Origin of the sequence: Streptomyces sp. NPDC102441, assembly GCF_044765585.1 — a bacterium.
Taxonomy (GTDB): domain Bacteria; phylum Actinomycetota; class Actinomycetes; order Streptomycetales; family Streptomycetaceae; genus Streptomyces.
This window is the reverse complement of sequence record NZ_JBIWKH010000030.1, coordinates 1-55801: the sequence shown is the minus strand read 5'-3', so window position 1 is coordinate 55801 and position 55801 is coordinate 1. Positions and strand designations below refer to the sequence as shown.

40 protein-coding genes and 1 pseudogene are annotated in these 55801 nt (G+C 66.4%); 27 read left to right on the top strand and 14 right to left on the bottom strand.

What is annotated here, in order from left to right; translation table 11 throughout:
* Positions 1-527 precede the first annotated feature (527 nt).
* From ACIREO_RS39465 to ACIREO_RS39435, 7 genes are all read left to right on the top strand, one after another.
* A complete protein-coding gene (locus ACIREO_RS39465) occupies positions 528-1688 on the top strand; it encodes a nucleoid-associated protein (RefSeq protein ID WP_404119874.1) in 1161 nt (386 codons plus the stop codon).
* A gap of 40 nt (positions 1689-1728) precedes the next feature.
* Complete coding sequence (locus ACIREO_RS39460; RefSeq protein ID WP_404119872.1) at positions 1729-2718, top strand: hypothetical protein; 990 nt, start codon at positions 1729-1731, stop codon at positions 2716-2718.
* Complete coding sequence (locus ACIREO_RS39455; protein ID WP_404119869.1) at positions 2715-3344, top strand: hypothetical protein; 630 nt, start codon at positions 2715-2717, stop codon at positions 3342-3344. Before ACIREO_RS39460 ends, ACIREO_RS39455 begins: the two co-directional genes overlap by 4 nt.
* Before the next feature lie 204 nt (positions 3345-3548).
* A complete protein-coding gene (locus ACIREO_RS39450) occupies positions 3549-4052 on the top strand; it encodes a hypothetical protein (RefSeq protein ID WP_404119867.1) in 504 nt (167 codons plus the stop codon).
* A gap of 662 nt (positions 4053-4714) precedes the next feature.
* On the top strand, positions 4715-5653 hold the full coding sequence (locus tag ACIREO_RS39445; protein WP_404119864.1) for a hypothetical protein: 939 nt from the start codon (positions 4715-4717) through the stop codon (positions 5651-5653).
* A 197-nt stretch (positions 5654-5850) separates the two neighbouring features.
* Positions 5851-6870, top strand: a complete 1020-nt coding sequence (locus tag ACIREO_RS39440) for a YaaC family protein (protein WP_404119861.1) — start codon at positions 5851-5853, stop codon at positions 6868-6870.
* Positions 6871-6933: 63 nt separating this feature from the next.
* A complete protein-coding gene (locus tag ACIREO_RS39435; RefSeq protein WP_404119858.1) occupies positions 6934-8898 on the top strand; it encodes a hypothetical protein in 1965 nt (654 codons plus the stop codon).
* Positions 8899-9119: 221 nt separating this feature from the next.
* Here ACIREO_RS39435 and ACIREO_RS39430 read toward each other — a convergent pair whose 3' ends face one another.
* Positions 9120-9365 carry a DUF2283 domain-containing protein gene (locus ACIREO_RS39430; protein WP_404119855.1) on the bottom strand — a complete coding sequence of 82 codons (246 nt, stop codon included), beginning with the start codon at positions 9363-9365 and terminating at the stop codon, positions 9120-9122.
* 419 nt (positions 9366-9784) lie between these two features.
* Here ACIREO_RS39430 and ACIREO_RS39425 point away from each other — a divergent pair, with 419 nt between their 5' ends.
* A complete protein-coding gene (locus tag ACIREO_RS39425; RefSeq protein ID WP_404119852.1) occupies positions 9785-10021 on the top strand; it encodes a hypothetical protein in 237 nt (78 codons plus the stop codon).
* Positions 10022-10859: 838 nt separating this feature from the next.
* Here ACIREO_RS39425 and ACIREO_RS39420 read toward each other — a convergent pair.
* From ACIREO_RS39420 to ACIREO_RS39410, 3 genes are all read right to left on the bottom strand, one after another.
* Positions 10860-11426, bottom strand: coding sequence for a hypothetical protein (locus ACIREO_RS39420; RefSeq protein WP_404119849.1), 567 nt, complete (start codon positions 11424-11426; stop codon positions 10860-10862).
* A 17-nt stretch (positions 11427-11443) separates the two neighbouring features.
* Positions 11444-12370, bottom strand: coding sequence for a hypothetical protein (locus ACIREO_RS39415; RefSeq protein WP_404119847.1), 927 nt, complete (start codon positions 12368-12370; stop codon positions 11444-11446).
* Between the two features lie 131 nt (positions 12371-12501).
* Positions 12502-13245, bottom strand: a complete 744-nt coding sequence (locus ACIREO_RS39410) for a hypothetical protein (RefSeq protein WP_404119844.1) — start codon at positions 13243-13245, stop codon at positions 12502-12504.
* Positions 13246-13622: 377 nt separating this feature from the next.
* On the opposite strand from ACIREO_RS39410, the gene ACIREO_RS39405 reads away from it, so the two are divergent.
* The 9 genes from ACIREO_RS39405 (at position 13623) to tpg (ending at position 24060) form a co-directional block, all read left to right on the top strand.
* Positions 13623-14114 (top strand): hypothetical protein, encoded by a 492-nt coding sequence (locus ACIREO_RS39405; protein ID WP_404119842.1) that lies wholly within the window; start codon positions 13623-13625, stop codon positions 14112-14114.
* A gap of 336 nt (positions 14115-14450) precedes the next feature.
* Positions 14451-15452, top strand: a complete 1002-nt coding sequence (locus tag ACIREO_RS39400; RefSeq protein ID WP_404119839.1) for a hypothetical protein — start codon at positions 14451-14453, stop codon at positions 15450-15452.
* A 596-nt stretch (positions 15453-16048) separates the two neighbouring features.
* A complete protein-coding gene (locus tag ACIREO_RS39395) occupies positions 16049-17701 on the top strand; it encodes a transposase (RefSeq protein WP_404119837.1) in 1653 nt (550 codons plus the stop codon).
* Positions 17698-18483, top strand: a complete 786-nt coding sequence (locus ACIREO_RS39390) for an AAA family ATPase (protein WP_404119835.1) — start codon at positions 17698-17700, stop codon at positions 18481-18483. The genes ACIREO_RS39395 and ACIREO_RS39390 overlap by 4 nt, the downstream gene beginning before the upstream one ends.
* The gene (locus tag ACIREO_RS39385; RefSeq protein WP_404119832.1) at positions 18477-19304 is read left to right on the top strand and encodes an AAA family ATPase; all 828 of its coding nucleotides are present in this window, start codon (positions 18477-18479) and stop codon (positions 19302-19304) included. The genes ACIREO_RS39390 and ACIREO_RS39385 overlap by 7 nt, the downstream gene beginning before the upstream one ends.
* Positions 19305-19596: 292 nt before the next feature.
* A complete protein-coding gene (locus tag ACIREO_RS39380) occupies positions 19597-20709 on the top strand; it encodes a hypothetical protein (protein ID WP_404119830.1) in 1113 nt (370 codons plus the stop codon).
* Positions 20706-21473: a helix-turn-helix domain-containing protein gene (locus tag ACIREO_RS39375; RefSeq protein WP_404119827.1), complete on the top strand. Its 768-nt coding sequence runs from the start codon at positions 20706-20708 to the stop codon at positions 21471-21473. The genes ACIREO_RS39380 and ACIREO_RS39375 overlap by 4 nt, the downstream gene beginning before the upstream one ends.
* Before the next feature lie 4 nt (positions 21474-21477).
* Entirely contained in the window at positions 21478-23490 is a 2013-nt protein-coding gene (tap, locus tag ACIREO_RS39370; RefSeq protein WP_404119824.1) for a telomere-associated protein Tap, read from the top strand.
* Positions 23491-23502: 12 nt separating this feature from the next.
* Complete coding sequence (gene tpg, locus ACIREO_RS39365) at positions 23503-24060, top strand: telomere-protecting terminal protein Tpg (RefSeq protein ID WP_404119821.1); 558 nt, start codon at positions 23503-23505, stop codon at positions 24058-24060.
* A 762-nt stretch (positions 24061-24822) separates the two neighbouring features.
* Here the strand turns inward: tpg and ACIREO_RS39360 are convergent.
* From ACIREO_RS39360 to ACIREO_RS39340, 5 genes are all read right to left on the bottom strand, one after another.
* The gene (locus tag ACIREO_RS39360) at positions 24823-25506 is read right to left on the bottom strand and encodes a hypothetical protein (RefSeq protein ID WP_404119819.1); all 684 of its coding nucleotides are present in this window, start codon (positions 25504-25506) and stop codon (positions 24823-24825) included.
* A 74-nt stretch (positions 25507-25580) separates the two neighbouring features.
* Entirely contained in the window at positions 25581-27635 is a 2055-nt protein-coding gene (locus tag ACIREO_RS39355) for a hypothetical protein (RefSeq protein ID WP_404119816.1), read from the bottom strand.
* A 2-nt stretch (positions 27636-27637) separates the two neighbouring features.
* Entirely contained in the window at positions 27638-28453 is an 816-nt protein-coding gene (locus ACIREO_RS39350) for a hypothetical protein (protein WP_404119814.1), read from the bottom strand.
* A gap of 106 nt (positions 28454-28559) precedes the next feature.
* Positions 28560-29126 carry a Crp/Fnr family transcriptional regulator gene (locus tag ACIREO_RS39345; RefSeq protein WP_404119878.1) on the bottom strand — a complete coding sequence of 189 codons (567 nt, stop codon included), beginning with the start codon at positions 29124-29126 and terminating at the stop codon, positions 28560-28562.
* 131 nt (positions 29127-29257) lie between these two features.
* Complete coding sequence (locus ACIREO_RS39340) at positions 29258-29776, bottom strand: hypothetical protein (protein ID WP_404119811.1); 519 nt, start codon at positions 29774-29776, stop codon at positions 29258-29260.
* A 470-nt stretch (positions 29777-30246) separates the two neighbouring features.
* Between ACIREO_RS39340 and ACIREO_RS39335 the strand changes: the two genes are divergently transcribed.
* Together ACIREO_RS39335 and ACIREO_RS39330 are read left to right on the top strand one after the other, a co-directional pair.
* Positions 30247-32769, top strand: a complete 2523-nt coding sequence (locus tag ACIREO_RS39335; protein ID WP_404119809.1) for a type II toxin-antitoxin system prevent-host-death family antitoxin — start codon at positions 30247-30249, stop codon at positions 32767-32769.
* Positions 32769-33326, top strand: coding sequence for a hypothetical protein (locus ACIREO_RS39330; protein WP_404119806.1), 558 nt, complete (start codon positions 32769-32771; stop codon positions 33324-33326). The genes ACIREO_RS39335 and ACIREO_RS39330 overlap by 1 nt, the downstream gene beginning before the upstream one ends.
* A gap of 165 nt (positions 33327-33491) precedes the next feature.
* Here ACIREO_RS39330 and ACIREO_RS39325 read toward each other — a convergent pair whose 3' ends face one another.
* Complete coding sequence (locus tag ACIREO_RS39325) at positions 33492-34094, bottom strand: hypothetical protein (protein WP_404119804.1); 603 nt, start codon at positions 34092-34094, stop codon at positions 33492-33494.
* Positions 34095-35526: 1432 nt separating this feature from the next.
* Here ACIREO_RS39325 and ACIREO_RS39320 point away from each other — a divergent pair.
* The 8 genes and pseudogenes from ACIREO_RS39320 to ACIREO_RS39285 all read left to right on the top strand — a co-directional run bounded on the left by ACIREO_RS39320 (position 35527) and on the right by ACIREO_RS39285 (position 52225).
* On the top strand, positions 35527-35790 hold the full coding sequence (locus ACIREO_RS39320) for a helix-turn-helix transcriptional regulator (protein WP_404119801.1): 264 nt from the start codon (positions 35527-35529) through the stop codon (positions 35788-35790).
* Positions 35791-35946: 156 nt separating this feature from the next.
* A pseudogene (locus ACIREO_RS39315) lies at positions 35947-36339 on the top strand (DUF6083 domain-containing protein); the annotation flags it as partial.
* Positions 36340-36621: 282 nt separating this feature from the next.
* On the top strand, positions 36622-36816 hold the full coding sequence (locus tag ACIREO_RS39310) for a hypothetical protein (RefSeq protein ID WP_404119881.1): 195 nt from the start codon (positions 36622-36624) through the stop codon (positions 36814-36816).
* A 115-nt stretch (positions 36817-36931) separates the two neighbouring features.
* Complete coding sequence (locus tag ACIREO_RS39305; protein WP_404119875.1) at positions 36932-38398, top strand: UvrD-helicase domain-containing protein; 1467 nt, start codon at positions 36932-36934, stop codon at positions 38396-38398.
* Between the two features lie 1024 nt (positions 38399-39422).
* Positions 39423-42962 (top strand): LamG-like jellyroll fold domain-containing protein, encoded by a 3540-nt coding sequence (locus tag ACIREO_RS39300; protein WP_404119799.1) that lies wholly within the window; start codon positions 39423-39425, stop codon positions 42960-42962.
* Between the two features lie 67 nt (positions 42963-43029).
* On the top strand, positions 43030-49683 hold the full coding sequence (locus ACIREO_RS39295) for an RHS repeat-associated core domain-containing protein (RefSeq protein ID WP_404119796.1): 6654 nt from the start codon (positions 43030-43032) through the stop codon (positions 49681-49683).
* A 730-nt stretch (positions 49684-50413) separates the two neighbouring features.
* On the top strand, positions 50414-50689 hold the full coding sequence (locus ACIREO_RS39290; RefSeq protein WP_404119794.1) for a hypothetical protein: 276 nt from the start codon (positions 50414-50416) through the stop codon (positions 50687-50689).
* 207 nt (positions 50690-50896) lie between these two features.
* A complete protein-coding gene (locus ACIREO_RS39285; RefSeq protein ID WP_404119790.1) occupies positions 50897-52225 on the top strand; it encodes an MFS transporter in 1329 nt (442 codons plus the stop codon).
* Here ACIREO_RS39285 and ACIREO_RS39280 read toward each other — a convergent pair.
* The 4 genes from ACIREO_RS39280 to ACIREO_RS39265 all read right to left on the bottom strand — a co-directional run bounded on the left by ACIREO_RS39280 (position 52110) and on the right by ACIREO_RS39265 (position 55393).
* Positions 52110-53540, bottom strand: coding sequence for a TfuA-like protein (locus ACIREO_RS39280; RefSeq protein ID WP_404119788.1), 1431 nt, complete (start codon positions 53538-53540; stop codon positions 52110-52112). The two genes, ACIREO_RS39285 and ACIREO_RS39280, sit on opposite strands and share 116 nt — an antisense overlap.
* Positions 53537-54709 (bottom strand): YcaO-like family protein, encoded by a 1173-nt coding sequence (locus ACIREO_RS39275; protein WP_404119786.1) that lies wholly within the window; start codon positions 54707-54709, stop codon positions 53537-53539. Before ACIREO_RS39275 ends, ACIREO_RS39280 begins: the two co-directional genes overlap by 4 nt.
* Before the next feature lie 101 nt (positions 54710-54810).
* Positions 54811-54975: a hypothetical protein gene (locus tag ACIREO_RS39270; RefSeq protein WP_404119783.1), complete on the bottom strand. Its 165-nt coding sequence runs from the start codon at positions 54973-54975 to the stop codon at positions 54811-54813.
* A 31-nt stretch (positions 54976-55006) separates the two neighbouring features.
* Positions 55007-55393, bottom strand: a complete 387-nt coding sequence (locus ACIREO_RS39265) for a hypothetical protein (RefSeq protein ID WP_404119781.1) — start codon at positions 55391-55393, stop codon at positions 55007-55009.
* Positions 55394-55801 lie beyond the last annotated feature (408 nt).

Sequence of the window (55801 nt, the reverse complement as noted above, 5' to 3'; positions counted from 1 at the left end):
AGGCCCGGCCCTTCAAGTGGACCAAGACCGCCGACCAGATCCTCGACCGGATCTGCCGCTACTGCTCACGCATCTCCGAACCAGGTCACTAGGCACGGGGCAGCAGCCGCCACGACCATGCATGCCTTCCCGACGTAGTGATGAGCCCCGTGTGGCCTTGAGTCCGCCCATGCCGCTTCGTCAGCTACTCGGCTTCGCAGGCGCGTAGAGGACCTCCCTGTGCGGTCCCAGCGCAGGCCAGTTCGCACAGACCCTGGCGCACCATTGAAGTTCAGCCACCACTCCCGGTATCCCTGTATGGCCTTCGCACGCTCCGTTACGATGAGCGGCACGATTGTTGGCACGTGACACGGACAGGCCCAGAACAGGCCCGCCCTGCCCCGGGCCAGGTGATGCCGCACAGACGTACGCCGCGGGACGGGGCTAGCTCCGCTCCGGACTGCGTCTGGCGACAATGCGTCCGACCTACGGGGGTGCGGGCGGGATGCGTGGGGTGGGCAGTGCGGACCGACTTCGGGGACCTTGTCGTGGACCAGGCCATCGTCCACATCGTGCCCAGGCGCGCCCAGAACGAGGAACTCTTTCCGCTCCAGCTCAGCCAGACGTTCTGCCGCCTGGACGAAGACGTGCGCTACGAACTCCAGGGCAAACTGCGTGACGTCTTCGCCCGCCTGGGGCGCGAGGTCATCGAGGACCCGGAACTCAAGTCCCCCCTGCCCGACGCGGTCCGCGCCTTCCTTGGCGCTGAACAGGACCTCGTCCAAGTCTCCGGGGAACTGGCACACGCACTGCGCGACAGCCAAGGAGGAAACAGCCCGGCCGGGCTTCTCTTGGTCGCCTCCGCCCGCCTGGACGGCCAGCAGGCGCTGCTGATGGTCAAACTCGAGCACGAGACCGGCATGCAGACCAACGAGATCGTCACCGACGGCCTGCGCACCTTCGCCATGCAGTACCTTGATGACCTCCTGCTCACCCAGAAATCCAAGGTGTACAAAGTCGCCCTCTTCTCCGAAGAGGGGCTGACTGAACCAGGACTTCAGGGATGGGCTGCAGACCCCCAGACATCGGGCAAGGACGTGGCCCGCTTCTTCCTCGAGAAGTTCCTGGGCTGCCGGCATCAAAACGACCCCAGGGAACTGACCCGCCGCTTCCACGACACCGCGATGAACTGGGTCAACAGCCGCTGCACGGACTCAGACACCCGTATGAACTACGTCCTGGCCACTATGGTGGAACTCCAGAGCCCCACCCCGACACTGGACCCCACAGAGTTCATCCGCACCCACTTGCGCGACGCGCACCAGGCCGACCTTGCCGCGTTCCTCGCCGAAAACGACGTCCCTATCGGCACCTTCGAGAAGAACACCGAGCTCATCAGTAACAGGCTCCAGAAGATGCGGGTGGACCTGTCCAACGGTGCCTTCCTCGTCGCCCCGGTAGAAGCCATGCAGGACGGAACCATCCAAGTAGAGGACCTCGGCGACGGCCGGACGACGGTGACAGTCACCTCGACCGTCACCAAGACCAGCAGCGGAGCAACAGCGGGCCGCCCTCCCAAACCACCCACTCAGCGCCCTGAGCTGCCCATCCAGGCCGAGACACTTCCTGGATTCGAGACAATCCGCGCCCTCCCCAAACAAGCCACGCCTGCCCACAACGGACACGTGCTCCCACCGGCCCAGACGTGACGTTCCGCGGCACCCTCCCCAACGCTTGGCTGGGTCAGCCGTGCCCCTGAGCGCCGATGAGGCATTCCAGCGCTATCAACACGAACGACCCCGCATCGAAAAGGCAGCCGAGGCGACCAAGACACACCTGGAGCATCACACCGCCCTTCGCGGGATCGCCTGCGAGGTGACCGCCCGCGCCAAGGAGGTCAGCAGCTTCAACACGAAGATGTACCGCAAGGGCTACACCGACCCCTGGAAGGAAATCACCGACAAAGCTGGCGTACGCGTCATCGTGCCCCACAGAGGTCTGCTTGACCCCGCCCTGAAAATGATCAAAGAGTGCCTCGACGTCCGGTGGGTAGAGGACGACCGGGACACCCCCGGTGACGAGGACCACCTGCGCTATCCCCGCCTGCACATCCAAGCCGTCATGGTCGGCAGAGAAGAAGACCCCGACGGCAACCCGTACGACTGTGAGATCCAACTACGCACCGAGGCCGTCGACTTGTGGTCACGCATGTCCCACAAGCTCCTCTACAAGCCCGGCGTCACCCCACCCCTCGATGTCAGACGCTCGCTGTACCGTCTGATTGCCCTGGTCGAACTATTCGACCTCGAGGTCGAACGGGGGGTAGAAGCCATGGCACAGCACCCCGACCTTGCACGCAGCAACCACCTCCTCAACACGGCCGCACAGATCTACCGCACCTTCACTGACCACCCCTACAGCACCGACCTGTCCCACGAAGTCATCGACACCCTCTCCCAGACCATCGACGACCCCACCGCCTACAGCGAGCAACTCACCCAGTTCACCGAACGCTTCCGCGAGCGTCTCGAACGTGCCTACACCGAGTACGGACCCACCAGCGTCCTTTTCCTCAAGCACGGCCGCTACCTGCTGGCCAGCCAGCCAGAAAGCCTGATTATCTTTGAACGGCTATCCCAGATCCGTTCCCGCTTCGACCTGCACATCGCCTGGAAGAACAGCGAGCTACCGGACAACATGATCACCGACATGGCCCAGATCTGGGGAGTCGCCCTATGACGGGCCCAACACAGCCCGAGCCCCCAGCCCTCGCGGCCGCCACGGCGATGTTCATCGAGGTCCTCGTGGTCGGCATCGGCGCGCTCACCGCAGCTGTGCTCCTCCTCGTTGCTCTGATCGGCCCAGCTATCACGGCCAAACTCGCCCCCCTAGCGGGCTCCTCCGCGGTGGCCGGAGTAGCGCTCGCCGCCGCCTACGCCCTGGGCATTCTCATCGACCGGGCGGCCGATACCGCCCTCACGCCACACCGCCGTCGGCTGCGCACCCGCTTCTTCCCCTCCAACACCGCCTACGCCCAAGCGCGCTTGCGCCTGGCCGACTTCCCGGTCTTGGCAGCCCGGGCGGACTACGCACGCTCCCGCATGCGGATCTGCCGCGGATGGACCCTCAACACCCTGGCCCTGACTCTCACCGCGGTCCTGGCTATGCTGCGCTACTCCTTCGAGCACCGCCTGCTCATCCTCTGCGCCACCACCGTCTTCGGCCTGGCGACCGCCTTCGGCTTCTACCGTGTCTGGCGTGCTCTCACCACGACGGGCTATCGCAAACTCGCCGAACAGACCGCCACGCCCGCGGCCAGCCAACCAGTGCCCGCCCAGCCTCAGCCCGATCCTGTATCACCCTGAGGCGTCCGCCTGCGCATGCCATGCAACGAAGCCGGACGTGCGGTCAAAGAAGGGGCGCGGTGGCCTGGGTGAGGCGCCGCAGGGCGGGGGAGCGGGCGGCGCCCTCCTTACTAGAAGATCTACTGCCGCGCGGCGTGTTCGTTGTTCTGCGGCCGCCGTGTACAGAGGGCGCGCGACGATGAACTGAACCGTGATGCCGGGGAAATGAGCCTGCCGGAGGATGTCGTGGAAAGAATCGTGATCAGCGCTGACCATGTACACAATGCGGAGACGGTCCGCCGCCGGCAACGGCAGTTCATTCCGCCGTCCGAGTTGCATCCGGACCTTGCGACCAGGGCCGACACTGCCCTGCTGGACCAGCTGTTCTACGCGACGGTGGACGAATGCCACGAGTGCCGGTCAACGCTCCTCGACCACGTCGCCAGCGACGTATGGTCGACACGCAAACTGATTGACTGGGCATGCCTGATCACTTCGGAGACGTACTGCGGGCTTCCCGCGGAACTCGTCGATGAAGACGCGTCAGCGGATACCGTTTTCCGCCCCTCGGCCACCTTCCGTCGGCTCGCTGCGGAGTACCACAACTCAGGACCGACCAACGCCATCTACGACGCGTGCACAGCTAAACAGCGCCGGGAAGCGGCGGACACCGCCGCCGCCCTGGTCGACGGACTCCAGGTGTGGGGAGCGGACTTTCTCTACCAGTGACCCGTCCGCCCCTACCCCTGCGAACCTCCTGCCGATGCTCCCAAGGAACCACCTGATGTGAGAGGCCTTCAAAATGTCAGTCAAAGAGCCACTTATTTGGCAGTGGCGATCCGTAGTCAATAGGTCTCTCGCATTGTCATCTGCTGCATCAGGCGCGGCTGGCGGTGGCGCTTTTACTGACAAGATGTGGCGTTTCTGCGCTGTCATTTAAGTGGCGCCTCCTATACCTTTTCGAGGCCTCGATCGTGTCGATGGCCCGCGTGGAGGGCGTGGACCCGCTCCGGGCGGTTCTAGGCTCCTCGCCGAAACCCCACGCATCTTCGTTCCGGAAGTACGGAGATGTGCCAGCCGCTGCCCCCGCCCTGCTGCCTGCGGAACCCGCCGCAGTGGCGCCGGGGCCGGTGTGCAGCGCTCTCGTCCGGGAGCTCGTCGAGGGGGCTACCTCGGCCATCATGGTCCAGCGCTGCAAGCTGGCTGCTGCCTCGTCGCGCAGCTGCTGGTCGTACCCGTCGAGTTCCAGCTCGCCGGGCCGGAACCGGGCGGCTTCCTGAGCACCGGATCCATCAGCGTCGCTCACTCTCTTGAGGGAACGACGTGGGGCGAAACCCGTGGTTAGGCTGGCTCCTTGGAGCTGTTGGCCTACCGGAGGGGTGGGAATCCGCATGGCAACCGTTGCGTCGGTGACCGAAAGCGATCTGCGTACGATGCTGGCCGAGCGAAGCGGCATGGACAAGGACGTGCTCTGGTACCCCGTCTCTGAGGTAGCGCGCACCTTCGGCCTCGCGTGGCCGCTGACCGCAGACCGGGCGGAGGGGGTGCTGTCCGACCTACTCGACCAACTTCGCCGGGTCCTGCCTCCCCCGCGCGAGGAACGCCCGGATCAGGGGTATGTGTACCTGTCTGAGATCACGGACCGTTATCAGCGCGGAGATACCCGCCACATCCTCAAACGCATTTCTCGCTGCGGGGTAACCATGGCGGCCGGTGCTTTCGGCGGCGACGACTACGACCCCCACGCGGAGGAGGGGTGGGGCGCCCGTCCCTCAACCGCTCCCGACAGCTACGGCGACAAGCCGGACTGGGCCTGGTGGCGTGCGGTCCGCGCAGCAGGCTCGCGCCCGCTCTACCAGATGCCCGACCCGTATGTCGGACAGGGTGCGCCTCCCGTCGACCGCGCATTGGGCCTGCACCGGACAGGCAACGCAGACGCCTGCCGCGCGGCACTGACAGCAGCGGTCCGCGAAGACCCACGGCAGATCGACTGCTGGGCGCACCTGGGAAGCGAGGCGGTCGACCGTGCCGGGGTCGACGACTCCGCAGTCTTTGAGGCCCTCGGCCACTACCAGACTGCCGTCGCCGTCGCCGAGCTGTCCCTCCCACCGGCCTTCAACGGAGTCCTCGCCTGGGGAGAGCTGAATAATCGGCCCTTCCACCGGGCCATGCACGGCCTCGGGCTGACATGGTGGCGCCTGGGCGAGCACGCGAAGGCCGCGACAGTCTTCAGCAACAGTCTGTGGACTAACCCCGGTGACAACCAAGGCATCCGCTACCTGATTAGGCAGGTACAGGCGGGTACCCCGTGGGCTCAGGTCAAGGACTGACCGAGGCCGCGCCGACGCCGCGCCCCGGACTGGCCCGGTAGAGGCGCCACAGCAACCAAGCGCGCACCATCCCAGGCGTACCGGGGCGGCAGGCTGGACTGTGCTGTGACTGGCCGATTGGACGATCGCTGCGGTTCACGCCCTCGACGCCGGACACCGGTCTGACCGATGTCAGTGCGCGGAGGTAGCGTCGGCGCATGTACATGAAGGCGGAGCCTGACGAGGCGTGGGAGAAGCTGCGTGCGAGCCGGGCGAACCCGCCCGGCAAGGCCAGCAGCGGAACGCGCCGGAAAACGTACGCGGCGGCACTGGAACAAGCAGAGCAGATGTTCCGCGCGGCCGCCGTGGTAGGCCCCGCCACTCGCCCCCTGCAGGTCTTCTACGGTCTGAGCCAGGCCGGCCGGGCCATCGCCGCCGCCGCGGTCGACGTCAAGGGCGAGGGCTGGCGCCTGGAGGGGCACGGCGTCAGGGCCAGCGGATTCGACAAGCCCTTCGCCGACATCGAGATCCGCACCGACCCTGCCACATCGCGGAGCAGTTTCGTGCGCCTGAGCCAGCTCCTCGACTCCCCGGTCTGGGCCAAGGACCCGGTGCGTCTCGAAGACCTCTGGGACATGCTGCCGGTCAACCTCGAGTACCCGCTCACGGACCGGAACCGGCACCCCGCCCTGTACACGGACGATCGCAGCATCCACGGCGACCCCCACCCCCTGCTGCACGTCCCCGTCTGCGACATCCCCGACTGGGTCATCGACGACGGCAGTCGGAGGGCGGCCAACGCGTTCTTCGCGAAGTACCCCGGGCTCGCTCAGCATCACGAGTATGCCCGTCGGACACCCAACCCCGACGGCCCACCGGATTTCACCCGCTACGACCACGGCGGCGGCGAACTCCGGGTGAGCTGGCTCATGCCCCAGGGCAACGCGCTCGTCGAGGAGCGCCGTAAACACCTGCGTGGCCTCTCCCGCAGCCACGGAGACTCGCGCTGGTTCCTGCCGGCGATCGAACCGACAGGCCGACAACCGCATCTACTGATGGTGTGGTGGTCGGTGGTGTACACGCTCTCCATGCTCGCCCGCTACGACCCAGCCGCCTGGGCCGGACTCATCAGCGTGGACGGCAGCCACCACGCCGTCCCCATCGAAGGCGTACTCAAGCGCGCCATCGGTTTCCTTCCCGGCCTCATTCTCCGCACCGTCGAAGAAGTCTCAGGCTGACGCCGCAGACCGCGAACCCGTCTGCCGCAGTCAGCACCCGCTCAGACAGAAGCGATCCGTCCCATGACCTCGTACGCCTTCAGACTGTCCTACACGCAGATCAGCTGCTCGGGATGCGGTATCAGCCGCATCCGGGGAATCATCTGCCCCGACTGCGGCCACCGTCCCCAGCCGTGGGAGATCGACACGGCCGGCCGAGCACGCCGCGAGGCCGCTGCCGAGGCGCGGAAGCTGCTGGCGCAGCCCGTCGCCCCACTGCCCACCGGCCCGCTCGGAGTCCCCGAGACCCTGCACGCTGATCTGTTCCAGCGTCTCGCAACATGGCACAGCGGCTTCTTCACAGCCGTAGCAGAGGCAGCACAGACCACCGAGCGCGGAGCGCCAGACCTCAAGGCCTGCGTCGCCGAGTTCACCGAACTTCGCGCCTTGGTGCACAACACGGACGCCAGACGCCCACTGACAGTACGGCTCACCATCCTGCGTGAGCTTGTCGCCGAGCTGACCTCGATGATCGACGCCTACCTTGCCGCACTGCTGGCCGCCACCCCGCTCCAGGCACAGAAACACGGGACACAAGCCCAGAGCCACCTCGACCGCGCCGTGGACCTCATCAAGACCGCCAACGCTGCTGCGGAGGGAGCGGAACTTTTCGCTGCCGAGCGGGACACCGCGCGGATCCAGACCATCCTGCTGGCCCGCGCACTACGCACCTTCGAGGTTCCCGATCTGCTGGCCCTGGACGCAGCAGCCCGGGACCAGCTGCAGGAAATCACCTCCTCACGCGGAGTCAACGGCTCCGGCGTCATGCTCGCCGTCGGGCAGGTACTGGCCCAGAGCATCTTCGACCCGGACCGCTTTTGTGAGGTCATCCGCCTCGCCTACGACGTGTTCCGCTCCAACCCCGAGGTTCTGCGCGCACTCGCACAAGAACCGGTCTTCGAAGGTGACTTCACGCGGGCCCTGCACGAACTGTTCGACGGCACGATGGAAGCCGTCCACGCCGTCGACCATGCCGCCCACTCCCGACAGGCGGGCCGAGCCCTGCTCGGCATCGCCCTGGCACAGGTCGAAGGACCAGGCCAGGTCATCGCCACCGCCCTCCTGCTGGCCTGCGGCCGCAAGACAGCCGCATACAGGGACCTGCGGCACAAGAACGCCACCGAGCTCATCACCGCCGCACAGCAGGAGCCCAGCCTGCACGGCCTCCTCGACGGGCTGGACAACGACCTGCGCACCGGCCGCGCCCATGCCCTGGTCCACTACGACGACGCCGGCGTGGTGATCGAGCGGAAGAAGAACACCCGCACCATCGCGTGGCGCGATGTCATCGACGGTGTCTTTAAGGGCTATGAAAGCATCCACGCCTGCCAACTAGCCCTGTGGCAGGCCATGGGCGAGCTGGGATACACCAACTTCGCCACCGAAGACCTGTGGCAGACGCTGGGCCTCACCCCCGAGCAGATGATCACCATGATGCTGGAGAGCTCGAGCTACCAGGACGTCACTGTCACATCGGGGGAGAGGCACTGGACGGTGGAAGCCCGGACAGAATCAGCACCCGCGCTCTCCACCCACGTGGCCCTTATCCGTACCTACCTGCCACGCCACGTGGACAAGCTCACTTTCACGGTGCACCGGAAAGACGAAGTGCACACACTGTCCGGCCCCCTCGCTCCCTGGCACGCGTTCACGACAGCACCCCAGCACAGCGAGGCGCAGATGATGGCTTACCTCCGTGCCCAGCTCTCATGGACGTACGACAACACCCCCGTCCTGTCCACCGATCACGTGCGCCGGTGGACCGCCCTGCAGGCCGCGCAAACCATGAACCAGACGCCCGCGGAAGCCATCACCCGTCTGCGCGCCTTCCGTGAACTGGCACGGTTCGCAGGCGATGACGAGCTCGTCTGGGCGCTCACCGGAGTCATCCGGTACAAGCGGCTCGGTAAGAAAGCCAAGGCGACAGCAGAGCTGTCCCAGATGCAGTCCTGGTGCAGCCTTCAGACACTGCTTCCCGAAGAGCGCTGAACCCGCGAAAGCACAGGAGAGCAGCCGCAGGCCCGCAGATCTGCGCAGTGGACCCACGCCTGGGTCGAGTTCCCGCCAGGGGTCGGCGCTGCCTGCCCTTCGCTGCGCATTCCCTGGCCCAGGAGATGGCCAAATGGGCCGGGAACCCTCTCCGAGCCACTGAGCCTTTTCCAACCTGCGGCAGAGTACGGCGGGTGGCGCGATCTCCGTGCTTGACTGCTTCAAATGCCGTCGGCGTCCAGCCGCTCCGCGGACTTGAGCAGGTACTCGGGCAGTTTTGAACTCGCTGCCAACACCTCGATGCCGATGAGGCGGCCGTGCTCGTCGAAGTCGAGGTTGATCATGCCGTCGACGTCCACCGGATCGCAGGGATACGTGTGCGCAGACCGCACGCGGACCTGAGGTTCGGTGAAGTACACATACGCTGCGTCCACGGACTTGTCGTAGGTGACTCTGGCCTCTGTCACAGTGAGCCCATTTCCAATCCGGTTGGGTTGTTGAGTTCTTGCTGCCGCCGGCCAGGACGCTAGCAGCGCTGGAGGGACTGTCGAAGATGAAGGTTCTGGCCAGCCGGTACTGCCGGTCGTTGACGCTCACCAGAATGCCTTCGGCGACGAGCTCTTCACGTATTCTCTGGTAGCCCGGAACCATGACCTTCGTTTCCTTACGGGCGAGCGCACCTGCGAGGACGGCGAAGCCCCGTGAGTCGCTGTATCCCTCGGCTTCGGTCAGCTGGGTCGTCAAGCGGTAGCGCTGGCCGGCGATCCGCGCCTGATCGTTCTTCGTCACCTGCGCCGCCGTGGACGCGGCGGGCTCGTCGTAGATCTCGAACGTTGTGACCCCCAGAAGCGGAAGCAGGATCAGCGCCTCGTCGAGGTAGGCCTCCATGTCCGAGGTCTCCGGCTCGGACAGCCTGCCCAGGGCGGCCGGGTTGGTCGCGTTCTCGACCCCCGCGATCTGCGCCGTTTGGGCCATGGCGATCAGACGCGCCTCCAGGTACCTGATGTGCGCCTTGTTCAGGGAGTCGTCCTTCGTCGTCAGGACGAAGGCGCTGGACCAGAAGTCCTTCTCCCTGACGTGCGCATCGAGCCGGATCCGCACCTCTTCTCCCTCGCCGATGTAGATTCTCGCCGGCCGCGCTCCCTGGGGATCAGCCCCCACCAGCACGTAGACGCCGGAGCGCTGTAGCTCAGCGCGGTGGCGAGCCCGGTCGTAGTCGGAGCGCGAGAAACTCAGGCAGCAGCCGGTCCAGCCGATGCGCTCGACCAGCCTCATCCCCTGAGGAGTCCCATCGATGAGGAAGATACGGATACTGGCCCCACGCCGCTGATCGCACCAAATATTCCTGACAGGATTCTTGTAGTTGGCGGCCTTCGGCACCAAGTCCGCTCAAGCCCACCTGCCAGCACGTCGTATGAGAGGCGCTCAGGTGCGCTGCCCAGCAGGGCGGCACACCAGAACGTCAATTCAGGGCCGGCCCTTGCTGTCGGCCTCGCGATGCCCATGGGAGCTCTGATGCAGAGCCGGAGTCCCCCGTCACCGGCATGAAACAGCAGAGGCGGGTGCGCCAGAACCCGTCCACCCTTCTGGTCCCGGAGTGGGCGGGGACCCTGCTCGGCTGGGCCTGCCTCGCCGAGTTGTCACGGAAACACAGCATCTGCTGGTCCCCCTCGACTCCCACCGCCGCCGAGTGTCGGCATAGCGCTCAGTGAGCGATGTGGTGGCGGTGCCAGTGTTGGGGGAGGACCATGTCTGCGACTTTCTCCGCTCCTCCTCGCCCGCCTCCTCGACCGTGTCCAGCGTGCGCCTCTCCGGAGGTGCCATTGCTGCTGAAGGTGCGCACCTGCAGCGACGGTGATGGACACGGAGGTAGAGCGTTCTTGCCGATTGAGAGGTTCGCCGTCAATAGCCGATACCTGCCAAGTGCTGTCGCCCATCAGGTACACAGGTGGATCCTCAGGTCACGTGCTGCTGTCGTACTGGCTGCGACGGCGTGCGAGCCAGTTGGGATCGCGCACAGGAACCACTGCGGAGGATCCTTCCTCCACCAGATCCGCATCGGAGACGGCCATGATTCTGTCGAAGAGCCATATGAACCGGGCGAACCGCATCGCAGCGAAGGCCATGGCGTATTCGAAGACGAAGCGTACCGAGAATGGGTCCGCGTCCCGGTCGAGCGAGAAGGCAGTCAGGAGCAGGCCGCATGCCAGTGCGGTGCCCTGGAGCAGGCTGCGCCAGGTCCGCCGGAGCTCGCCTCGCCGTTGCTGCCGCACGGCCTGGAGCCGCTCGCCGTTCGCGCTGGTGTAGATGGCGATGGCGATGGCGCTAAGACCGCCGATCGCGGAGACCGCACCGATCGCTGCGCCGTACATGTCCGTACGCTGCGAGGAATCGATCCAGGCGAGCCAGTCTCCCGACCGTGTTGCCCGGACGATGGCCAGGTGGGCGCCGATGACCGCAACCGCGATGAGGTAGTCGACCCAGGTGCGATCGGCCCACTTGTCGATGATGCTCGTACGGACGCCCACACGATCCCCCGCCTATGTCATGACTGCCCCGCGTCCACCGCGAGCCGAAGCGCGTCTTCATGCTCGGCCGCTGCTGCCAGGATGGCATCCACCGCTGACACGATCCGGATCGAGTTGCCTTCCGCGTCGGTGGCCGGAACCCGCTTCTTGGCGGTGATGCTGTGCTCGACCAGCTCCACGAGACGGGTCTGCTCAGGGCCGCCGGGGTCGGAGTACACCAGCCGTGCCCGGGCCCGCTCAGCTCCGGTGACGACGTCGGCGATCTCATCGAGGTCTGCCAGCAGGTGCTCTCGGTGCTCGTTGAGTTCCTTGCCCCGGGGGACAGCGATGACCATCGTGACCGTGATCTCTCCGTACTCTTCGCTGGCGACGCGCAGGAGCCGGGCGAGTCCGCCTCGCCTCTCACGTTCGCTGAGCGCGCCCATCTTGTTGCCCAGGACCTTCACCTCGACGCGGCTTGCCCCCACCGCTGTCTTGAGTTTCTCGATCTCGGAATGTGCGACGACGGGAAGCAGCCGCAGCTGGCTGCCGGGGAACATGTCAATGCCGTTGAGCCAGGTCTCCAGGGACTTGTGGCTGGGGGCGGAGACGCCGCCCGGCATGATGCCCACGATGTTGCCGAACGGCAGAAAGCACACTACGGACGTGTCGAGGTAGCCCTCGTGTGCCGACTGCTCAAGCTCGCGGAGGTCACCGGTGTCGAAGTTGATGACCGACAGCCATTCGCCGGCGTCCTTCACCCGGTGCAGCAGCAGATGGTCTTCCATATTGTGGGGGAATGTGGTGCCTACAAGCCGTGATTCACCCTCGTGGGAGCGGGCGCCGACGGGCGCCTGTGCCAGATCTGCGAGGGCCCCGTCCCAGTCCATCGGTTCAGGGATGCGCTGGGCTGCCCCGCCCTTGACGACCACCACCTCGTAAAAGCCAACCGTGCGTTCCTTCATGTGGTTTAGCGTGGCCACCATGTACCCCCTCAGTCCTACTGCTCAGCAGTAAGCCTAGAGCCGCTGAGCCGAGATTCTGGAGAGATCGTAGGCGGACAAGGGAGGGCAGAGATCCGCATTCGGTCACAGCATCAGCCACGGCCTGCTGCCCGAGGCTGCGTTTCGGGCTCATCGGCACCCACCAGTGCGGTGCTGTCCTGCATTCGGTCTGGCTGTTGTGAACTGCTCCGGGGCCAGGCGGCCTGCAGGCGCTGCTGGATGAGCGAGTGCTTCCAAACTGCCTGCCTGTGACAACTACGGCCTCGGACCTCGACTACGTAGCCCTGTGGGTCAGTACGGGGTTCCAGGTGAACCATTATCCGCTCGACAACCGGCTCCCAGCCGGGCATACCGAAGCGATCCTGCTGAAACAGCGCTCCGGTTCCTGCAAGCAGGAGGAAATCCTCGCTGCCTTGCCCGTAAACATCCTCCAACTCGAGGAGATAGTTGACCCGGCCCTTGGCGTGCTTCCTGATGTCACCCAGCGCTCCGTAACCGAAGCGACTGAGTGTGCTGCGGGTGCCCGGCCAGACGAGACTACGGTCAAGGATCCGGTCTTCGAAGCTGAGGAGAGCGTACTGGTCCGTGCTGCGCACAGCCTCCAACGCTTGGTGAAAGACCCAGGTGTTCCGCGCGAACATCACGCCGTCATGGAGACCGTTCCTCATCCCGCGCTCCCCGGCATGAGCGTTCTCGATCGGACCGTTGCGCCAGACCAGTTGCGTGATCCCCATGGCAGCCGCATGAGCCAAGGTGCCGTCTGTGAACGAGAGACCCATCTCCGCGAACTTCACGCGAAGGTGCGGTAGTGCCGCTTCGTAGTCGATGCTCAACATGCCTCCGTCGCGAATCCGCCTGAGCTGCCAGCGTAGACAGTGGGAGCGCGAACCGGCGGTAGAGCTGAGCCACCTGCCCAGGCTCTTGGCCGACGATGTGGCTGGGAACTTGCCACAGCCAGACGCCGACACTTTCCCCTTGGGTAGAGGTCGCATCTCCCTGATGAGCCCGTCCTGCGGGTCGGCTCGGTGCGATCCGGTCGGCACGACCAGTCCCGGCCCTGGTTGGCAGGGACGACCCCCGGTTACGCATGCGACTGGTCCAACAGACGCATGAAGTGACTCGAACTCGGTCCTCTCGGCGCCCGTTTCGGTCATGTCCGTGCGTATGTGTCTTCCAGTGCGGGCGGCCCGGGATGCTGCGCCATGCTGGGCTTATGACTCACCCGCAGCCTTTTCCGTATCCCGTCAATTTGACTGTCACGCACTGTGCGGTGGAGACCGGAGGCCTGGAGAGCGCCGTCCCTAGTGGGCGGGAGGTCACCGTCACCTTTGCGGAGGAAAGGGTGGTACTCATCGTTCTGAGTGCCGTGCAGGCGCAGCAACTTAAGGAAACCGTGCAGTACTTCGGCTGGCCGGCTTGGCCAGCCCCGGCAGTCCCGCCCAGAAACTTCGAGTGGAAAGCGATCTTCGACAGCAAGCGCCGAACTTTCAGAGGGCTCTTCCGCATGCCTCCCGGAGACGGCGAGTCGGTCGCTTTGCATGTCCCGCCGACTCCGATGACGTCGGCCATGTGGGACATGGCGGAGAAGCTGCAGTCAGTCGTGCTGTGCTGCGGGCTGAGCGGTGACCCCGAGCCCGCCGACATCGGGTCCGCTGCGCAACGCGACGCGCTCAATGCGGTCCTAGTGGAAGCAATGATCGACTGACCGCACCACTGCAGATATCCAGTGCGAGGATCCGAGCACCGATCTGTCTACAAGGTGCTTGCGGTTGGTCAGACCGTAGCCGCGTTCCTGACGAACTCGAGCTTTGTCCCCCGCGACCGACCGTCCCAGCCCTCCGCGCCACCAAGAGGCACGCGGCGGAAGCCACTGCCTGTACTTCCTGCCCAGCTCCTGCCAGTTAACCGGAAGCAAGTAACACGCAGCAACCGCGGCCAGCAACCTCACGACCAAACGACCCACCACAGTGCGTTCTCACCTTCACGAGCCGTGGCCCAAGCCAGACCGCCCGTGGGGCCTCCGCCACGCACAGGAACTACTGTGACTACCGAATTCCAGCAGGACACAGGAGACGCCTGGGGTGTGCACTGGGCGCCAGGCGGGGGAGAGGCAGGTCTGCCACCGGTCGAGGTTCTGCACGATCCCGGCGACGAGCGCAGCGTCATGGCTGCAGCTCTTGCGGCTCATCACCCCGGCCGGGGCCAGATCACCGTCCACCCCACCCCGGTCAGCACCATGCGGGCCACTCTCGCCCACGATGTCCTTCGTGCGCTCGGCAAGTCCCCCCTGGCGAACGCTCCCCAGTACGACTTCTGGGCGTCGGGATCGGTTCTCCCTTGGAGAGCGGTGGCAGCCTGGATCTCCGTACTCGGCATCACCCGCCTCGTCATCTGCCGGGCACAGGGGATCAGCCCCTCGCAGTGGACCGGGCTCCTGGCTTTGCGTGCGCTGCCCGGGATACGCCTCGTCCTCGTGATCCATGGGCGTGCGCCGGCACCGCTCAAGCGGCTCCTGGATTCCTTCGACCACTGCAGCATCGACAGCGCGGACGCCCTCGCTCCACCCAACTGCGCCGCCTCTTCCGGCAAACCCATCCCATGGCGGCATGCAGGCACGGTCTACCCCGCCAGTCCGAATGCCCCCTGGTGTGATCTGCCCCCGCCGCCGCGACGTCCCGCTTCTGACAGCATCCGGCCCTACAAGCCAGTCGTGGCCAGGAAGAAGCAGACAGCCGACTCTGTCCGCCAGGACAGCGTGGCCGCTGATCGCATCCATGCTCATATTGCTCATCCGGTTTACGCCGCCATCGTCGCAGTGCGTTTCCTGACCGGCTGCACCACCCGCCAGGCCACTCTCATCCGCCTGCCCAAAGCAGAGCTGATCGCCTGGGCGCCGGCGTGGGCACAGCCTCTGGTGGCCGCGGCAAGCCGCTACCAGCAGCTGACCGCAGCCCCCGGCCAATCGTCTGTCTTCAGCCTCATGCCCCGTGAGTACGAGGCCGTCGAAGAGGCGCTGCACAGCTGCCGACTACGACCATCCTGAAACCCTCGCAGCTGTCCGCGAACAGTCTGCGCAGCGCCGCAGGGAGGACTCTTCTCGCGCTCTCGCCCCTGGTGGCGGCTCTCCGGCCCAGCACTCGGCGCCCTTGTGAGCCGTGTGCTGGCCAGGATCACGGAACTGCGGGCGTCGCAGGCCCCACGGTGGGGGAGAGAAATCACGGCCCTGCCTCGTCGACCGTGTTGCCTGCTGTCACACGGGCTGGCCAACTTCATGGCCGCTGCTGAAGGTGTGGCAGACGGGGCCAAGGGGTGGGTGCCCGAACCTGTCCGCGACACATCGGCCTGAGGCTGAGTAAACGGAACCAAAGCCCACTCGGCTGTTCAAGACCGGCCGAACCTAGAAGCGTAGCCAGCTACATCACGGCATCAGCAGACGGTTCACGACAACAGTGATCAACGAGGCCGATTCGGGTGATCAAGCTGATCAAATTGCCTGACCGCTCAGGTGCCATCCGGCTAGGGCGCGTGACACGCCTGCCACGAAAGACCACCGAGACTGATGCCCCCTACTGCTGCGCTGAGCCATGCGATGCCCGGACGCGCCGTTCCGTCAGATACCACCCCTCCCGCACTGCGCTCATGCGTATCGAACCCGCCCGGCGAAGTGCCACTGCATGCCTCATCACCCGTCTCCTGCACGACGCGGCCGCCGGCATGGTGAAACCAACCGCACCCGTCGAGGAAGACCTCGGAATCAGCCCTGCCTCGCTGCGCGCTTCCGCCGTGGTAGCGCTGCTTGCAGAGCGACAGGCGCACACCTTGTCCACCGGACAAGTGCAGGGCTGCGCATGGACATTGGGAAAATCCGAGCGGACCGTATGGCGTTGGCTGGAAGAGGCCGAGAATGAAGGTCGCCTCGACCGCAAACCACGTCAGCGGTTCGAGATCACCGAGGACATCGAGGTCCTCCTCGCCTATCACCGCGGCAATGTGAAGCGCACCCACGAAGAGCTGGCCGCCGATGCGGTGGCCAGAGGCGAGAAGCCCGTTTCTCTGTCCGTCGTGCGGCGCGCGGTGCGACGCGACCTGACCCCGGCCCAAAAAGCAGCACTCCGCCTGGGGCTGCCCGCAGCCGAGACGTACAACCCACGCTTCCAGCGCCCGGCCGTACACCGTAACGAGGTCTGGGAAGGCGACCACAAACAGGTGCCCGCCGACATCGCCCTGCCTAACCGGCGGCTCGTCCGCCCGTGGCTGACCTGGTTCATCGACCGAGGCTCCGGCAGGGTCATGGGATACGCCGTCACACCCGTCTCGGCACACCGGGGCTCCGTGCTGTCAGCGATGCACAGTTCCATGCGCAGAGACGGAAAGTTCGGGCCGGCAGGCGGCCGCCCCGACCTTGTGCGGATCGACAGAGGCGCCGACTTTCTCTCCAAGACCGCCACCGCGGCCTTCGCTCTCCTCGGCATTCCTGTCCACGTTGTGAAAAGAGCTCACCTCAAAGGTGGTGTCGAGCGCATGAATCTGACCGTTACGACAAGGTTCTTCGCCGACCTTCCCCGCTACACCAAAAGCCAGCAGCTCGATCACCGCAGCAGGTCAGGCGACGCCGACCCTCCGCTGACGCTCAACGGATTCATCACGCTCCTGGACCAGTGGATCCGGGACTACAACAGCTCCCACATCAACTCAAGCACTGGCATGACCCCCGACCAGGCATGGGAGAGCGATCCCGCACCGGTGCGTGACGTACCGGCCCGGGCCCTGCACCAGTTCATGCTCGAGAGCGACCGCAAAGGACACCGCGTCACAGCCAAGGGCATCCAACTGGGAAACCGCTACTACATGGGCTCCTGTATCACCGGGCGCATCGGGGATCTCATGCGGGTGTTCTGGCTGCCGCACCACCACGACGAGATCGAGGTGTACGAATACGACGGCGACGGCCGCTACTTGGGCACCTGCGAACTGTCCGACCGGGCCAACCCCGACACCATCCGCGAAGTGCGACGTGCCCGAGAAGACCAGGAAGCCCGGGCACGCAGGGTCCTCAATCAAGCAGCCAAAGAACGACGCGACCGCTTCGCCCCCATGACCCAGCCGGACCAGGAAGCCAAAGAACTCACCAAAGTCCTCACTGTGCACCAGGCGAAGACCGCGCTGAACAAGTCCACCCCACTCGCGCCCTCTCTCAGGCGCAGCTCCACGCCCTACACCCCGGCACACCCGGCGGCCCCCGACTGGGTCCTACCGGGAACACCCACGTCAGCAGAGGACACCGATGCATGAGCCCGACCGCCCCCGCTCCCGATGAGCAGCAGCTGCAGAACGGGCAGCCGCGGACCTTCCTCGATCTGAAGGACACGGTGACCGTTGCCACCGACACACTCATGGAAATCCAGGACAACGTCCGCGACGCCATCGACGCACGGTGCATGAGCGTCATCTACGGTGACGCCGGACTGGGAAAGACCTACGGAACGGAAGCAGCGCTCAAGCAGGTCGATCCCCAACTCCTGCTGACGCTGGAGTTCACCCGGTCACGTCCAGGTCCCAAGGACGTTCGAGAAGCGCTCTTCCACCAGCTTCACCTGCCCGGCGTGATGCCCGGGGAGCCGACCAAGATGTACCGAGTCCTCACCGAGGCACTCCCGCGCCGTCCCTACGTCATCGTGTGCGACGAGGCGCAGCAGTACAAGCGGGAGAGCTTCGAGTACATCCGCAGGCTCTGGGACACCGGCCCGGAGAAAACCCGGGCCACCATCATCTTCGTCGGAGGCAAGGAAGCCTACGACACCATGCAGAGCGACCCCGCCCTCGCGTCGCGCATCCACATCCGCCAGGAGGTCCTGGCCATGTCCGAAGAGGAGGTTCTGAGAACCATCCCGAATTTCCATCCGGTCTGGCACGGCGTCGATCCTGAGCACCTGCGGACTCTCGACATCCGTTTCACCCGCGGAGGCTTCCGCAACTGGGTCAGCGTCACCGCACATGCCATCAAGGGCAAGAAGCTCCTGAAGAAGGAGACCATCGACAGCGAGCTCGTCGAGTGGATTCTCCGCAAGTGCTGAACACCGGCCAGGACCTCAACAAAGGTGTACCGCGGGGCCGGCTTCCAGAACCACACCCCCTCTACGCCCTCCTGCCCACCGCCGTGCAGCCCGAGCTGCACTTCCTGGGTGTCCCGGGCATCCGACCGCTTCACACCCCTGCCGTCCATGCCGTCCGGGAAGGCCTGCAACAAGCCCAACGGGACCAAGCCTTCCTCCACCTGTCAGGACCCTCGGGCACCGGCAAGACCTTCTCCACCAGAGCACTCCTGGACGTCCTGGGGATCCCGCACTACGTCCTGGGCGCCGAACGCGCCCGCCCCGCCCCGCAAGACCTGCGGGCCGTCCTGCACGCCGCCCTCGGCCTGGAGGGCACGCCCCCCAAAGACCCGGGACTCGCCGACGCCCTGATCCAACACGTCCTGCACACCCGGCGGCCGGTGCTGCTCTTCGACGAGGTCCACCAGATGTCCCACTCCTGCCTTGAGTACCTGCGCTACCTGTTCGACGCAGCCCAAGGTCTGTGCATCATCCTCAACAGCTGTACCGACCGGCGCACCGCAGTGGACGTCCACCCCATGCTGGCCACCCGGACTTGCGCATGGCTCACCACCGAGGCGATCGCCGCCGCCGACATGCCCCACGCGGCCACCCTCCTCCACCCGATCTGGGAGGACGTGCCCCCAGCGGCCCTCGGCGACCTCGACCTGCGTCACGGCCGCGGCAATCTGCGCCGCTGGGCCGGCGTCACCCGTCACCTGCAACGCCTCCTCACACGCACCGGAGACACTCATCCTCGCCAGCACCACCTGGACCGTCTCGCCGCCAAACTCGCTCGGTGACCCCGAGGCACACCTTCACCCCGACAACCCGACACCCGCACCAGCAGCACCTCCTGTCCTGCTGTTCCTGGACACCACGGACGACCCACGCCCCCAGCGCGCCGCCCTGCGCGCATCCGACCCGCAAACCGGGCGTATCGCCGTCGACCCCACTCCGCAGACGAAAGACTCCGCCTACCTCGCCCGCGACCTCCTGCGTGCCCTGGGCCGCCTCCGCCCGGAGACGGCAGCCAAGGCCCCCGCACTGCCCGCAGCCGACGCATGGCGAGCCGTGGGCTGCTGGATCACCGCCATGAACATCCACCAGGTGACCATCCTGCGCGCACATCTGCTCACCCCCGAACGGGCCCAGCAACTCGCAGCGCTACGCCTGCACACCGGCATCCAACTGGTCCTGCACGCCAACCCCTCCGGCGACCGGCCCCGCCAGGCACTGCTCGCCCTGCTCACCTCCGCCGACCTTCACACCGGCCTGCACAGCGAGCAAGAGCCCCGAGCCGCCATCACCCACCACGGCACACCAGCCACCCGCGTCAAGAAGGCCGGACCCGACCACCACCACACATTCCCAAACCTGCCGACCACCCCCATGACCGGCTTCCGGGCCGACCTGCGACGACGCCTGCTGCCCGAAGACCACCACCAGGCCGACGGCCAGTACCGGGCCGCCCTCCAGGCCGCAGCCCTCTGGCTCACCCAGCACCCCGACAGCAGCCGGCAGCACCCACCGGACCACGGCACCCCCTGGAACGACATTCCAAGCCTGCAGTACTTCCTATCCCGCCTGACCCACAACAGCCCCACACCCCAACACACCCTCATCCGCATCCGCGGCGCCCAGGCAGGATTTTTGCGACACGGACTGCTCCTGGACGTCCCCGAGGACCTCGACGCCGCCGGCGGCCCCGGCGTCACCACCCGCCCCTGCACGGCGAAAGCTGTCCAGCACCTCACCGCGATCCCCGGCCCGGCCCAGGCCGCCGGCCTTGCCACGCTCCTCTTCACCGGCGCCCACCCCGACCTCGTCGCCGCAGCCACCATCAACTCCGTGACAGCCGGCGCCACCCGCATCCGCCTGCCCGCCTACGGCCACATCCAAGGGCACTCCACCGGCCAAGACCCCTCAGAAGGAGAACCCGGCTCCACCACCGTCTACGCCGTACCTCCGCGTGCCCGTCCACTCCTGCATGCCGCCCTGCTGTTCCGACAGCGCGAACAGGCCCCGGCACACTTCCGCCTGTTCTCCAACACCTTCGGACACCGCCTCACCGCCCTAACCGAGGACCTTGCCCTGCCCATCCCCACACTCGTGCACCCGCACCCGGCACCCGACTGGCACCAGCAAGCCCGGTGCTGGCACATCACCGCGCCTCTGCCCACTACCGCCGCACGGCAGACGTCATGACGAAAGCCACCCGCACACCGAAGAACACCGACGACGCCTTCAGCGCACCCTCATTCCGGTACGCGTACATCCGCAGACGCGCTCGCGAAGCCGGCCTCACCTCCACGGACCTGCAGCACATCACCGGCATCCCCACCGCCAGCCTCGAACAACTCCTGATACCCGCCACGACCAGCGCAACTCGTCTCCTGCACCTGGCCCAAGCCCTCGACACCACACCGCAGAACCTCTTCGCCATCCCTGACACCCCTGACGGCGCCCCCTACCCCCTGACCGAACCGCCCACCAAAGCCGACGACCCCACCACCCTGCACGCCGCCCTTCTCACCGGAACCGGCCACCGGCTGCTGCGCACCACCGTGAACGACGTACTGCTGTGGCACCCACGCCGAACCGAACACGCCGCCATCGACCTCGGGAAACGCCTGCGATCAACACCGGGCCCCCACAGGCTGGTGCGCACCAAGGAACACCTGCAGCTCACCTCCGTCCCCAAACTCCTCACCCCCCACCAGACCGCATCCCTGCTCCGCCACAACCACCGGCCCACCGCCTTCAGCCCACAAGAAGCCGCGCACCTCCTCGCCGTCCTGCACCACCATCTCCAAGGTCCCCGCCACGGCCTCACACCCGCCGAGGACCTCTCAGCACACATCGAACGACGCCTCCTGGATCCCACCAGCGACACCCAGCATCACGCACCCCACCCCGACGTCCTCTACGCACTCGACCTCCCCGCCGCAGAAACAACCGACCCCAGGTGATCCCGTGACATACGAGCAGCCGGACCTCTTCGCCGCAGTCGACGCCCTGCTGGCGCAGGCAGAGCTCGACGCACTGCCAGACCCGCACGAACGACGACGCTTACGCGAAGCATCAGGCGTGGACGAATGCCAACTCGCGGCAACCCTCCAAGTGAGCATCCAGGACGTTGAAGCTTGGGAAAGCGGACGCGCCCAACCGCGACTGCAGCAACGAGCGGCCTACGCCCGCTTCCTGGACCGCCTCAGACTGCTGCACCCGCCAGCTCCCGCGCAGGCCTCGAGCCCACAGACACCCGCAGCGTCCCGACGAACCGGCGCCACCGACCTCACATCGGCCCACGCCCCCGCACCCACCCACTCTGCCGTTCCCGCACAACGGTCCGGCCACGGCCCCCTCGCTGTCCTGGACGGCGACGAAACCGCCTACCTCAGCGACGGCACAACCTTGCCCTGCCCGGCCACCACCCTCAGCGGACTCGTCAACTTCACTCTCCACCGCACCCACCTGGGAGCCTCACGCCTGCACCGTCACGGCAAGGACGCCGACCCCCTCATCGTGCTCACCGCCGGCGCGACCACCCGCTTCGGCCTACCCCTCCTCCTCGAGGACCGGCGCTCCCTGCGCCTTCCCGACGACCATCCCGCCGTGACCGAACTTGTCCGCGAAAACTGGCAGCTCACCCAGCGAGGCTTCGGCCCCTGGCCCCGGATCTACCGCCCCACCAGCAGCAGACAACGCCAGTGCGTCCAACTCGCCATCCTCCCCTGGGGGGCCTTCGAAGCCCGGTCCTGGGACAACATCGCCTCCTTCCCTCCCGCTCAACTAGCACAGGCCTTGGGGGACTACGCCCACCGAGTCCTCACCCCGCGCGGCTCCACCGCGGTCAACGGCCAAGAACTGATGACAGCGCTGCGACCGTCGACACGCGCAGTCAAGGACCCAGCCACCGGCACCTGGCGCCCGGGCCCCGTCCCCGGCTCCCTCACCGCGCCTCACCCGCCCGCTCCTCCGGAAGCTCCCGCAGAACACCCCGCGGCCGTTGACCGCCACGACAGCGACGTACCCGACGAGGAGGCATACGACTGGGTACGTGCCCCCGGTCTGATCAGCGAACGAGAATCCGCCCAGCCCTTCGCCGTGGGCCTGGATATCAACACCGCCTTCCTCGCCGCAACCAACGGACTCACCGTCGGACTCGGCCCCGCCACCCACGTCCGCCACCCCGACTTCGACCCCAAGACCCCCGGCTGCTGGCTCGCCGACCTCTCCCACATTCCCCAGGACCCCCGCCTACCCAGCCCGTTCACCCCCGACGGCCATCCACCCCAGCAGGCCGCCTGGTACTCCACACCCACCCTCGCCTACGCTTATGAGCTCGGCTTCAGCCCCGAGCCCCTCCAGGCATGGATCCGGCCCGACCACGGCCCCTACCTCAGCCCCTGGTACACCCACCTGCGCAACGCCTACGTCCAGACAATGGCCGCACTCGGCGTCACCACCGACCTCGACGCAGCGCAGTACCTCGACGCTATGACCCGCCACACCCACCAGGACCCCGTCCAAGTAGCCGTCTTGAGGGCGATCAAAGCCACCGTCAAAGGAGGTCTCGGGAAACTCCGAGAACGCCCCCAAGGAGCCCACCACCGGCCCGGACAACCGTGGCCTGCCCTCGATCGGCCCACCTGGCGGCCCGACATCCGTGCCGCAGTCATCTCCAAGGCCCGAACCAACATGCACCGCAAAATTCAGAAACTGGCTGAAGCCAGCCACTACCCCCTCGCCGTCCTGTCCGACTGCGTCGTCTACCCCAGCGACGGCCCCTCGCCGCTGGACCTGCTTCCCCTGATGGCAGATACCGGCCTGCCCCTTCCCGGCACCTTCCGCCTCGGCGTCTCCCCAGGCATGGCCAAACACGAAGGAACACAGCCCATGTCCTGGGCAGTCGCCCTGCTACAAGAAGGCGGAAACCCCGCACGCCACATCCTGGGAACAGACGCCGTACAGCAAGGAGACTAGGAGAACAGGCCCATGGGACCCGTTGGAGAAAGCCTCAACCGCGCCACCGCTCAACACTTCACCCGCCCCGTGCCCCGCAGCCCCGCAGCCCAACTCCGCTATCTCCTCAAGATGGACAAAGGCCACCACCGCCGGACCGCAGCACGACTGAACATCACCACCCGCACCGTGCGGCGCTACCTCAACGGGCAGACCGTCCAGCCGCGCCCCGCCCTCGCCTCACGTCTCCGCCAAGAGGTACACACCCACTGGCAACCCCGCGCCCGCAACCACGCCGCCGCCCGACAAGCGGCCGTCACCGGCCTCACCGTTGAAACACGCGCCACGTTCGGCTACACGGCAGCCCGCGGAACCACCGACGAAAGCCGCCCCCGCCGCCTCACACAGCGACTCACCCCCGAATATGCGACACCCCTTCTCCAGGCTCACGCCCAAAGGGCCGGCGAAGGCCGGTTGGTCGAGCTCGTCGCAGCCGGGCTGCAAGATTCTTACTTCCGAGACGGCGGGCACCGCGCCACTGGCCTCCGAGTGGAGCTCCACGAGATCGACTACATTGACATCCGTATCTAGCGGCTACCACCTGTACCGATCCTTAGCCTAGGAGGGTGGGCCGAAGCGCCATAGGTGTCACATAGGCAGGTGTGTTGCCGCAGAGGACGTCCTCATGGTCTCGCCTGCAATCATTCGAACGATCCCAGGGGCCGGAAGCTCCGGAATAGGCACGCCGTGCTGAACCCGTGCTGTGGCTGTCATCCGACTCGGCCAGACGTAGTCAATCTCCTTGATCAGTTGATCGGCGTGGGTGTCGAGTGGCGGCTTGAGGGTCTGTAGCAGGGCAGGCCTCCGTCTGTCCGCCTCCCTGAGCCAGTGGCAGACGTTGTGCGGCGGGCAGGGCGCGAACTTGAGTCAGGAGGGTACCTAAGCGGAAGCGGTGTCACCTTCTTCTCTACAGGTCAAATGAAGGGCATGATCGCTCTGCTCTGTGGAGCCGAGGCGGGCCCCAGTCGACGACGTGGATCCCCGACGCCTTCACGAGGTCGTCCGCCACTCGTAACAGCTGTACGGGGGAGCCGCCGTGGCGCTGCAGCCAGCGTTGGCGGCGGGTCTGTTCCGCGATACTGAGTCCGTCCCAGCAATCATGGACCACACCCGGCGGCCCGCCAGGATTCTCCTCCACCCACGCCCGGACAAGGGCGATCTCGTGCGGTGCGCGTGACAGGGCGATGAGAGCCCACGCGGTGTCGTAGGGCAGCGTGTGCCCGTGCTGGGTCACGAGTCGGCGGGTATGTAGTTGCCTCAGGGGCGCAAGGAGCCATCGCCTGGTGCTCACGTTCATTCCGGTGCGCTCCCGCCTTCGTTGGGGGACGTCTGCCAGTGGGTGGCCATGGTTGTCAGTTCTTGGTGGCCAAGGGTTTGGAGGGACTTGATGAGGGCTTCGAGGAAGACTTCACGCTGTTGCGGCGTGTGCAGGGTGGTGAGGAACTGCTCGGTGAAGCGGCTGATGGCACCGCCGGAGTCGTGTGCCGTGATCTCGTACGGCCGAGGCATGTCCTCCAGCGCTGTCCTCAAAGTGACGAGCTCACTGTGCCGGTCGGGATAGCGGTCGATCCACCACACTCTGCGCAGGTCCGGATCAGCGAGAACGCTCTGCAGATGAGCCAAGCGACGTAACTCCTCTTCTCGCTCGAGATCAAAGGCTTGTTGTCGTTGGGCGTGTTCCTGTGCCAGATCACGGTCCGCAGCCGAAACACGCAGCGCCACGGTGCCGGTGACTTCCAGGCCGGCCGTAGGACGAAGACTCTGCAACAGGGCGGTATTGGCCGCGTCCTGGGCTGCCTCGAGATGGAGGACGGAGTGACGGCTCAGGACTCGGGCGATGGCCTGGCGCAGGTGGTGGCGGGTGGCGGTTGCCGGGTCCGAGTGCTCCGGTGCTTGTGTAGTTGGGCGCCACGCACCATTGGCCCGGACGGTGAAGAACACGCTGGCGATGCGGCTGGGCATCCGCTCGTCGCTCATGGCGACCATACGCACCCAATCAGCGCCTGCCGCAGAAAGCACAGGTCGGCTTCTGCGGCGCCGCGGCGGGAACCTCACCCCGATGTGAGAACGCTGTCAGTACGAGTCTCGGCGGGCCCAGCAGCCCCGGGCTCGTCGATGAAGGCGGTCTGTTCGGAGATCAGTTGGTCGAGCAGGAGCCGACGTCGTGAACGCCCCACATCGGAACTGGAGGCAGAGCCCACCAGCAATGTGGCGGCTCCCTCGTGTCCGAGATGCCCGCGCAGTACCGCTGCCGCCAGCGGCAGGACCTGGTCGTCATCCAGTTTGAGTGAGTCCAACCAAGCTGCCAGGTGATCGTGAGCGAGCCCGGCAGTTGCCGGTTCGCCCAAGGCAGCCCGCCAGCCGCGGATGAAGAGCTGGTCGGGCAGCGGAACGGAGGAGCTCTCCACCTCCTCTGGTGTGACCGGCATCGGGAGAAGGACGTCACTGTCGATGTCCGTCAGCGCGAGGAACGTACGTGTTCCGGCCTGGCGCATGCTGCACTCCCGCGATTCGGCCCAGACGACGATCTCAGACAGCACCAAGGCACGCTGCTCGGCGGCCCCGGCCAGAGAACGCACCGCGTCAGCGACCGCTTCGCGGCCCCGCCCGTCGGAACGTGAAGCCAGCAGGCGCAGCCGGGTCAGCGCTATCTGTGGATACACCTCGCCCAACCTGCCGGAGCAGATCTCCGCTACCGCCGTGGCCAGGGCTTCACTGGTGCTCTTCTGATGTGCCCAGTCGTAGAGCTGCTTGCGGACGCCGGGGCCGGCAACCGGGTCAAGGGCCATGGTTTCCAGGATTTCGACGGCCAGCTGTCGGTGAGCGCTCCGCCCCGTGTCGATCCAATCGCTCGCAACGGACAGCACCGTCGACCCGCCTGGAAGCAACGACAGTTGCGCCAGTGACGTGGCGATGCGGCCCAGGTGGCGCACCGCGATTCCATTGGGCGCGCTGATTCGTGAGGCCCATTCCAGAAGCCCCCGTCGCAGCTGCGGTCGCTGTTTCCACACGTAGCGCAGAACAGCTCCGGCCAGGCCGTGGCGTTCGGCATTCAGCGAGATGTTCTCCTCGCCCACGATCGACGCGTCGATCGCCTCCAGCCGTTTGTCCAGATCTCGCCCGGCCAATGCCTTGCCCGTTGGCAGAGCGCCTCCGACCTCCGCGAAGAGCTGGTCGGCCGCGTTGAGTACGACGCTGGCCGGAACATCTTCCAACAGAGCCGCAGCGATCAGAAGCGCCCGTTCATGAAGGTCGTCCGATGTTGACAACCGCGCGAACCAGTCCTGCAGATGTTGTTTCCAGTCCGAGAACTCGTCACTGATCGCTTTTCTGTCGTCCTTGGTCGCGCGGACGACCAGCCGGGCCAGACGTGCGGCCTCCGATGGTTGGGCCGTCTTCGAGAGAACTTCATCGAGTGGAGCAGTCGTGAGCCAGTCCAGTCGCCCGGGAACCAGGTGACGCAGATGGGCCTCTGCGATTTCCCTCGCCGGCGGTCGGACCAGACGGGCGCTCGGAACAGTGGCGAAAGCGCCGGGATCCCAGGCGCCCGGAGCCGCCAGGATGATCAGGAAGGTCCCGTACTCTTCCGCCTTCTTCTGGTAGTCGGCCAGCCCCGTGTAGAAATCCTCGGGCAGCGCAGGTGAGCTTGCCAGGTCGAGGACGTACCCGTGGCCCGTGGCGTGGGGGATCTGTTCGGTCCTTGGCTGATCCCAGTCCAGCACCAGCCAGCGGATCCTCTCCCGGGGCACCCCCGCTCCGCGCAGTACCTTCAGCGCGGCTGTGCGTCTTCCCGTGCCTGCCTCGCCCACTAACACCAGGGCATGAACTCGTCCATGCGGACGGGTCAGCTTGGTGACAGCACGTTCTACTTGCCCAGTCCCGTGGACGCCGGGGACGTCGACGAAGGCGTTCTCTACGAGGTTCATCTCGTGGTCGTCCACACTGACCCCGCGCAGAAACTGCCAACCGCGCACGTACTGTTGTTCGACGTAGTCGCGGCCGGCCTGGGTCACCGTGGCGTGTCCGGAGGCCTTGGCATGCTGAACGGTGCCCAGTGCAGCAGCCCCATCCTCCGCGGCCACTGCGCTCTCCTCGTGTTCTGTCATGGCTACTCCGCTCCCGTGGTGTAGTTCCTGCCTACCTGCACGATCCGGGCCTTGCCGCTGGCCTTGCCCTTCTGTCTCACGCCTGCGGGGCGCCCGGCGGCGTCCCCACTCGTCGCAGGGACCTGCGCGGAAGGCGCCTGTGCCGACGCGGGTCGTTTGCTGTCATGGTTGGCGAGATACGAGCCGACAACTGCCGGGGACACCCCTGGCGTATAGAGTCGGCCCGGTTCCTCGAAGCCGGGCTTGCCGTTGACGCGCGCCATGGTCTTGAGGAAGTGGTGCTTCGTGAGATCTGGAGTGCGCCCCGCCCGCACGCTGCGGCGGTACGCGGTTTCCGAGAGGGCGGCTGCCATGAAGCAGCCGTTGTCCACGGCTACGTCCAAGGCGTGGCGGGTGCTCTCGCTGTCGACGAAGCGGCACGCTTCGACGATGGCCTCACAACTGCGGTCGATCACGGGCACGGGCCCGACATGCACGCTCACCCGCAACCGCAGAGGCGGGGCGCTGGCCAGCCGGACTTTGTCGTAACGGAGCAGGTGATCGTGCAGAAGCCCGAGGAGTGGATCGACCAGCCGTGCAGTGTGCCGGGCGGGCAGCACGATGATGGCGCCGTCGCCGGTGCCTTCGTAGGAATCGCCCAACGACTGCGGGTCGGGCAAGCCGATATGGGTGAACACGTTGGACAGGATGCTGTCCAGGTCCGAGCGCACCACGGCCATCTTCACCTCGGGTACGAGGCTGTAGTTCTTCATGTCGACGACGAAGAGTGAGTGCTCCGGCGGAACGTCGAATTCGTCGTACCCATCGGTCGCTGCCATCGGGAGGGCCAGCCTTTCAGCCAGAAGGGTTTCGCTGGGAGGCCCATGCTGTCGGGGCAGAGACCACGGTGGTGCCCACTGCTGGGCACCATGCCGGTGTGCTCCGTCACCTCTGACTGACGGCGTGCGCCTCGATTGACCGCAAGTCGCGGATGATTAGACCGCCGCCTGCCTCCGTGTCGAGCCACCCTTGCTCCCGCCACGGTTTAACGGCGGAACCCACGGCATTGCGTGATGCACCGATGAGCTGGGACAACTCCGTCTGAGTCAACCGCACCAGGCACGGGAAGCCTGAGGCGGAAACAGTTCCCAGCCGGCGAAGGGCCGCGGCAAGCCGCACGGGAACCGGAGCAGTCGCGAGCTCCAGACGGACCGCCTCGGCTTCGCGAACTCGCGCAATGGCATGACGCAGCAACGGCGTCAGAAGATCGTGCTGTCGAACGAAGGCGACGAAGTCGGCGGCAGGAATGATGTGCACACGGCAGGGTTCAGCCGCGATGACGGAAGCTGTGCGCGGCTGCGCATCCAGGACCGCCAGCTCTCCTAGCAGTTCCCCTGGCCCGCGGACCGCCAGCATGGTCTGCTGGCCGTTCGTCCCGGTCAAGGTGATGAGTGTTGATCCGGAGACCAGCAGAACCACCTGGGTTCCAGGGTCTCCTTGACGTAGAAGCATGCTCCTGGCCGGACGCATGCGTTCGGGAGCCAGATCGCGCAGCTTCGCCCACAACTGGTCGCCGATGAGATGTACATGCGGTTGGTACATATCCCCCCTGATGCGTGGTGCCCATCGTGGTAGGGATGCTCTCAAGAGGTAAGATAGGTGATCAACAGCCCAATTCCGGCCACGAGAATTCCGGCGACAATTAGGTCTGAAGCCACCTTCAGCGTCTGGAACTTCCTGCAGGCAAGACTCGCCAACAGCGACAAGCGGTCAGCCTCCACCCGTACGCGATCTCGGCTGTTCATGTCCTGAAACGCTGCCACGACGTCCTCGGCCGTTGTCCCAGTGCAGATACCCTCCAACCCTGTCAGCCTGCTGCCGTCGGGCAGCACGGGGCGGATGGCGACCAGAGCTGCGATGAGGCCCAAACCGAACAAGGCGCAGGAACACGCCAGGACGGCTACTGGCGGACTGTCCCCTTTGGGCAGCACCGAGGGCGCGGCACATGCGACCGCCAACAGGCCTCCCGCGACCGCACACAGAGTTGCGGCCTTCACGTCGGCCCGCTGTACCTCCATGAACATCTCGGCACCCCTGACCCGAAGCTGCCCCCCAGTCAGGATGTGCAAGGCGTCTTCCACTCCATCGTGTGTTCCGGACACGACTTCCTCCTAGCCAGGTCGGAACCGTTACGACCCGGATCCACAGTGGGGGAAGGCGTCAAATGGGGCTGCCCAGCACCATGCACACACGCTGTTCAGCACCTCACACCTTCCCGTGATGCACCCGACATGGCTCACCCCCTGACATTGGCGCAAAAGTGCAGCAGTCATGACATGAGCGCCCCCTCAGAGGCCGGCCGAACCCACTGGGCTTGCCGACTGGCGGCTGTCGACGCTCCATTCCGGCCGGGCGACCGGCTGCCGACCAGGCGAGGATTGGATGCCTCTTGGCCCCTCTCGTCGGTAGGACCCCACGTTCGTGCAAGTGATGGAGCGGCACGCTAACTCAATCAAAAAATATGCGTTTCCCATTGATGAAGCTCCATAAGCTTATGGTGAAGTGCCCTTATCAGTTTCGATAGTGCTATCTTTGCTAGTACTTGATGGAGCGTGATGCGGAGGCGGCGAGCATGAGCCGAGACGATGCAAGTCGGCAGGCAGCCACACCTGAGGTCCTCACGGTGGAACAGGCCCGTGCCGCTCTGCATGCACGAGTGAAGGCCGCCGAGGAAGGCCAGATCACCCACGTACGCCGACGCCACGAAGAAGCAGTTCTGGCTCCCCTGGACCACTTGCCCGCAGCTCGCGACGCCGCCGCGGGGCTGGCCACGCACACCCTCGCCGCAGCACAAAGAGATCTGGGCGACCTGGTGAAAGCCGCAGCAGCAGGGCAACCCCAGGTTCTGCTGCGCCGCGCCGCGCCAGTGGCGGTGCTCCTGCCAGTTCACACTCATCGACCTGGCTCAACCGGCTCAGTGGCCACCACTAAGTCGCAGCAGGCCAGTGCCGGCGATACGGCCCTTCCCCGGCAGTCGGAGGGCCTTGCCTCTACGCCTTCCTCGGTTGAGAGTGCAGGCCCCCGCAGACTCGCGGCCCTGGGCGACGTCGTGGGCGAGGTCCTTACGCAGACCGCACCCACAGCGCCCACATTCGGGCTGGTAAGCCTGGATGACGCCGTCGGAGGCCTTCAGCCCGGCCGCCTCGTGCTCATCGCCGCAGCCCCGGGAGCCGGCGGGAGCCTGCTCGCCCTGGCCGCCGCACGGCACACCGCACTCGCGGCCAACCAGCGGGTCCTGTACGCCGCTTCCGGCCTGACTCGCGCGGACATTGCTCGCAGGATCGTTGCCGCAGAGACAGGCACCGACTATCGCCGCCTGGCCACCAATGCTCTCAGCGACGACGAACGCACCGAGGCTCAGAAGGCCGACGCCCGACTTACCCAGGCGCCGCTCCTCATCGATGACGGCAGCGGTCTGACGGTCGAGGCGATCGCTCAGACCGCCCCCTACGTCAACGACCTGGCACTGATTGTCGTGGACCGGCTGCAATGCGCACCAGCCGCACACATCCCTCTGTCAGGGGATCAACTCCCAGCGGCCACCCGCGCTCTGGCTCACCTGGCACGGCAGGCGCATGTGCCCGTCCTCGCGGTCATCGACACCGACGACCCGCTCCTCGTGCAGCGACTGGACGCGGATGTCACCATGCACCTAGCCCTCCACAAGAGTGCTGGCACTGCCGAGATCACGGTTGCGGAGCGGGACTTCGGGCCGCTGACTACGGCATACCTCGGCGAGGACCTCGCCCACGCCCGCTTCACTACCCTCCAGGACATTCCCGCGGACGAGGCCGAGCAGCAAGTTTTGCGCGCTGCCTTGCCCTTCACCTCCGGCGCCCGTCAGGGCCTGCCCGCCCCGGCGCAGCAGATCCTGGCCGCATTCCGGGATGCGGTAAACCAAGACCATGACGAGGTGCTGCCCGCGTTGCGGGAGTCCGTGGCCGCGTTGGCTGCCAACCCGCCAGTACTCGATGGCGGCCCGCAGGAACAGCAACTGCGCACTGCGCTGGAGACCTACGCCTCAGCTGCGGCAAAGACCCGGCCGCAATCCGTCGATCAAGCACCAGCTACTGCCGACGTGCCCCATATCAGCGCGCAAGCCGTGGCCACCCCACGGCAGGAGCACTCGGCACCGGGGGAGGAGCAGTCAAGAGAGCTGCAGCCAGGTGACGAGCACGAGCCAAACGACGCGATCTTCCCAGGACTGAGCATCCTGAAAGAAAGCATCAGCCGATCCAAGATGCACCCACTGCCGACAGTCCGCGCAGACCAACGCGAAGCCGAGCCCTGGACACTGTTCCGCGAGTTCATGGACGGCGAACCGCGCTGGGTCCACCCCGAGATCGAGCGCGTACGCAACGGCGCCGGCCAGCGCGACACCCTCATCGTCCCGGACAGCTTTGCCCCCGGCGCCCTGTGCACCATCGACCGCAACGGCTCCTACCCCTCAGCCTGCTCCGCCGTCCCCCTCGCCCCCAACAAGCTCCTCCATACCGGCGCCCTTCCCGAACGCACCCGCGACCAGGCCGGCATCTTCTACATCGACGTCCCCACCTGGGCCCACCCTCATATGCCCCACCCCCTGGGACGACTCGCCGACCGCGCCGACCCCCACGGCCGGGTCTGGGCCGTCACCTCTCACATCCAGCTCATCGAGCGCCTCATCAAGTCCGGCCACATCACCGAACCCCTCCACATCCACGACTCCTGGACCGGCCGCGCCAACGAAAGCCTCTTCCAGCACTTCTACAAGGAAGCCCGACGCGCCCGCACCGAACTCGTCGAGACCGGCGGCAAACCCTACGCCGACTACAAACGCCGCCTGTCCATCGCGCTGCGCCTGCTGTGGCCCAAGGGCGACACGGTGAAGTCGCCGTTCTGGCGTCCCGACTGGCGCATGAGCGTGGTGGCCGAAGCATCCGTCCGCCACTGGGTCACCGCGTGGAAGGCCGTCCAGGCCGGACACACTCTGATCGCCCTGCGCAACGTCGACGAGGCCGTCTTCCATACCCCCGACGGTGCCGCTCCCGACACCTACAAGGTCGGCACGGGCTTCGGTGAAGTCAAGGTCAAGCATGGTCAGGAGAGCCCCTGATGGCCCAGGGAGCCACCCTCGGTGAAGCCCTCAGCAGCCTCCTGCGCGACCATGGCGCCCGCCCCCAGGACCGTCTCAAGTCCTACAGGGCCAAGGATTGGCACGCCCAGCTTGTACAACTCACCGGAACCCACCGCGGCTACGAAGCACTCGAACGCGCAGGCGTCAACGTGACAGCCCGGACCCTGGTCAACTGGCTGGCGGAACCAGAGTACGCCGTGCGCCGCAGCTATCAGGAACAGATCAGGTCCGCCTACGAAGACGCGGCCACGATCCCGCCCACACCCGTGCCGCCGGAGTTCGTAGTTCACCAGTTCCGTATCACTGGCACGGTCCAGATCGCACGCGACATCCGAGATCGCGGGACCCGGGGCGAAGCCCCGTTGCGAATTGACGGCCGCAACGGCGCCTGGTCGCGCATCGAGCAGGCCTGGCTCACCGGCCAGCTGACCGGCGAAGTATTCGAGGAGTACTTCATCGACGACATCATTGTGGAAGACATCGGCGACGGGACCGACGGCTGGCAGTTTCCCGGAGACTGGTACCAGGTGATCTGAGGCCCCGAAAGGGCAACCTGCTCACGCTCGCACGCCACCGGTTCGGATTCACGGTTGCCATGCTGCATGGCCGTCATGCCCCGTCACAGACCGGCATCAGGCCTCTTCACGCCTTACCACGGTCACCCTTGCAATACACCCTCGCCGGGCCTGAACGCTGCCTCCCTACTGAGCAGCAGCGGGCTCAGAGACCAGCGCGGTGGTGACAGGGGTGTAGTACACGGAGCGACCCTGCTTGGAGCGTTCCAGGAGACCGCGGGCCACCCCTTGCTCAAGCGCGTTGCGCACGACCGTGGCCTGGACCCTGCGCTGTGGGTGGGCTTCGGTCAGGGCGGCGGAGACCTCGGCGGCGGACTTCGGCTCGCTCTGCCCGGCCAGGTAACTGGCGGCCAGCGCAGCCCAGGTCTCTTCGCCCGCACCCTTGGCGGGGGCGGCCTTCCCAGCAGGAGCCTTGGGGTTGATCTTCTTCGAAGGCTTTACCTTGCCCGACATCTTCTGCCGCGCTGTCACATCCTTCCCACGTGCCGCAGGCAGGGAGGCCTTCTTCCTGCCCTTGCCACCCCCCGCGGCCGGCCGACCAGGACCGCCGAGCACGACCTGCATCTTGACCAGGACTTGCTCGCCCTCCTCGAGCTGGCGGAGCTCGCCCTCCAGCCGGGTCAGTTCCGCACGCACCCGCTCCTGCTCGCTCCTGGTGGCCGCAAGGTCTTCGGTGACCTTCTGCGCATAACCTGCGGTGACTGTGGACGCTGCGGCGATTTCAGACATAAGGCTTTCATCTTTCGGAAATGTGAGTGGAGTGATCCCTCGATGCTACGCATACATCCATGCGGGTAACTTCCCAGCAGTAACTTCGCACTCGCCAAGGACACTTTGCGATGGCCCTGAGCGAAGACGGGACTGCTGCAGGTCAAGGTCACTTATCCGGTGCAGCAGTCCCTTCGGGCCGTAGAGGCGCAACTCGTAGGTCCCAGCCGCCGCGTCCCCCTGTCACAGCTTGTCCTGAGCGAGAGGCTTCGGTGACGAGAGGGTCCATCGAACGTCTCCAGAGACGGTCTCGAACGTCCAGGACTGCAAGAACCGCGTGTCGATCAGTAGGTCAAGAACCTTGTACAGCTGAGGCGGGGCAAGACCGGACAAGGGGCCGAGCATCTCCCGATCGACTGCTGCGTGAGCAGAGTCGGCAGTATGGTGGGCGCCGAGGGCCAGAGCGAGCAGCCTGGGGGCCGCTCCGAGCGGGCGGAGCTGACGCCCTCCACAGACGCGCAGCGCCCAGTCCGCTGCCCGGGCCCGGCTCTGCCATCCGGGCGCCTGAGTGCGCACGGTGGGATCGAGCAACCGCCCGGTAAATCCCTGCCGCGGGCTGTTCGGCCGTACGTCATAGAGACATAGCCAACCTGCCGATTCCAGCTCTTGATGCGGGTCGACATCAGACCCCAGCCGCATCCCGCGTACCAGGCCGGTGGGGATGCGCACGTCGCCACTACAAGTCGAGCGCAGAGCGCACTGCAGCGCAAGCAAGCGGGAAGCCGCAGACGCTCTGGCGGGGAGAGCGACAGTGAGGTAGCTGAGCATCTCGCGCACCCGAACCTCTACAGCGAGACCGTTCGTCCTGCGGCGCCGGGACGGGAAAACAGAGGGCGCACTATGCGGTGCAGTGTCCGGAACGACAGCCGCGTGTTCGGTGGCCCCCGCGCACGCGGCACAGGTATCGGCGAGGCGCCATTGACGGCCGCCGCGCTCCCAGGCCAGGACGAGCAGGATGTCCCCGGCGCAGCCGCGATGCCTGGGGTGCCACCTGCAGCCGCGGGCGTGGCACTGACAGGTGCGCAAGTGGGCGGGCAACGCGTCGCTGCGCGCGTGCTGGGCCAGATGCGCCATCGCCTCCTGTGCCGAGGAACGAACGGGTGCGGTGCCGGACGAAGGGCACCTCGAGCAGACGAGCACGGCACTACCGCGCTCGGGGCGTAGCTCCACCATCCAGGTGCGCTGCACCTGCTGCATCGTGCACTGCCTCATGGGGCGCGTCTTCCTCCGGTCTTCCTGGCCGTGATGTCAATGAGTCCGTACCTCCCGCCAGGGCGAGGCGGTGAACGCACCGTAGTGCAGACCTCTGCCCTGTGTGGCGATGCGGCGACCTGCGGAAATAGGGCAGAAGTCTGCACTGACAGGGCAGGTGTCTGCACCTTCGGATGGTGGGGTGACAACCTTCCCGCCCGACCCGAACCTCACCGCCCTCCGCCTGGAGCTGGCCCGGCTGAGGAGCGAGCGCGGCTGGACCTACGACGAACTCGCCGACCGTACCGGCCTGGCCAGGCGCACCCTCATCGAAATCGAGCAGGGCCGCACCATCGGATCGCTCAAGACCTGGCACGCCGTCGCCCACGCTTTCGGCGTCCCCGTCGACCACCTCATCGCCCGCCTCTGCGAAGGCCACGAGCCGCCGGCCGAACCCACCGCTTAGCGCCCAGGCGTTCAGTCGAGAGATCACCCGATCCAGTAGCCCGCAGGGAATACCCGTACGAGCCATCGCATAGGCGTTCCGCGAGGTTGGGCCGTTCGCAGGACATCCCGGCACGTTCACCACAGTCCTGGCGTGGCACCTGCCACCTTCGCCGCTATGTGCTCCGCCACGGCCTCATCCGGCCGCCGATGGGACGGTACCCCCGCCCGCCCCACACGCTCACGCGCCCTGCGCGTCACCTCCGACAGCCCCACCTGCCTTGTCCGCAGCGCCCAACCGGGCCACCGCGGCCACTGCGGTAACCGCATCGACCGCTATCCCCGCGTCGATTCAAACAACAGCCCCGTAAGTCTCCACCCGCAGGAGCTCCCTGCAGCCGCTGTCCCTGCCATCCACCGTTGGCACATCAGCTCCGGCACTGCCCACCCCGCCCACGACGGCACCCCCTGGTGCCGCATTCCGCACGCAGCCCTGTGCCCCGCACGCCCCGCCCCTGCAACCTTCACTCCGCAGATCACCGCACTGCGCCGCCACCTGGCCCTGTACACCCGACACCTCATCAACAACGGAACCCTCACACCGCCCCTGGAGGCCGCCTCACCGACCCCACCGCCTGCAGATCCGTGCGGGCCGACCAGGCCCGTCGTTCATCTCCTGTGCTCCCGCTACCTCGCTGCGCACCCGATCGACACCGTCCAATGCGTCTCACAGACCCGACAGCGCCGCCGCTGCACCCGTCCGGTCCTTAACCCCGACATCCCCAGCGGCACCTGGACGTTTCTCTCCGTCGCCACACCCGGCTCCCGGCCGCCTCGTCCGGGCCTGAGCCTGATGGCCGTCTACGACCTCACCCAACTGCCCTACACGGAGCAACTGCGATGGCGCCACCAGCACTGCCCCGACCACACCGCCCCAGGGCCAGCCGACCTCAGCCTCGCCGAATGGGAGCCCTTCGACCCAGCCCTGCACCACCAGCACATCCACACCCAGCTGCCCGCCCGCACCCACACACGCCACCGGCCATGACCATCCCTGCACAGCCGCTCGCTCGGCAACAGCACCGCGCGGCCAGCTCACCGCGCCCCACCCACCAGCACGCCGCGCCCACCGCACACCACTGACCCACGGAGCCTCCCCGGTGCTGACCCTCACCGACGAACAGACCGCCGCCGCCGACCGCTTCCACGCCGGCGACCACCTCACCCTCCAAGCAGGAGCAGGCACCGGCAAGACCAGCACCCTGGCACTCCTTGCCCACGGCACCAGCCGAACCGGCCGATACCTCGCCTACAACAAGGCCATCGCCCAGGACGCCGCCGCGAGCTTCCCCACAACCGTCACCTGCAAGACCGCCCACGCCCTCGCCTACGCCGCGATCGGCCACCGCTACCGCACCCGCCTCAACGGGCCCCGCCAGCCCAGCTGGAGAACCGGACAGGACCTCGGCATCACAAAAACCATCCGTATCGGGGACCGAGACCTCTCACCCCGCGTTCTGTCCTACGCAACCCTGCGCACCGTCACCCGCTTCTGCCACTCCGCGGACCCAGTCCTCGCCGACCACCACGTTCCTCAACTCCGCAGCCTTGAAGATGCCGGCTGCCACCGTCAACTGACCGCAGAAGTCATGCCCTTCGCCCAAAGGGCATGGGCTGACCTCCAGAACCCCGACGCCGGCACAGTCCGCTTCGATCACGACCACTACCTCAAAATCTGGGCACTGACCGAACCGAAAATTCCTGCGGACTTCCTCCTCCTCGACGAAGCCCAGGACACCAACCCCGTCGTCGAACAGATCTTCAACGCGCAACGTGACCACGCCCAACTCGTCATGGTCGGAGACTCAGCCCAAGCCATTTACCAGTGGCGCGGCGCCCGCGATGTCATGACCACCTTCCGCGGCACAGCCCTCACCCTGACCAAGTCCTTCCGCTTCGGCCCCAGACTCGCTACCGAAGCCAACCGCTGGCTCCGCATCGCCGACGCGCCCCTGCGCCTCACAGGCACCGAGACGATTCCCACCGGCCTCGGACCGGCCGAGTACTCTGACGCCATCCTGTGCCGCACCAACGTCGGCGCCATGCGCGAAGTCATGCAACTGATCGAGGCAGGACACCGCGTAGCCCTGACCGGGGGAGGCGAATCCCTGCGAGCACTCGCTCGAGCGGCCAACGACCTCAAAGACGGCCGACGCACCTCCCACCCCGAGCTCCTACTCTTCCCCACCTGGGGCGACCTGCAGGACTACGCAGGAAACGACCCTGCCGGACGAGACATCCAACCACTCGTTGACCTCGTCGACACGCACGGCACCCGAGCGATCCTCAGCGCTGTCAACCGCCTCGAAAGCGAGGACACCGCCGACGTCACCGTCTCAACCGCGCACAAAGCCAAAGGCCGTGAATGGGGCAGCGTCAAGATCGCCGACGACTTCACCCCACCCCGCGACAGCGACGAGATAGACAGTAACGGTGAGCCTGTCCCCGGCCCCATCGACGAAGCCGAAGCCCGACTCGCCTACGTCGCGGTCACCCGTGCCCGCCACCAGCTCGACCTCGGAGGACTGTCATGGATCAACACTCACCCCGACGGAATCTCCACCACATAGTCAGCCTCGCACCCCGGGCGCTGAATGGAGTCCCGCAGAGTGGTGTAGCCGATCAAGCTGAGGGAATTCCCAGGTCGCGGACCGAATCACCTTCGCCGAAGGCTCTGTTGAGGCTCGCCGGACCGGGGCCAGCGGTGATCGCACGACGGCTGGCAGCGACACGTACCGGACGGTCCCAAAGCGGAAGCGACGGACCGTGATCGGCTACACCACGGCCGAGGACACGACCCGGCTCAGGAGCAGCAGCTGTTGCGATGGGCGGGGAACGCGTGTCTGGCGTTCAACAACGCTCGTGATCAATACACCTAGGGGTAGCGGTCTGGCGCCGTGGCTGTCGCATTGTTTCATCGTTAAAGACTGTCGCTCAGCACGCTGCACGGGATGGTGCAGCGCTGGGGCCGTCCGCAGCACCGACAGTAGCTGTCGGCCGCAGCACGTCCGTCAGGCTGGTCCCTTCTCTGAGTCCCTCCGCCGTCGCCGATGAGCTGCACTCGGAGGAACTCCGATCGCTGCTGCACGGCCACCACGCCGGGTGGGTCTTCGCGGCAGCCCGCCCGTTGGCCACCGCCCAGTTGATCGAAACTGCGGAGGGAGCGGATCACAACTCAGAATAGGACGCGGCTGGATTTCGCCTGATTCCAGCTACTCCGGCTGGATAGCTCGCAGTTGCCACTTGACTGAAAGAGCAGAACAAAGGGCGAAAAATCGCTCTGACTTGCAGCAAAAAAGCCTAATGTGACGCACGACACCATTGACCAACATGTTCGACCGTCACATGATCCTCACAGATTCTTGTCATGAAGAACTAAGGGGTGGGTGGGGCGTGTTTACGCGAAGACGGCGGCACAGCTGGCGTCAGGCGGTACGGAGTGGGGCAGTAGCCCTCACGCTCCTGGGGAGTGCGGTTCCGGTCGTCGGGGTGGGGGTGCCCCCGGCATTCGCTGATGACGGGGCAGCTTCGGCAGCGGCGGACAGGGCTCCGGAGTCGGAAGCGAGTGCCCTCGCGGCGGAGACCGGCGAACGGGTGGCCGTGGATAAGGCAATCACCGAGACGTCCGAGGTCTTCGCCAACCCGGACGGCACCTTCACGCAGGAGATGAACGCGGCTCCGGTGCGCGCCCGGAACGGCGACGGAACCTGGGCCTCCATCGACACCACCCTCGCGCGCGGGGCTGATGGTTTTGTGCGGGCGAAGAACACGACGACCAATCTCACCTTCTCAGGCGGCGGTCGCGGGGACGGACTGGTCGCACTGGAGGACGATGGACATAAACTGCAGTTCGGTTGGCCCACTACGCTCCCCGAGCCCCAACTCAACGGCGACACGGCCACCTACGCCGGAGTCCTCCCGGACGTCGATCTGAAACTGACCGCGTTGAGCTCCGGTTACACCTCGGTGCTCGTGGTCAAGACCGCGGAGGCGGCGAAGAACCCGGCGCTCTCGACGATCGCAATGACCGTCTCCAAGGGCAGCCTGGACATCGCCCCGACCGCGGACGGTGGCTTCGTCGCACGCGACGGAAATGGCACCCCAGTCTTCGAAAGCCCGGCGGGGCGGATGTGGGACTCGGCCGGCGACACCCCGGCCGGAGCCACTACGCAACTCTCCCGCACTACCGCGCCCTCAGCAGAATCAAAGACCGAGAGCGAGCCGGAGACAACGAGCCCGGCCCCGCTGCCCGCTGCCGGAGGCGAGCCTGTCCCTACGGAGGGCCCTGGCAGCGGTGACGCGGTGGCCGAGCTCCCGCTCAAGGTCACCGATACGACCCTGGAGATCACACCCGACCCGGCCCTGAGCCGCGGCGCGGACACCGTTTTCCCGCTCTACATCGATCCGCCGACCAAGGGCATCACTCTGGGCGACTGGACAGCTCTCTCCTCGGACGGTGACAAGTTCTGGGAGTTCAAGGGGGACAAGGGGGTGGGGCGCTGCTCCAACTACGCCGGGTATCTCTGCTCCAACAGCCCCTACACCCAGCGCATGTACTTCGAATACCCGCTTTCCTCCATCCACGGAAAGAAGATCCTGGATGCCACGATGGAGGTGTACCAGGAGTGGACATTCACCTGCGATCCGCACTGGTATGACCTGAGCCACGTGAACAAGGGCATCTCCTCCAGCACCACCTGGTCGACCCGCCCCACGGCGGACGACCTGATGGGCGACCGGAACGTGGCCTACGGGCGGGGAGACCTGTGTGACCCCTCTCAGCCGGCGAACTGGGTGCGTTTCAGCGACAACGTGGGCGAGGAGACGAACGAGAACCTGACGACGACTCTCGCCTCCCACGCGGCGAACAAGTCGGCGCAGATCACCTTCTCGCTGGCCGCGCACGACGAGTCCGACGCAGGTGCCTGGGCGCGGTTCCGCAACGATGCGAAGCTGTCGGTTACTTACATTTCCTACCCCGGCAAGCCGACCTCGTACGGTGTCCAGCAGGGCACCACCGGGCGGGCTTGCAACGCCTCCGCACTGCCCTTTGCCACCAGTGATGCCACGCCGAAGATGCTGGCCACGGTGCAGTCGGCCGACGGCTCCAACGCCCAGTTGCGTGCCATGTTCGAGGTATGGAAGGCCGACGGCTCCAGCCGCGCCTGGTACGCGGCTTCCCCGAGCGGAGCCTGGGTGGCCGACAATGCCATCCGCGATGCGACGTCCAGTACGCTGCCCGCGCAGACGGACTACCGGATGCGGGCGAAGACGCAGGCGTATTACAAGACGGACCGAGGCGCCACCGGCGTCCTGGACTCGTCGTGGTCTTCCTGGTGCTACTTCCGCGTCGACACCGATTCGCCACCGCCCCCGGTGGTGACTAGCGCGGACGGCGTTTATAGGCCGGCTGAGTCCGACCCGGCGGCAGGAGGCGTGGGCGCGCCGGGCAAATTCACCTTCACCCCCGCGGACACCAACTCCACCACTGCTGGCATCCAGTCGGATGTCGTCAGCTACAAGTGGAAGCTGAACAGCGGAACGGTCTCCGCTGCGATCCCCGTCGCCAAGGGTACGGCCACCACCCAGACGATCACGCCGAACCAGGCCGGCGAGAACACCATCCAGGTCTGGGGCTATGACGCAGCCGCGCACAGCTCGCTCACCGGTTACTACAGCTTCCTGGTGAAGGGAGCCGAAAAACCATCAGGTATCTGGCACCTGGACAACGGGCTTACCGATGCAACCACCGCGACCCAGCACCCGCTGACCTCATCGGCCGCTACTTGGGACGCCAGAGCGCGTAGCGGTTCCAGCGCGGCGAAGTTCAACGGCACGAGCGCCTATCTTTCGACCTCCGGGCCGGTACTGGACACCACCAAGTCCTTCACCGTCTCGGCGTGGGCACGTCTGGAGAAGAAGGACGTCAACTACACCGTTATGTCTCAGGCGGGCACGAACGCCTCCGGATTCCAGTTGTACTACTCCACGGGCGCTAACGCCTGGGTCTTCAACCGGCACCAGACGGATGTCTCCGCGCCAGCGATCACTCGCTCGATCGGAGATAAGCCTCCGGTCCTGAATGCCTGGACTCATCTTGCCGGTGTCTACAACGCGGCGACGCAGACCATTCAGCTCTACGTCAACGGTGTCCCACAGGGCGAACCGGCAGCGTTCACAGTGACCCCGTGGAAGGCATCCGGTGGGCTGCAGGTCGGCCGGCTGTGGGCTTCGGCAACGGGCATAGAGAACTTCGCCGGAACCATCGACGAGGTCAAGGTCTGGTCCCGTGCACTCGCGGACTCCGAAATCGCCCATGATGCCTGGCTGGAAGATGAGGACCTCAGCGACGGCACCGCAGGGGACCCTGTCCCGGCACTTGTTGCCAAGTGGGACGCCGCAGACATCGCCAACGCGACCGGTACCACGGTCAAGGACACCAGCGGCTTCGGCCGGGACCTCACCCTCAACGGAGCCGCGCTCACCAAGATCACCACAGGTGACCCGGAGCTCGGCGAAGAAGTCACGACCACACAGACGATGACCCTCAACGGCAGCAGCTCGTACGCCACCGCCACCGGGCCGGTGGTCGACGATGCCGGTTCGTTCACTGCGACTGCCTGGGTGACGCTGGATCCCGCCAAGCTCGCTGACACCACCAAGTCCTACGCGGTACAGGTATTCGGCCAGTCAGGGACGAGCCAGTCCTCCTGGGGCGTCTGGTATGAGCAGCCTGCCGGCAGCACTCAGGGACGGTGGACGTTCGGCCGACCCGACAAGGACGGCACCGGGGCAGCCTGGACCAAGAGCGCGTCCACCGCGTTCACCACGGCGCAGCTGGGCGTCCCAGTCATGCTGACGGTCGTCCACGACGCCCACGCGGCGGCCGACCCCAACGACACCTCCAAGCTCGGCGCGCTCAAGCTTTATGTCGACAGCGCCCTGATGGGCGACGAAGACGGCGTTCCGTACTCAGCCCCCTGGCAAGGGGGCGGGGCATTCGAGATCGGCCGGGCGAAGGTCAATGGCGCCGCCGCGCGCTACTACCCCGGAAAGATCGACAGCGTTCGCGTGTGGGCCGGAGCCACCTCCACCGACACTATCGCCAACCGGTACAACGCCGAACAGCAGTAGAGCCGAACGGCAGGGCGGGTTCGCTTAACCGCCCTGCCGTACTGCTCGGGAACACCTATGCGTCTCCATGGACGCGCGCTACCGAGATCTAGCGGTCCGGGTACCGACGCTGCTGCCCGAACGCTCCCTGCCAAATTCCGAGAACCGGGACATCACCGTGTCTTCATCACCCTTCCGCAGACGCGTGCCAGGGGCGGCCATACGCCGCTGGCTCGGCCGTGGCGGGCTCGTCATCTCCCTCTGCCTTCTTCCGCAAGTCGTGGTGCCCGCGGGTTACGACTTCGCAGCCCAGGCCCAGGCCCAGTCCGCAGCCGCCCTGAAGCAATTGGAGGACCGGCCCGACGCCAAGATCGACAAAGTGGGTGTGCTCAAGCCCGGCACCTCCAAGGCCCCGAAGGACAAAGCGGCCCCCGCTGCCCAAAAGACCCGAGAGCGGCTGAAGGGAGCCGCGTGGCCAGAGGCCGGCAAGGCCACTGCCGAGGTCGCGGCTTCTGGCGAAGCCGTTGTTGCCGTCGGTGGACTCGGCGTGGAGCTGGCTCAGGAGTCCGCTGCCCCAACATCCAAGCTGGCACGGAGTAAGGCGAACGCGAAGGCTACCGGACCGGCCGAAAAGGTGGCGCTCAGCGTTCACTCCCAGTCGGCCGCACAGAAAGCGGGCGTCAACGGCGTCCTGCTCACCGTCGACCCGTCAGGAGCAGCTCCCGGGGACAACGCCGGTGATACCGACAAGCTCCGGGTCTCACTGGACTACTCCTCCTTCAGCGACGTCTACGGCGGCAACTTCGGCCCCCGTCTTAGCCTGGTGACGCTCCCGGCGTGTGCGCTGACCACCCCGGAGAAGGAGTCCTGCCGTGCTCAGAGCCCGGTAGCAGGCGCGGACAACGACGCGCAATCACAGACCCTGACAGGCACGGTCTCCGCCCGCACCCTCGCAGCCGGCACATCAGTGCTGCTGGCGGCAACGGCCGACAGCTCAGGTGGCGGGGGCGACTATAGCGCCACCCCGCTCTCGCCGACCGCGACCTGGGAGGCCGGTGGCAGCACGGGTGACTTCACCTGGAACTACCCGCTGCGGGTTCCCCCGGCGACGGCCGGCCCGGCCCCGAACCTGTCCATCTCTTACAATTCTGCCTCGGTGGACGGTCGCACGGCCGGGGAGAACAACCAGACCTCGGTGATCGGCGAGGGCTTCTCGATCACCGAGTCCTACATCGAGCGCAAGTACGGTTCCTGTAAGGAAGACGGCCAGTCCGGCAAGGGCGACCTGTGCTGGAAATACGGCAACTCGACCTTGGTCCTCAACGGCAAGGCCGTCGAGCTGGTCAACACCTGCGCCGACAAGGCGGCCTGTGACAGCGCCGCCCTCTCGGAGGCGTCGGGCGGCTCGTGGAAGACGAAGAACGAGGACGGCACCCGCGTCCAGCACCTGACCGGCGCCACCGCCAACGGCGACAACAACACCGAGTACTGGAAGGTCACGGACGCATCCGGCACCCAGTACTTCTTCGGCAAGCACCGGATGCCCGGCTGGAGCGACAACGGCACCGCCGCCGACGACCCTGTCACTAACTCGGTCTGGTCCGCCCCGGTCTTCGGTGACGACTCCGGCGAGCCCTGCTACAAGTCCAGCGGCTTCGCTGACTCCTCCTGCAGCCAGGCATGGCGCTGGAACCTCGACTACGTCGAGGACACCCACGGCAACGCCTCCACCTACTGGTACGGCCGGGAGACGAACTACTACTCCAAGAACGCTGACACCACCGTCAACGGCACCGCCTACACCCGCGGCGGCTACCTCGACCACATCGACTACGGCCAGCGCAGCGACCTGATCTACAGCAGTCCCGCCGCCCAGCAGGTCTCCTTCACCTACGCCGAACGCTGCATCGTCTCGGGTGGCTGCACCAGCCTGACTGCGGCCACCAAGGCCAACTGGCCCGACGTGCCCTACGACATGATCTGCGCGTCCGGCACCAAGTGCACCACCCAGATCGGCCCGGCCTTCTTCACCAGGAAACGCCTGACCGATGTCACCACCTCGGTATGGACCGGCACCGGCACCACCCAACGGGACGTGGACACCTGGCACCTCGAGCAGGACTTCCCCGACACCGGTGACGCCTCCTCGGCAAGCCTGTGGCTGAAGTCAATCCAGAACACCGGCAAGGCCAACACCACCACCGCCGCAATGCCGCCCGTCGTCTTCGGCGGCATCCAAATGCCCAACCACGTCGAGGGCAGCGGCCCGGACACCCTGCGCTACATCAAGTGGCGCGTGCGCACCATCAAGTCCGAGACCGGCTCGACCATCACCGCCAACTACTCCGACCCCGACTGCATCTGGGGCTCGAGCATGCCGGCGAACGTAGACAAGAACACCCGCCGCTGCTACCCGGTCAAGTGGTCCCAGTCTGGGGCGACCCCGGTCACCGACTGGTTCCATAAGTACGTGGTCACCTCCGTCTTCCAGGACGACCCCTACGGGCACGGCGATACAGGCGAGACGTACTACGACTACCAGGGCGGCGGCGGCTGGGCCTACGCCGACGACGAGGGCCTGACCAAGGCATCCAACCGCACCTGGTCACAGTGGCGCGGCTACGGCAAGGTCGTGGAGACCTCTGGCGACTCTGAGGGTCCGCGCTCCAAGAAGTCCACGCTCTACATGCGGGGCCTGAACGGAGAGAAGGAACTCGACGGCACCGCCCGAGTGGAGAAGGTCACCGACTCCACCGGCACCGCCATTGACGACTCCCGCCAGTACGCCAGCTTCGTCCGCGAGACCATCGCCTACAACGGTGCCGAAGAAGTAAGCGGCACCATTAACACTCCCTGGTCCCACAAAACCGGCAGTCACACGTACAGCTGGGGTACTACCGAGGCGTGGATCGTCCAGGCCGGCGAGACCACGACCCGCACCAAGACCTCTACCGGCACCCGCACGGTCAAGCAGAAGACCACCTACGACACCACATACGGCATGCCGATCACTGTGGAGGACACCGGGGACATAGCCAAGACCGGCGACGAGTCTTGCATGCGTACCACCTACGTCCGCAACACTTCCGCCTGGCTGGTGGACGCAGTCTCACGCACCGAGACTTACTCGGTCTCCTGTGCAACCACCCCGTCGATCCCCGACGACGTCCTCTCCGACATCACCCTGGCCTACGACGACCAAGCGGTCGGGGCAGTGCCCACAACGGGTGAAAGCACTGCCTCCTACCGGGTTGCGAGCTACGGCGAACTCGACAAGAAGCCCGTCTACCAGCAGGTCTCCAGCTCCACTTACGACAAGCTGGGCCGCCCACTCACCGAAACCAACGCCCTCCAGCGCACCATCAGGACCACCTATGTCCCGGATGACACCGGCTACGGCCCGCTGACCTCCAAGACCACCACCGACCCCAAGCTCTACACCTCCACCACCCAGGTGGACCCAGCCTGGGGCACGGCCACCAAGACGACCGATGCCAACGGCAACATCACCGAGTGGTCCTTCGACGCGCTCGGCCGCCTGAAGTCGGTCTGGAAGCCGGACCGCTCCCGCACGCTCGACGACGCCGCCAGCATCGTCTACGACTACAGCGTCAACAACAACAAGGAGACCTGGGTCCGCACCGGCACCCTCAAGGCCGACGGAAAGACCTACAACAGCGCCTACGAAATCCTCGACAGCCTGCTGCGTTCCCGCCAGACACAGGTCCCCGCGCCGAACGGCGGCCGGGTGATCTCAGAAACGCTCTACGACGACCGCGGCCTTGCCTACATCACCAACGCGCAGGTCCACGACGACAACGCACCCACCGGCACCCTGGCCAACACCTTCCCCGGCTCCGTTCCGGCCTCCACCGAGACTGTCTTCGACGCCGTCGGCCGGGCCACCGAATCAATCTTCCGAGTCTACGACCAGGAGAAATGGCGCACCGAGACCGACGACCAAGGCGATCGCACTGCGGTCACTGCCGCCGAAGGCGGCACCGGCATCCTGACGATCGCCGACGCCCGCGGCAGGACCACTGAACGCCGTGAATACGGCGGCCCCGTACCGACCGGCAGTAACTACACCCGCACCCTGTACGAGTACACCCCCGGGGGCCAGCTCAAGAAGATGACAGGGCCGGACGGGGCGGCCTGGACGAACGGCTACGACCTGCGCGGCCGCAAGATCACCTCCACAGATCCCGACAAGGGACGTGTCGACACCACCTACAACGACGCCGACCAGCCGCTGACCGTCACCACGACCCTCAACGGCGCCTCCCGCACCCTGATCACCGACTACGACGAGCTCGGCCGCACGACCGGAACATGGGACGGGGTGAAAGACAACACCCACCAGCTGACCAAGTTCACCTTCGACTCGCTGGCCAAGGGACAGCCGACCGCCTCGATCCGCTATGTCGGCGGCACCACCGGCAAGATCTACTCGCAGTCCGTGACGGGCTACGACGCTCTCGGCCGCCCCAAGGGCACCAAGACCGTCATCGCAGCCACCGACCCGCTAGTCGTAGCCGGCGCGCCGCAGAGCTTCACCACCTCTGCCGTCTACAACATCGACGGCACGGTGCAGTCCACCTCAATGCCCGCAGTAGCTGGCCTGCCTGCCGAAACTGTCGAAAACAGTTACAACGGCCTGGGCATGCTCACCGGCACCGACGGCATGACCGACTACGTCCAGAACATCGGCTACTCGCCGTACGGCGAGATCGAGGAGACCCGCCTGGGTACTTCAACCGATGCCAAGCAGTTCCAGATCTTCAACCGCTACGAGGACGGCACCCGCCGACTGACCAACACTCACACCACCGACCAGACCAACAGCGGCCACGCCAGGGACGCTGACTACAGCTACGACGTCTCCGGCAACGTCAAGTCGATCACTGACAATGCAAGCAGCAAGGACACGCAGTGCTTCGCCTACGACGGATACCGCCGTCTGACCGAGGCCTGGACCCCGTCCTCCAACGACTGCGCGACCGCCCGCTTGGCATCCGCCCTCGGAGGCCCGGCCCCCTACTGGACCAGCTGGGCCTACAAGCCCGGCGGCCTGCGTGACACCCAGACCGAACACAAGACCAGTGGCGATACGAAGACCGTTTACGACTACCCCGCGGTCAACGCCGCCGGGGCTGGCCAGCCCCACACCATGACCTCTGTCGCTGTGGGCGGCGCAACCGCGAAGCCCCTCACCTACGACGAGCAGGGCAACACCACCAAGCGCTACGGGCCCACCGGAACTGCGCAGAGCCTCGTCTGGGACATCGAAGGTGAGCTTGCCCGCCTCACCGAAGGCACCAAGAGCACCGACTACCTCTACGACGCAGCCGGCGAGCTCCTAATCCGCCGCGGTCCTGTCAAAACCGTTCTCTACCTAGGCGACCAGGAACTTCACTACGACACGGCCACCAAGAAGTTCACCGCCCAGCGCTACTACTCAACTGGTGACGCCACCGCCGTTCGTACCGAGGCCGGCCTGTCCTGGATGGTCGACGACCACCACGGCACCGCGTCGATGTCCGTTGACGCAACCACCCAGGCAATCTCCCGCCGCTATAGCAAGCCCTTCGGCGACGCACGCGGCACAGCAACCCCAGCCTGGCCCGATGACAAGGGCTTTCTCGGAAAACCAACCGACACCGACACCGGACTCACCCACGTGGGCGCCCGCGAATACGACCCCGCCAGCGGACGCTTCCTCTCCGTCGACCCCATCCTCGCCCCCGAAGACCACGAGTCCCTCAACGGCTACGCATACGCCAACAACACCCCCGTCACTCTGTCCGACCCCACCGGGCTCCGACCCGACGGCATGTGCGGCGGCTCCTCAAGCTCCTGCAACGGCGGCACCGAAACCTTCACAAAGAAGAGCAACGGCGGGTGGAGCTGGAAGTACACAAAGACCTACACCCAAAAGTTCACCTACAAGAAGAGCAACGGCTCCCTCGGTAGCGGAACCATGACCGCCACGGTCACTCAGACCGTCGGCGCCACCTCCGCGAAGATCGTCTACAAGAAGGGGCCCGACCCCAAACCGAAGAACAACGACGGCTACTGCAATGCCTGCTGGGCTATGGGAACCAACCCCAATTACAGCCCGACTGCCAACGACCTGCCAGACAGAGGAAAGCTCGCGACCTGGCAGAAAGTTGTCCTAGGCGTCGTGACGGCTGTGGGACTGGCAGTTGCCGTCGCACCCGTCGCTGCAGCCCTGTGGTCGGGTTGCCTGGCCACCGCACCGGTGTGCGCTGCGGAGATCGCAGAAATGGCGACCGGCGGCGCGTCCGGCGGAAGCGCGGTCGTAGGGTCTGGCGCAGTTGCAGCCGCTGCAGCAAAAGCCGAAAGCAAAAGCGCGCCCGGGGCTGAACTTGCTTTGCGGGCAGATTTTAACTCGAATGGATCTGCCGTACGGCACTACTCCAAGCATGTCCTCGGCGTAATCGGTAAATACAAAGGAAAGATCAAGGTGAATGCCAATGGAATTGACATGCCTGAATTCAAGGGGCCCGGCGGGAGGGAGCGGTACATAGAATCCGCTCGAAGCTTCATGTCCGGGAATGGTCCGGAAGGCTCCATTTCGCTTCCGAGCTCAAGTGGGGGAATGTTCCGCGTCAATCCAAATTCAGGACACTTCGGATACATGAACTCGTCTGGTACGATATCGACCTACTTCAGGCCGGAAGGAGACGCCGTGACGTATTTCTTTGAGCAATTCAAGTGACGCCGAACGCTCCCGACCTCGCACTCATCGCGGCTGAGGCATGTCTGCGTCTTGGACGCAGGCAGGCCCTTTCTCCTGGGGAATTGCTGGATTCTTGGTCCTCGTTCGTTGACGAGTGTCAAGACGGCTACGAATTTGACTATTCTGAGTACCTGAATGACATATCTGTCAGAAGGGTCCTACAGGTGGTCATTACAGATCCCCGGTTTTCAGGATGTTCGGCACCTGCTACATGGTTTGCGGGCGAGCTCGATGTAATCGATCTCCGGTTCAAGAGCCTCGTGGAGTCAGGGCCGACTGTCCGGCCGGCCGATGCTGACTGGTGGATTGTCAAAATTCCCGGTTTCGGCGGCGAGGATTTTGTTGCGGATGCCCTTGAGCGCTTTGGGGAAGTGATCGCGTTGGCGGCAGAGTAAAGAGCCACTGTAGCGATTATGCTGTCATTGTGCCGCGGTCGGATGTCATCCGACCGCGGCACAATGACAACGTGCTTCCGGGGCACGGACCCTGCGGTAGCGGGGGAGTGGCTGCGCGAGTGGACCGACGTCACCGGCGTCGAAGGTGTCGTGGTCAAGAGTCTGACGGGCCGGTACCGGCCGGGCGTGCGCGGCTGGTCCAAGGTAGCTGCAGGGACTCCACCGAAGCGTTCGTCGGCGGCGTCACGGGCTCCCTGCAACGCCCCCAGGTTCTGCTGCTGGGCCGCTACGACACCACCGGCCGCCTACGGCTGGTGGGCAAAACCACCCCGCTGAAACCCGGCCCGGCCCGCGACGTCGCCGACCACCTCACCGCAGCTGGCCCGGACCATCCCTGGACCGGTGCGCGCTTCACCGCGTCCTGGAACAGCCGCACCCCACTGGAGCCGGACTTGGTCGCCCCCGCCCTCGTTGCGGAGATCAGTGTCGACGTGTCACAGGATCACGGGGTGTGGCGCCACCCGCTGCGCTACGAACGGCTCCGCCTGGGCGTGGACGAAGCCGATGTTCCGCCGTTCGGCGAGACCTGAGCATGACCCAGATCCGCATCGTGGCTTTCTGCCGCACACCGCGGTGAAGTCGTCGCGTGCTCCGGTCTGTGAATCGGCGGGGCGGCTCTGCCGGGTGATGGTTGGTGCGTCTGACACAGACGATCTTCGGGTTGTTCTAGAGTCGGGGCGACCTTCCCGGTGGCGTCTCGCTGCCGGGATTTCGTGTTCTTCTGGTGGAGTTGGATCTTGCGTAAGGCGCGACTGCACGACCGGAATCCAGCGGGGCCCATTCCACGTATCGGCTGGGCGGCCCGGGCCCGGGAGGCAGGCGCTCCGCTGGCCATCAGGCCGTACCGGCTGCACTTCACCGCCCGTCTGCTCTCCTGGACCGGCTCGGCCGTGGCGCCTATCGGTCTTGCCTTCGCGGTTCTGAAGATCGGTGGCGGGCCGGGTGCGCTGGGTGCGGTCCTCGCGGCGAGCGTCGTGCCCCAGATCCTGCTGCTGCTCGTCGGTGGGGTCGTCGCGGACAGGCTGCCCCGGGCTCGGGTCATGGTGTGGTCCAACGTTATCTGTGCCGTCGCGGAGGCGGTGGCGGTGCTGTTGCTGGTCTCGGGCACGGCCCGGGTCTGGCATCTGGTAGCAATGTCGGCCGTCTGTGGGGCCGCGGGGGCCTTCTTCACCCCGGCGGCCGGGGGCATTGTTGTGGAGGTGGTCCCGGCCGAGCTGCGGCACGCGGCCAACGCTCTGCTGAAGATCGGCCAGAATACGGTGAAGGTGGCAGGGCCGGCCCTGGGCGGCGTCCTGGTCGCCGTGGTCGGCCCTGGCTGGGCGCTCGGGTGGGACGCGCTGACGTTCGCAGCCTCGGCCCTTCTCTTCTCCCGGATCAGTCTCAGGGGCAAGACCGTGAAGGTCCGGACCGGGTTCACCGTCGATCTGCGTGAGGGGTGGGATGACTTCCGCTCCCGTCGCTGGCTCTGGGTGATGGTCTGCCAGGCCGCCGTGATCGTTCCCGTGTGGCTGGTCGGCTACCAGCTGCTCGGCCCGGTGTACGGAAAGCAGGTTCTCGGCGGCGCCGCCCCGTGGGGTGTGGTGGTGTCCGGCTTCACCGCCGGACTGGTGGTCGGAGCGGCGCTCGCCCTGATGTGGAAGCCGCGCCAGGTCGGAGTCGTCGTCTGCGCGGGCACCGGCTCGATGGCGGTGCCGCTGGCGGCGATGGCGGCGACCGTGCCGCTGCCCGTGCTCGTGGCCGCGACGGGGCTGGCGGGCACAGGGCTGGCAGTCAGCATGACCGTGTGGGCGTCGCTGGTGCAGGAGAGGATTCCGGCGGACCGGCTGGGCCGGACCCTGTCCTACTCGACGCTCGGGCAGATCCTGCCCGTGCCCTTCGGCTATCTCCTGGCTGGTCCCGCCTCCCAGCTATTCGGGCTCCGCACGACCCTGGCGACCGGCGCCCTGATCATCATGGCCGCCGCCGTTGTGCCGCTGGCCATCGCTCAGGTCCGGGGGCTCTGCCTCGCCCCCACACCGGCCAAGAACGCCGTCGGGGTCGCGGCCACGGCACGGGCGGAGAGGTAGAAGACCCGGGCCACCTCGACGGCACCGGCGAAATCCCGGAACGCCCGGTCCCGGGCCGCCGCATCAAGCACGGACCGACTGCAGTCCTCGGGGAGCCCCCACCTCTGGACGAGATGAGAGGCGATGCGCTCAAGTGGGCGGTCGTGTGGTGCGGGTCGGCCGCCTCGATCTCGGCGTTGAGAGCGAACGCGGCGGCCACCGCCTCGGCCGCCACAGGAACGGAGCCGAGCAGGTCACCCGCTTCGGCCACCGCCGCGGGCCACACCGTCCAGGCCCCGTCCAAGCGGGCGGAGCGGACGATGACCCGCACCAGTGCTTCTCCGGGCGCAAGCTCGCTCATCTCCTCCTCGGTGAGCCAATGGGCGAGCTGGTCGCCGGACATACCGGCCACCTCCACGCCTGCCGCAGCAGCGCGCCGCAGGGCAGACCGTTCCACCGCCGCGGAGCGCACCGGGCGGCATACGCCGTCGCACGCCTCATGCGCAAGGGCGGCCAGGACCCGCGCCCGCCACCGGTCCGGGAACCCCGGGTCGTACAGCTGCTGGTGGTGCAGGAGGGCGAGGAAGCTCACGGGCTGCCCGCACGCCACCGCGCCCGGCAGGCAGGCTGCCTGCCAGTACCGGACGAAACTGGTCTGCCACGGCTCGCCCGCCCACGCCCCGGCGCCGGGGGCTGGGGGTAGGCCGGCGGCCACCAGGGCGAGAGCCTGCTCGGCGTCCTCCCGTTTGGCGTCGCAGGGATGCGTGCGGCGCCAGGAATCCGCCCGGCTGAACGCGGGCCCCAGCCCCTGCCCGGCCGCGAGACGGCCCAGCGCGGTCCAGGACCGGGACGTGTAGGGGAGGGAGCGGGCCAGGTCGGCGAGCCGGTCGGTTTCGGTGTCGTCCAACTCTCCATCGGCGGCGGCCCGGGTCAGGGCGGCCCGCAGGTTCACCAGGGCTTCGGACAGCGGGCGCCCGTCCTCGGTGTGCAGCACGGCGACTTCGTCGTCGGCGTCCAGGGCGCCGCTGCGGAAGTCCGCGAAGATGCGCCCGACGCCGACCATCCCGTAAGGGGCGAGCTCCGCGGCCCGCAGAGCTCCCATGCTGGCGGCGCCGACCATGGTGACGCCTTCGGCCAGCAGCGCCAGGATCTCCTTGTGCCGCACCGGCGCACTCTGGTGCCAGAGCCCATCAATGATCAGCACGGTGTCGCCCCAGCCGGCACCGAGCCGCATCAAGTCTCCGTGCCGGACCGGAGGGTGCGTCACCGCGTCGGGGAGGATTTCGCGGACCCGTGCGGCGGGCACGGTGGGGCCGGAGAAGACATGAACGGTCATGCGGCAGCCTCCTGGGTCGGTCGGGGGATGACATGGCGGGCGTCGTAGCGCAGGGTCGGGGCCAGCACCTTGACGACGGCGAACTCGCGCCGCTGGTAGGGCCCGTGGGTGAGGTCCACCACGAGCGGGTGATGGCCGGTGACGGCCTCGATGCGGGCGGCCAGGTGCTCGGCCTCACCGTCGTCCGTGGCGAACCCGGTGGTGTACTGAGCAGCGACCTCAGCCCAGCTGACGCCGGGGCCCCCGGCGGGTTGGGGGCTGCGTTGCACGGCGGCCCGGTACGCGGCCGGATGGATGTCCTCCCGACTGCCGGTGATCTGGGTCAGCCGGGACTGAGCCGCCTCCGTGATCGCCCGGGACAGTGCCACGTGGGGGTCCAGATGAGCCCCCGAGCCGGAGACCAGCAGGGCTGGCTGGTCCTCGCGCCACAGGTAGCAGCTCATGACCGGCACCCCGAACCGGTTGGGCAGGTGCCACAGTTCCAGCCAGGCCCCGGCCGCCTGCAACCGGCCGATCAACCCTGCACAATGCTCGTCCTCGACGCTGTCGGGGTCGGGGTCGACGAGCTGGCCGCGGCCCGGCCGGTCGGCGAGAGCGCTGATCGTGTCCCGCTCGATCAGCTCGGCCAGCGCATGGACGACGGCCTCGGCGCGGGTGTTCCCGGAGGCGAGACCGTTCGTGGACGCGCTGGGCAGGTGCAGGCGCCACCGGTCGTGGGCTTCTCGGCCCAGCTGCACGCACGCCGCCGGCACGAGTACGGGTTCGCGGTCCGGCGTCGAACGTGCGGTGATCCAGTTCATAACCGTCCGGCCGGTGACCAGAGAGCCGGGATGGCTCTCCAGGGCGGTCACCGGATACGGCAGGTCCAGGCTGTCGGCCGGGGCCCGCACTTCGGCGGTCGGGACGGCCCGCTCGCCGTGCCACACCTCAATCGCTTCCATGGCTGCTGAGACCCGGGCAGCGGCCAGGGTCGCGCCTTTGCCCTGGGCGACGGACAGAGTGCGGGTCAGGGGGCGTACGGCCATGGCCACCGGGATCCCGAGATCGTCCAGGCCGGTGACGTCGGCGACGCGGGTGATGCCGTATGCCATCAGTAGCGGCCGGGTCGCCTCCCAGGTCTGATCGGGGTGCCGGGTGCGGTGGGTGCCTTCGAAATATGCCTTGTGCATGGGTTCTTCCCTTCGCAGATGCCGAAGCCCGGCCGTCGGGCACCCAGGTCATGGAGGGTGCCCGACGGCCGGGCGGGGCTCGGCTACCGCCTATGGCGCCGTCAGGCGGACGGCAGCGGGTAGGTGTGGGTGTCGGGGAAGGCGGAGTCGGGCACGGCCGGGTCGCCGCCGGAGTTCTGCGGCATGTTGCCCTCGGCGTGCAGTTCGGCCACGAAGTCGGCCGGGTCCACGGCCTGCGTCGCGGCGGAAGAGATCTGCTGGGACATGGTCGTTCCTCCTTGATCGGGAAGGACGCTGCTACACCGAGAGGTCGGTGAAGCAGATGGTGATCAGCACCTCGCGCGACTGGGAGTCGAGGGGGGTACGCCAGTGAGGGATTCGGCTTCCGTCGAATCCGGTGAGGACGCGGTGGCGGACCGGGAAGGTCTCGCCGCCGTCCGGGTACGGAGTGTCGCTGAGGCGGTCGGCCACCTGCCGGGTGGTCAGCCACCGCATGCGGGGCAGCCAACCCATTGAGGCGAGGCCGGGGGTCAGGCCGCACGAGAAGGTGATCGAGCACTTCCCGTCGTCCCGGTGGACGTGCATGTAGTCGCCTGGCTCGTAGAACTTCAGGCCGAAGCGGATCGGGGTCATGCGGGCGCTGCCGGTCGCTTCCCCCGCCACCTCCGCGAGGCCCTTGCACATGGCCAGCCGGCTGAGCGCGTTTCCGCCGGTGTGGACCCTGCACCGCCGTGACCTCAGCCACCAGACCAAGAAGACCCCGCACAGGGGTTTCTTGATGCCTGGAAGGCACCAACACCCCAGCTAAAACATGTCTGACAAACACTCAACCGGTAGGCCATGGAATGGCCTACCGTGGGCATGGAATGCCCACAGAGAAAACCCCAACAACATCTGAAGAGAGGAAAAATGAGACCCCATCACGTAAACCCACGTGCCGGAGGCACGTATTTCCTTTTCAGTCCGGAGGACGAAAGGAAAAAGCCCCGGAGGGGCGCCCGGAAAGACGCCGGAGGCGGCTTTCCGGTTTTCGGGCGGGGACGCCCGAAACGAGCGAAGCGAGTATTCGCTTCCGGAGGAAGAGCGAAGCGG

Coding starts and splice junctions, on each gene's coding strand:
- ACIREO_RS39455 (WP_404119869.1), top strand. CDS start 2,715: ATGACGGGCCCAACACAGCCCGAGCCCCCAGCCCTCGCGGCCGCCACG.
- ACIREO_RS39450 (WP_404119867.1), top strand. CDS start 3,549: ATGAGCCTGCCGGAGGATGTCGTGGAAAGAATCGTGATCAGCGCTGAC.
- ACIREO_RS39445 (WP_404119864.1), top strand. CDS start 4,715: ATGGCAACCGTTGCGTCGGTGACCGAAAGCGATCTGCGTACGATGCTG.
- ACIREO_RS39440 (WP_404119861.1), top strand. CDS start 5,851: ATGTACATGAAGGCGGAGCCTGACGAGGCGTGGGAGAAGCTGCGTGCG.
- ACIREO_RS39435 (WP_404119858.1), top strand. CDS start 6,934: ATGACCTCGTACGCCTTCAGACTGTCCTACACGCAGATCAGCTGCTCG.
- ACIREO_RS39425 (WP_404119852.1), top strand. CDS start 9,785: ATGTCCGAGGTCTCCGGCTCGGACAGCCTGCCCAGGGCGGCCGGGTTG.
- ACIREO_RS39415 (WP_404119847.1), bottom strand. CDS start 12,370: ATGAAGGAACGCACGGTTGGCTTTTACGAGGTGGTGGTCGTCAAGGGC.
- ACIREO_RS39410 (WP_404119844.1), bottom strand. CDS start 13,245: ATGTTGAGCATCGACTACGAAGCGGCACTACCGCACCTTCGCGTGAAG.
- ACIREO_RS39405 (WP_404119842.1), top strand. CDS start 13,623: ATGACTCACCCGCAGCCTTTTCCGTATCCCGTCAATTTGACTGTCACG.
- ACIREO_RS39395 (WP_404119837.1), top strand. CDS start 16,049: ATGCGTATCGAACCCGCCCGGCGAAGTGCCACTGCATGCCTCATCACC.
- ACIREO_RS39390 (WP_404119835.1), top strand. CDS start 17,698: ATGAGCCCGACCGCCCCCGCTCCCGATGAGCAGCAGCTGCAGAACGGG.
- ACIREO_RS39380 (WP_404119830.1), top strand. CDS start 19,597: ATGAACATCCACCAGGTGACCATCCTGCGCGCACATCTGCTCACCCCC.
- ACIREO_RS39375 (WP_404119827.1), top strand. CDS start 20,706: ATGACGAAAGCCACCCGCACACCGAAGAACACCGACGACGCCTTCAGC.
- tpg (WP_404119821.1), top strand. CDS start 23,503: ATGGGACCCGTTGGAGAAAGCCTCAACCGCGCCACCGCTCAACACTTC.
- ACIREO_RS39360 (WP_404119819.1), bottom strand. CDS start 25,506: ATGAGCGACGAGCGGATGCCCAGCCGCATCGCCAGCGTGTTCTTCACC.
- ACIREO_RS39355 (WP_404119816.1), bottom strand. CDS start 27,635: ATGACAGAACACGAGGAGAGCGCAGTGGCCGCGGAGGATGGGGCTGCT.
- ACIREO_RS39350 (WP_404119814.1), bottom strand. CDS start 28,453: ATGGCAGCGACCGATGGGTACGACGAATTCGACGTTCCGCCGGAGCAC.
- ACIREO_RS39345 (WP_404119878.1), bottom strand. CDS start 29,126: ATGCTTCTACGTCAAGGAGACCCTGGAACCCAGGTGGTTCTGCTGGTC.
- ACIREO_RS39335 (WP_404119809.1), top strand. CDS start 30,247: ATGAGCCGAGACGATGCAAGTCGGCAGGCAGCCACACCTGAGGTCCTC.
- ACIREO_RS39330 (WP_404119806.1), top strand. CDS start 32,769: ATGGCCCAGGGAGCCACCCTCGGTGAAGCCCTCAGCAGCCTCCTGCGC.
- ACIREO_RS39325 (WP_404119804.1), bottom strand. CDS start 34,094: ATGTCTGAAATCGCCGCAGCGTCCACAGTCACCGCAGGTTATGCGCAG.
- ACIREO_RS39310 (WP_404119881.1), top strand. CDS start 36,622: ATGGCCGTCTACGACCTCACCCAACTGCCCTACACGGAGCAACTGCGA.
- ACIREO_RS39295 (WP_404119796.1), top strand. CDS start 43,030: ATGGACGCGCGCTACCGAGATCTAGCGGTCCGGGTACCGACGCTGCTG.
- ACIREO_RS39280 (WP_404119788.1), bottom strand. CDS start 53,540: ATGACCGTTCATGTCTTCTCCGGCCCCACCGTGCCCGCCGCACGGGTC.
- ACIREO_RS39275 (WP_404119786.1), bottom strand. CDS start 54,709: ATGCACAAGGCATATTTCGAAGGCACCCACCGCACCCGGCACCCCGAT.
- ACIREO_RS39270 (WP_404119783.1), bottom strand. CDS start 54,975: ATGTCCCAGCAGATCTCTTCCGCCGCGACGCAGGCCGTGGACCCGGCC.
- ACIREO_RS39265 (WP_404119781.1), bottom strand. CDS start 55,393: ATGTGCAAGGGCCTCGCGGAGGTGGCGGGGGAAGCGACCGGCAGCGCC.